Origin of the sequence: Guyparkeria halopsychrophila (assembly GCF_044582135.1) — a bacterium.
Lineage (GTDB): Bacteria > Pseudomonadota > Gammaproteobacteria > Halothiobacillales > Halothiobacillaceae > Guyparkeria.
Map to the genome: position 1 here is coordinate 1 of NZ_JBDODP010000009.1, position 56944 is coordinate 56944.

Annotated in this window: 56 protein-coding genes and 1 tRNA gene; 21 read left to right on the top strand and 36 right to left on the bottom strand. The window is 64.3% G+C overall.

Annotated elements, in window-relative coordinates; all coding sequences use genetic code 11:
• The coding region (locus tag ABGV18_RS05200) for an NAD-dependent epimerase/dehydratase family protein (RefSeq protein ID WP_396585113.1) at window positions 1–581 on the bottom strand (581 nt) is incomplete at its 3' end.
• Window positions 582–856: 275 nt separating this feature from the next.
• Here ABGV18_RS05200 and ABGV18_RS05205 point away from each other — a divergent pair.
• Window positions 857–1318, top strand: coding sequence for a hypothetical protein (locus tag ABGV18_RS05205; RefSeq protein WP_396585114.1), 462 nt, complete (start codon window positions 857–859; stop codon window positions 1316–1318).
• A 125-nt stretch (window positions 1319–1443) separates the two neighbouring features.
• On the opposite strand, the gene ABGV18_RS05210 is transcribed toward ABGV18_RS05205, so the two are convergent.
• The 4 genes from ABGV18_RS05210 to ABGV18_RS05225 form a co-directional block, all read right to left on the bottom strand.
• Window positions 1444–1653 carry an acetyltransferase gene (locus ABGV18_RS05210; RefSeq protein ID WP_396585115.1) on the bottom strand — a complete coding sequence of 70 codons (210 nt, stop codon included), beginning with the start codon at window positions 1651–1653 and terminating at the stop codon, window positions 1444–1446.
• Window positions 1654–1704: 51 nt separating this feature from the next.
• Entirely contained in the window at window positions 1705–2190 is a 486-nt protein-coding gene (locus tag ABGV18_RS05215) for a host attachment protein (RefSeq protein WP_396585116.1), read from the bottom strand.
• Window positions 2191–2412: 222 nt separating this feature from the next.
• The gene (locus ABGV18_RS05220; protein WP_396585117.1) at window positions 2413–3411 is read right to left on the bottom strand and encodes a rhodanese-like domain-containing protein; all 999 of its coding nucleotides are present in this window, start codon (window positions 3409–3411) and stop codon (window positions 2413–2415) included.
• Between the two features lie 62 nt (window positions 3412–3473).
• Window positions 3474–4172 (bottom strand): DUF6969 family protein, encoded by a 699-nt coding sequence (locus ABGV18_RS05225; protein WP_396585118.1) that lies wholly within the window; start codon window positions 4170–4172, stop codon window positions 3474–3476.
• A gap of 386 nt (window positions 4173–4558) precedes the next feature.
• On the opposite strand from ABGV18_RS05225, the gene ABGV18_RS05230 reads away from it, so the two are divergent.
• Window positions 4559–4708 carry a hypothetical protein gene (locus ABGV18_RS05230; RefSeq protein ID WP_396585119.1) on the top strand — a complete coding sequence of 50 codons (150 nt, stop codon included), beginning with the start codon at window positions 4559–4561 and terminating at the stop codon, window positions 4706–4708.
• 66 nt (window positions 4709–4774) lie between these two features.
• Here ABGV18_RS05230 and ABGV18_RS05235 read toward each other — a convergent pair whose 3' ends face one another.
• The 3 genes from ABGV18_RS05235 to ABGV18_RS05245 form a co-directional block, all read right to left on the bottom strand.
• Window positions 4775–5440 (bottom strand): DUF6691 family protein, encoded by a 666-nt coding sequence (locus tag ABGV18_RS05235; RefSeq protein ID WP_396585120.1) that lies wholly within the window; start codon window positions 5438–5440, stop codon window positions 4775–4777.
• Window positions 5440–5952, bottom strand: a complete 513-nt coding sequence (locus ABGV18_RS05240) for a YeeE/YedE thiosulfate transporter family protein (RefSeq protein WP_396585121.1) — start codon at window positions 5950–5952, stop codon at window positions 5440–5442. The genes ABGV18_RS05235 and ABGV18_RS05240 overlap by 1 nt, the downstream gene beginning before the upstream one ends.
• Window positions 5953–6067: 115 nt before the next feature.
• Window positions 6068–7093, bottom strand: coding sequence for an MBL fold metallo-hydrolase (locus ABGV18_RS05245; protein WP_396585122.1), 1026 nt, complete (start codon window positions 7091–7093; stop codon window positions 6068–6070).
• Between the two features lie 248 nt (window positions 7094–7341).
• Here ABGV18_RS05245 and ABGV18_RS05250 point away from each other — a divergent pair, with 248 nt between their 5' ends.
• Both ABGV18_RS05250 and ABGV18_RS05255 read left to right on the top strand, forming a co-directional pair.
• A complete protein-coding gene (locus ABGV18_RS05250; protein WP_396585182.1) occupies window positions 7342–7803 on the top strand; it encodes a transcriptional repressor in 462 nt (153 codons plus the stop codon).
• Window positions 7804–7832: 29 nt separating this feature from the next.
• A complete protein-coding gene (locus ABGV18_RS05255; RefSeq protein WP_396585123.1) occupies window positions 7833–8450 on the top strand; it encodes a methyltransferase in 618 nt (205 codons plus the stop codon).
• A gap of 96 nt (window positions 8451–8546) precedes the next feature.
• On the opposite strand, the gene metW is transcribed toward ABGV18_RS05255, so the two are convergent.
• The 5 genes from metW to ABGV18_RS05280 form a co-directional block, all read right to left on the bottom strand.
• Window positions 8547–9152: a methionine biosynthesis protein MetW gene (metW, locus tag ABGV18_RS05260; RefSeq protein ID WP_396585124.1), complete on the bottom strand. Its 606-nt coding sequence runs from the start codon at window positions 9150–9152 to the stop codon at window positions 8547–8549.
• The gene (metX, locus tag ABGV18_RS05265) at window positions 9149–10357 is read right to left on the bottom strand and encodes a homoserine O-succinyltransferase MetX (RefSeq protein WP_396585125.1); all 1209 of its coding nucleotides are present in this window, start codon (window positions 10355–10357) and stop codon (window positions 9149–9151) included. Before metX ends, metW begins: the two co-directional genes overlap by 4 nt.
• A gap of 17 nt (window positions 10358–10374) precedes the next feature.
• Complete coding sequence (locus tag ABGV18_RS05270) at window positions 10375–10926, bottom strand: YggT family protein (RefSeq protein ID WP_396585126.1); 552 nt, start codon at window positions 10924–10926, stop codon at window positions 10375–10377.
• Window positions 10927–10998: 72 nt separating this feature from the next.
• Window positions 10999–11838: a pyrroline-5-carboxylate reductase gene (gene proC, locus ABGV18_RS05275; protein WP_396585127.1), complete on the bottom strand. Its 840-nt coding sequence runs from the start codon at window positions 11836–11838 to the stop codon at window positions 10999–11001.
• 75 nt (window positions 11839–11913) lie between these two features.
• Window positions 11914–12576, bottom strand: a complete 663-nt coding sequence (locus ABGV18_RS05280; RefSeq protein ID WP_396585128.1) for a YggS family pyridoxal phosphate-dependent enzyme — start codon at window positions 12574–12576, stop codon at window positions 11914–11916.
• A gap of 131 nt (window positions 12577–12707) precedes the next feature.
• On the opposite strand from ABGV18_RS05280, the gene ABGV18_RS05285 reads away from it, so the two are divergent.
• The 5 genes from ABGV18_RS05285 to thiO all read left to right on the top strand — a co-directional run bounded on the left by ABGV18_RS05285 (window position 12708) and on the right by thiO (window position 17682).
• Window positions 12708–13757, top strand: a complete 1050-nt coding sequence (locus ABGV18_RS05285) for a PilT/PilU family type 4a pilus ATPase (protein WP_396585129.1) — start codon at window positions 12708–12710, stop codon at window positions 13755–13757.
• Between the two features lie 183 nt (window positions 13758–13940).
• Window positions 13941–15086, top strand: coding sequence for a PilT/PilU family type 4a pilus ATPase (locus tag ABGV18_RS05290; RefSeq protein WP_396585130.1), 1146 nt, complete (start codon window positions 13941–13943; stop codon window positions 15084–15086).
• Between the two features lie 104 nt (window positions 15087–15190).
• Window positions 15191–16345: a PilT/PilU family type 4a pilus ATPase gene (locus ABGV18_RS05295; protein ID WP_396581316.1), complete on the top strand. Its 1155-nt coding sequence runs from the start codon at window positions 15191–15193 to the stop codon at window positions 16343–16345.
• Between the two features lie 50 nt (window positions 16346–16395).
• Window positions 16396–16469, top strand: a tRNA-Gly gene (locus ABGV18_RS05300).
• 124 nt (window positions 16470–16593) lie between these two features.
• A complete protein-coding gene (thiO, locus tag ABGV18_RS05305; protein WP_396585131.1) occupies window positions 16594–17682 on the top strand; it encodes a glycine oxidase ThiO in 1089 nt (362 codons plus the stop codon).
• On the opposite strand, the gene ABGV18_RS05310 is transcribed toward thiO, so the two are convergent.
• On the bottom strand, window positions 17679–18017 hold the full coding sequence (locus ABGV18_RS05310) for a P-II family nitrogen regulator (RefSeq protein ID WP_125199332.1): 339 nt from the start codon (window positions 18015–18017) through the stop codon (window positions 17679–17681). The genes thiO and ABGV18_RS05310 overlap by 4 nt on opposite strands.
• A 221-nt stretch (window positions 18018–18238) precedes the next feature.
• Window positions 18239–20473 (bottom strand): primosomal protein N', encoded by a 2235-nt coding sequence (locus ABGV18_RS05315; RefSeq protein WP_396585132.1) that lies wholly within the window; start codon window positions 20471–20473, stop codon window positions 18239–18241.
• 207 nt (window positions 20474–20680) lie between these two features.
• Here ABGV18_RS05315 and rpsT point away from each other — a divergent pair, with 207 nt between their 5' ends.
• Window positions 20681–20941: a 30S ribosomal protein S20 gene (rpsT, locus tag ABGV18_RS05320; protein WP_396581319.1), complete on the top strand. Its 261-nt coding sequence runs from the start codon at window positions 20681–20683 to the stop codon at window positions 20939–20941.
• Between the two features lie 108 nt (window positions 20942–21049).
• On the opposite strand, the gene pyrE is transcribed toward rpsT, so the two are convergent.
• Complete coding sequence (gene pyrE, locus ABGV18_RS05325; protein ID WP_396585133.1) at window positions 21050–21697, bottom strand: orotate phosphoribosyltransferase; 648 nt, start codon at window positions 21695–21697, stop codon at window positions 21050–21052.
• 73 nt (window positions 21698–21770) lie between these two features.
• A complete protein-coding gene (locus ABGV18_RS05330; protein WP_396585134.1) occupies window positions 21771–22757 on the bottom strand; it encodes a TIGR00341 family protein in 987 nt (328 codons plus the stop codon).
• 255 nt (window positions 22758–23012) lie between these two features.
• Between ABGV18_RS05330 and ABGV18_RS05335 the strand changes: the two genes are divergently transcribed.
• The 7 genes from ABGV18_RS05335 to ABGV18_RS05365 all read left to right on the top strand — a co-directional run bounded on the left by ABGV18_RS05335 (window position 23013) and on the right by ABGV18_RS05365 (window position 31155).
• Entirely contained in the window at window positions 23013–24245 is a 1233-nt protein-coding gene (locus tag ABGV18_RS05335) for a TolC family protein (RefSeq protein WP_396585135.1), read from the top strand.
• 83 nt (window positions 24246–24328) lie between these two features.
• A complete protein-coding gene (locus ABGV18_RS05340; RefSeq protein WP_396585136.1) occupies window positions 24329–25378 on the top strand; it encodes an efflux RND transporter periplasmic adaptor subunit in 1050 nt (349 codons plus the stop codon).
• The gene (locus ABGV18_RS05345) at window positions 25378–28476 is read left to right on the top strand and encodes a CusA/CzcA family heavy metal efflux RND transporter (RefSeq protein WP_396585183.1); all 3099 of its coding nucleotides are present in this window, start codon (window positions 25378–25380) and stop codon (window positions 28474–28476) included. The genes ABGV18_RS05340 and ABGV18_RS05345 overlap by 1 nt, the downstream gene beginning before the upstream one ends.
• Window positions 28473–28775: a DUF3240 family protein gene (locus ABGV18_RS05350; RefSeq protein WP_396581325.1), complete on the top strand. Its 303-nt coding sequence runs from the start codon at window positions 28473–28475 to the stop codon at window positions 28773–28775. Before ABGV18_RS05345 ends, ABGV18_RS05350 begins: the two co-directional genes overlap by 4 nt.
• Window positions 28772–29146: a PepSY domain-containing protein gene (locus tag ABGV18_RS05355; RefSeq protein ID WP_396581326.1), complete on the top strand. Its 375-nt coding sequence runs from the start codon at window positions 28772–28774 to the stop codon at window positions 29144–29146. Before ABGV18_RS05350 ends, ABGV18_RS05355 begins: the two co-directional genes overlap by 4 nt.
• A 3-nt stretch (window positions 29147–29149) precedes the next feature.
• A complete protein-coding gene (locus ABGV18_RS05360; protein ID WP_396581327.1) occupies window positions 29150–29827 on the top strand; it encodes a response regulator transcription factor in 678 nt (225 codons plus the stop codon).
• A complete protein-coding gene (locus tag ABGV18_RS05365) occupies window positions 29824–31155 on the top strand; it encodes an ATP-binding protein (RefSeq protein ID WP_396585137.1) in 1332 nt (443 codons plus the stop codon). The genes ABGV18_RS05360 and ABGV18_RS05365 overlap by 4 nt, the downstream gene beginning before the upstream one ends.
• A gap of 153 nt (window positions 31156–31308) precedes the next feature.
• Here the strand turns inward: ABGV18_RS05365 and clpB are convergent, their stop codons facing one another.
• The 6 genes from clpB to rluD form a co-directional block, all read right to left on the bottom strand.
• Window positions 31309–33900, bottom strand: a complete 2592-nt coding sequence (gene clpB, locus ABGV18_RS05370) for an ATP-dependent chaperone ClpB (protein ID WP_396585184.1) — start codon at window positions 33898–33900, stop codon at window positions 31309–31311.
• Window positions 33901–34010: 110 nt separating this feature from the next.
• Window positions 34011–34841 (bottom strand): metallophosphoesterase, encoded by an 831-nt coding sequence (locus ABGV18_RS05375; protein ID WP_396585138.1) that lies wholly within the window; start codon window positions 34839–34841, stop codon window positions 34011–34013.
• Between the two features lie 681 nt (window positions 34842–35522).
• A complete protein-coding gene (gene def, locus ABGV18_RS05380) occupies window positions 35523–36014 on the bottom strand; it encodes a peptide deformylase (RefSeq protein WP_396585185.1) in 492 nt (163 codons plus the stop codon).
• Window positions 36015–36016: 2 nt separating this feature from the next.
• The gene (locus ABGV18_RS05385) at window positions 36017–36541 is read right to left on the bottom strand and encodes a glycine cleavage system protein R (protein ID WP_396585139.1); all 525 of its coding nucleotides are present in this window, start codon (window positions 36539–36541) and stop codon (window positions 36017–36019) included.
• A 16-nt stretch (window positions 36542–36557) separates the two neighbouring features.
• Complete coding sequence (pgeF, locus tag ABGV18_RS05390; RefSeq protein WP_396585140.1) at window positions 36558–37331, bottom strand: peptidoglycan editing factor PgeF; 774 nt, start codon at window positions 37329–37331, stop codon at window positions 36558–36560.
• Window positions 37312–38322, bottom strand: a complete 1011-nt coding sequence (rluD, locus tag ABGV18_RS05395; RefSeq protein ID WP_396585141.1) for a 23S rRNA pseudouridine(1911/1915/1917) synthase RluD — start codon at window positions 38320–38322, stop codon at window positions 37312–37314. Before rluD ends, pgeF begins: the two co-directional genes overlap by 20 nt.
• A 202-nt stretch (window positions 38323–38524) precedes the next feature.
• On the opposite strand from rluD, the gene ABGV18_RS05400 reads away from it, so the two are divergent.
• The gene (locus ABGV18_RS05400; protein WP_396585142.1) at window positions 38525–39346 is read left to right on the top strand and encodes an outer membrane protein assembly factor BamD; all 822 of its coding nucleotides are present in this window, start codon (window positions 38525–38527) and stop codon (window positions 39344–39346) included.
• A 312-nt stretch (window positions 39347–39658) separates the two neighbouring features.
• Window positions 39659–40969, top strand: a complete 1311-nt coding sequence (locus tag ABGV18_RS05405; protein WP_396585143.1) for a peptidoglycan-binding protein — start codon at window positions 39659–39661, stop codon at window positions 40967–40969.
• Between the two features lie 666 nt (window positions 40970–41635).
• Here ABGV18_RS05405 and rpsI read toward each other — a convergent pair.
• Together rpsI and rplM are read right to left on the bottom strand one after the other, a co-directional pair.
• Entirely contained in the window at window positions 41636–42028 is a 393-nt protein-coding gene (gene rpsI / locus ABGV18_RS05410; protein WP_396585144.1) for a 30S ribosomal protein S9, read from the bottom strand.
• A 12-nt stretch (window positions 42029–42040) separates the two neighbouring features.
• Window positions 42041–42469, bottom strand: a complete 429-nt coding sequence (rplM, locus tag ABGV18_RS05415) for a 50S ribosomal protein L13 (protein ID WP_396581336.1) — start codon at window positions 42467–42469, stop codon at window positions 42041–42043.
• Window positions 42470–43045: 576 nt separating this feature from the next.
• Here rplM and ABGV18_RS05420 point away from each other — a divergent pair.
• Window positions 43046–44302, top strand: coding sequence for a heterodisulfide reductase-related iron-sulfur binding cluster (locus ABGV18_RS05420; protein ID WP_396585145.1), 1257 nt, complete (start codon window positions 43046–43048; stop codon window positions 44300–44302).
• Window positions 44303–44395: 93 nt separating this feature from the next.
• Here the strand turns inward: ABGV18_RS05420 and speD are convergent, their stop codons facing one another.
• From speD to trpD, 4 genes are all read right to left on the bottom strand, one after another.
• A complete protein-coding gene (speD, locus tag ABGV18_RS05425) occupies window positions 44396–45232 on the bottom strand; it encodes an adenosylmethionine decarboxylase (protein ID WP_396585146.1) in 837 nt (278 codons plus the stop codon).
• 174 nt (window positions 45233–45406) lie between these two features.
• A complete protein-coding gene (locus ABGV18_RS05430) occupies window positions 45407–45832 on the bottom strand; it encodes an OsmC family protein (RefSeq protein ID WP_396585147.1) in 426 nt (141 codons plus the stop codon).
• A complete protein-coding gene (trpC, locus tag ABGV18_RS05435; protein ID WP_396585148.1) occupies window positions 45829–46641 on the bottom strand; it encodes an indole-3-glycerol phosphate synthase TrpC in 813 nt (270 codons plus the stop codon). The genes ABGV18_RS05430 and trpC overlap by 4 nt, the downstream gene beginning before the upstream one ends.
• A gap of 70 nt (window positions 46642–46711) precedes the next feature.
• The gene (gene trpD, locus ABGV18_RS05440; protein WP_396585149.1) at window positions 46712–47734 is read right to left on the bottom strand and encodes an anthranilate phosphoribosyltransferase; all 1023 of its coding nucleotides are present in this window, start codon (window positions 47732–47734) and stop codon (window positions 46712–46714) included.
• 1072 nt (window positions 47735–48806) lie between these two features.
• Between trpD and ABGV18_RS05445 the strand changes: the two genes are divergently transcribed.
• The gene (locus ABGV18_RS05445) at window positions 48807–49793 is read left to right on the top strand and encodes a LuxR C-terminal-related transcriptional regulator (protein WP_396585150.1); all 987 of its coding nucleotides are present in this window, start codon (window positions 48807–48809) and stop codon (window positions 49791–49793) included.
• Window positions 49794–50333: 540 nt separating this feature from the next.
• Here the strand turns inward: ABGV18_RS05445 and ABGV18_RS05450 are convergent.
• From ABGV18_RS05450 to ABGV18_RS05480, 7 genes are all read right to left on the bottom strand, one after another.
• On the bottom strand, window positions 50334–51176 hold the full coding sequence (locus ABGV18_RS05450; RefSeq protein ID WP_396585151.1) for a YhjD/YihY/BrkB family envelope integrity protein: 843 nt from the start codon (window positions 51174–51176) through the stop codon (window positions 50334–50336).
• 125 nt (window positions 51177–51301) lie between these two features.
• The gene (locus tag ABGV18_RS05455) at window positions 51302–53668 is read right to left on the bottom strand and encodes a DUF748 domain-containing protein (protein WP_449728601.1); all 2367 of its coding nucleotides are present in this window, start codon (window positions 53666–53668) and stop codon (window positions 51302–51304) included.
• A 352-nt stretch (window positions 53669–54020) separates the two neighbouring features.
• A complete protein-coding gene (locus ABGV18_RS05460; protein ID WP_396585153.1) occupies window positions 54021–54206 on the bottom strand; it encodes a hypothetical protein in 186 nt (61 codons plus the stop codon).
• A gap of 353 nt (window positions 54207–54559) precedes the next feature.
• Window positions 54560–54706, bottom strand: coding sequence for a hypothetical protein (locus ABGV18_RS05465; RefSeq protein ID WP_396585154.1), 147 nt, complete (start codon window positions 54704–54706; stop codon window positions 54560–54562).
• Between the two features lie 203 nt (window positions 54707–54909).
• Window positions 54910–55458, bottom strand: coding sequence for a hypothetical protein (locus ABGV18_RS05470; RefSeq protein WP_396585155.1), 549 nt, complete (start codon window positions 55456–55458; stop codon window positions 54910–54912).
• 172 nt (window positions 55459–55630) lie between these two features.
• Window positions 55631–56308: a hypothetical protein gene (locus tag ABGV18_RS05475; protein WP_396585156.1), complete on the bottom strand. Its 678-nt coding sequence runs from the start codon at window positions 56306–56308 to the stop codon at window positions 55631–55633.
• Between the two features lie 319 nt (window positions 56309–56627).
• A complete protein-coding gene (locus tag ABGV18_RS05480; RefSeq protein WP_396585186.1) occupies window positions 56628–56849 on the bottom strand; it encodes a GDCCVxC domain-containing (seleno)protein in 222 nt (73 codons plus the stop codon).
• Window positions 56850–56944: the final 95 nt, after the last annotated feature.

Genomic DNA, 56944 nt, shown 5'->3' on the forward strand with positions numbered 1-56944 from the left:
ACCGTCACCGGGATGTCCTTCACACGTGCGTAGGACAAGGCGAACGCCTCGTCGGCAAGCTTGCTGATGGCGTAGTTCCAGCGTGGCGGCGCCTCTGGCTGGATGATCAGATCCATATCCTCGGAGAGCCGGGGGTCGGTACGGGGACCATAGACCTCGGAGCTCGACGTCACCAGCACCTGCGGCTTCCAACCGCAGCGATCGACCGCACGCAGCAGGCGTTCGCAGCCCGCGATATTGGTTGCCATCACGCCAATGGGCTGTTCGAGCACCCGGAAAACCCCGACCACGGCGGCCAGGTGGTAAACACGATCGGCCCAGCCGACAGACTCAGACAACCCGGACCAGGTGACGATGTCGGCCTCGGTAAAACGGAAATACGGAGAGTCAAAGTGGGTGGCAAGGTTATCGCGTGACCCGGTACTGAGGTTATCGACGACATGGACCAAATCACCCTGGGCGAGGTGATGGTCAACCAGATGCGAGCCGATGAAACCGGCGCCGCCAGTGATTAAAACGTGCATCCCGAGCCTCCTTTTGTCCCCGATTACCGCGGTGGCACGGACGGCAAATTTTGCCATCCGTGCCAGAGTGTAGTCGACTTAACCGCAGCCGCATGCAGCCGGCATATCAAGGCAGGCGCCCGCCTGACGCCTGTGGTTGCCCCTGCTATCTTTACCCGATGCCCGGCATTAACGCCACCGGCAACAACACCTGTGCCGAGCTCTTCCGAGTGAGGAAGATCGGCCAGCCCACGGTATGTCCACTGCCCCCTCGCGCGTCACGATCCGGGACATGATCAGGGCTTGAACTCGGCCAACGTGACACAGCCAACTCAATCCGGGAGAAACATCCTATGAGCGAACCGACCGTCAACCGCCCTGCCCTTGCGCTGTGGATGATCGCCAGCCTGGCCGTAGCCGTCCTGCTGATGTGGGTCGGTGCCGATCTACATCAGCCCGGCGCCGAGAGTGCGCGCACGCTGCCCGCCTCCCCGTTGACCGGTGCCATGGGGTTTGCCTTCCTGCTTGCCTGGGCGGCCTTTGCCTACGCCGCTTCGATCACGACACCGCACCGGGGCCTGGAGCATGTCGGGCTGTGGGCGGCGCTTATCCTGCCACTGATCATCGTGGTGCTGCTCGACGCGGGCCAATCCCTGATTGCGCTGTTGCTCGCGATCGCCTGGCTGGCGACCCTGATCTGGACCGGGTGGCAACTCGCCCGCCGCGAGGCGCTTGCCGGCCTGATGATGCTGCCGGTGATCGGTAGCGCAATCGCCAGCCTGCTGTTGTCGCTCACGCTGTGGTTGCTGCCCTGAGTCACCCACACACCCGCCCCCCGAACAGCCCTGGAAAAGACGAAGGCCGCCAGATCAAAGATCGGCGGCCTTTCTAATTTGAAGCTGGCTGATTTGAAGCTGGCTGATTGGGGCTGGCGCGCGCGTCAGTCTTCTCGCCAGTGCAGGTCGATCCAGCAGCGGGGCAATGGCTCGCCAGACGGAAACTCGAGATCGGCTTTTTCGACGCTTTCCTCGTCCTGCATTTCCTCGCCCGCGTGCTGCCGGCCCATCACGCTCGGCAAGGCCGGGTCAGCGAGGGTTTCCAGATCGATGATCTCGATCATGTTGTCGTTATCCTTGCGCTTGAGAAACATGCGCCGCTCTCCTGGTTCGGGAAATGGTCTGTAAACCGGTGCGAATCCAACTCACAGGCGTTCTGGCAAGGCGGCACGAATTTCCTCCGGCGACCGAGCCGAGAAATCCTTGGCCTGATCGGCTACCAGTTTGGCCTGAAGCCCCTTTCCCATCTCCTCGCGCAGCAAACCGAGAAAGCTGGGCGCGGCCATCAGGTAGAACCGCTCCACCCGCCCCTTCTGCAGGGCCTGATCCAATTCGGCGATTACTCCTCGGGCGAAGCGCTTGGCTTCCACGTCACGCGCGCTGTTGGCCGGTTCGTAGGCATGCATGGCGTCGCCCTTGCGGTCGGTGGTCGAGCCCGGCCGATCGGTCTCCAAGTCCGATTCTGCCAATCGGGCCGCGGAATTGGACAACGAAACCACCTCCTCAAGCTCTCCCTTGGGCGCGGGACGGCTGGAGGGGTGGATCTCACTGCCGCGATACGCGCCACTGTTGTCACGGACCGCGAGAAAACGCGCCCGAGCCTCATCGGCAACCACTACCCAGGTACTCATAGGCCCAACCTCCTTGCTCTGTCGTGTTGACCTCCACGAGTGTATACGCTGATCTCGTCACCTGCCGCGGGGACCACTGGCAACGTCATCTCGTCAGCGGTGGGATCAACCGACGTCGAACACCTCGGCGCGCGACGCAGGTCGCCGTCTTTCGATGAGCACTGCCCCACACAAAAAACCCCGCCGGTCGGCGGGGTTGTCGGATCGTGAGGCATTGGTGGATCAGTAGAGCTGCGCCGGGTTGACCGAGGTCGCTCCATCGTCGACATACATGCCGTATTCCTTCATGGAGCCGTCGTACAACGCGACGTCATCATTGCCCATGATTTCGCTTGCGACGAACCACACGCCGGAAGCCAGGTTGCCCGAGTTGCAATACGCGATCGCCGCGCCACTCGGATCGATGTCCTTGAATTCCATGATCGAGCGATAGCTGGACGCCGGCAGGAAATTGGCCGCCGCACCATCGGCCCGCACGAGCACGCTGGTCGGCACGTTCTTGGCGCCGGGCAGGTGGCCGGGCACGGTCTTGGACTTGCTGAACACGCCCAGGTACTGGTTCGGTGGGCGGGCATCCAGCAGCTGGATACCGCCGCCGTTCGAGTCCGCTGCCTCGCGCGTCTCGGCATAGGTGGCGAGGATCTCGTCACGCTCGTCGGTCGCTACCCAGTCACCCGCATCCATCTTCTCCGACTGCCCGGTGCCGGCATCAAAACCTGCCGCCAGCCAGTTGGCCAGACCACCGTCCAGGATGGCCATGTCGTCATGACCGAAGTACTTCATCTGCCAGTACAGGCGGGTGGCCTTGGTGAAGTCGGAGCCGGACAGGCCCAACGGCACGATCACGACCGTGTCGTCCTTGTCCACGCCCAGGGCCTGGACGAAGGATTCGAAGTCGGCCTTTTCGGGGATCAGCTTGCCGACCTTCTTGCCGTTTTCCATGCGCTCGACGCGCACCTTGCCCCAATCGACGAATTGGGCACCCGGCACGTGACCGGAGACGACGGAAACGACTTTCTTCCCCTCGACCTTCTCGTACTTCGGCGCCATGGCAAACGCCTTTTCCGACCCGGCAATCTGGAGAACGGTGACCTGCTCGAGGTTGTCATTCAGCCACTGCGGGTCAACTACCGGACCCGGCACATCCAGTGCCCAGGCCCCTTGCGCGATGGCCAGGGCGGCCGCCCCGGCGGGAACAGCGAGAAACCGCTTGAATTCCATATGACTCAACTCCTTCTTCGTGCATCAACAAACGACACCAAGTGGCGTCGGAAAAGCCGCCCTCAGCCGGGCGGGAAAACCAATTGGGATTGCATGGCCTCGAGGCGCCGCGACCACTCGGCCCGTATGGCGCCCATGTCCAGCGGGCATTCGCTCAAGACATGCCGGTCTCGATCCGCCAGCACCTCCGGATCAGGCCACTCGCCGGCATCGGTCGTCAAGGCGCGATCGCGCGCCTCGAGCAACTCGCGAATCTGTGGCATCAGCAGCGCCACCAGGGCCGTCAACCACCGCCCCACCAGCCACGACGGACGAGACCGGTTGATCTCGAAAGCGTTCGGCAATCGCGCCAGCAGCTCAGTGGCCGAGCGAACCGTTTCACCGGTCACCCAGGCGTTGGTGGTGAACAACCGCCGCGCACGCCCCTGACTGTCCATCGATACCGCGACCACGTGAGCGAAGTCCGGCTCGTCGTCATCGGCAATGAAGAGGTGAAAATGGCCGTGTTCGGCCAGCGTCCACTCAGCCGGTTCATGCGCGTGATAGTAAAAACGGGCCGCGCTAACCGGGTCTCGAGCATCGTCGGGGGGAAAATGCGCCCAGTAGTCGAAGCCGTCTTCCGGGTGATCCCGGAACAATTCGGTAAGCACGGTCTGGTTGTCGGCGGCAAGCGCCGCCTGGATCGACCCCCATTCATCAATGGCCGCCAGACCGGCATCAAGCCAGTCCTCGGGCAACCGATGGGACGGGGCGTCATTCATCGAGACATCTCAGACCGTGAGCGGCACTCGATCACTGACCGCCCGGTGCGCAGGGGTTGCTGCCACGCCCCGCCGGGGCGCAAGGGTTGCCGCCTCGGGCTGCCGGCGCACAGGGATTACCTCCCCGAGCGGCTGGGGCGCAGGGATTGCCACCACGAGCGGCCGGCGCACAGGGGTTGCCACCTCGGGCCGATGGCGCACAGGGATTACCACCGCGAGCCGACGGTGCGCAGGGGTTGCCGCCCCGAGCCGATGGTGCACAAGGGTTGCCTCCCCGAGCCGAGGGCGCGCAGGGATTGCCACCTCGCGCCGACGAGGCGCAAGGATTCCCCCCACGGGACGACGGGGCACAGGGGTTGCCGCCACGCGCGGAGGGAGCGCATGGATTGCCACCCCGGGTCTGCGCCGCGGCCGACAGCGGCAGCATGGTGGTCGCGGCAAGCGAGGCGCCCACGGTGAACGCCATGGCCGGCACGGACAACTTGAGCGCGCGGCGGGCGCGGGCCTGTCGGGCGATCTTCTTCGATTCCATCTGATCATTCTCCTCTGAATAAGGGCGGGCGGCCGTCGGCCGGTCCGCGAAATCGCGAAGCCTCGGCGGCTCAATCGTCGTCGGTGCGGCGCGCGGCGCTGGCCTCGCGACCCAGGTCGCGGCCGAGTTCATCATGGTTGCCGGGGTCACGCCCCTCGGTGATGTCCTCGGCGCTGTAAACACCCTGGCTACGCTGCTCGAGCGCGCGACCGGCAAAGAAACCACCCGCCAACACCAGCAGCATCGCGACCACCACCAGCCACGGCGAGACACCCAGCAATTCCGGCACGGTGCGAGCCGATACCTGCATCCCGTTGACCGCGGCCTGGATGAAATCGCTGTCGTAGACGCCGGCGAAGGCCCAGACACCGATCACCATGCCAAGCATGAATATCAGTCCGTCGATCCGGCCACTACCGAACCCGACCACGGAGGTGCCGGGACAGTAGCCACCAATGGCGAAACCGGCGCCGATCAACACGGCCCCCAGCACGGTGCCCCAGAGATACGTTTCGGCAACGAAGAAACCCTGTGCGCCGAAGGTGTTGTTCAGCTGCAGCAACAGGATGCCGATCGCCGCGACGATGATGGCCGTGAACATGACCTTGAACACCGACCAGTCGGTGAGGCGAAACTGGGCGGTAAGTTTGCAGGGGGAGCCAAAACCGGCCTGCTCGAGCACGAAGCCGAACAACAAGCCGGTGGCCAGTGCGGTACCCGCGATGCCGTAATCCATTACCAGACCCTCCGCATCAACAGACTGATCAATATCCCGACCACGAAGAACACGACCAGGAAGACGAAGCCCGCCACGCCCAGCATGGCGGTATTGGAAAGGCCGACGCCACTGGTGCAGCCAGCCGCCAGCCGCGAACCGAAGCCGGCCAGCAGGCCGCCACCCAGGGCGAGCAGCAGGCGCGGCGCGACCCCGATCCGGCCGGAACCGCGATCGACCTTGACCCGGAACCGCCCGGAGGAAACCGACGCGAGGATCGCGCCGATCAGGGTGCCGATGGCGGCGACCACGATCCATGCCGCGAGCGGATTTCCCTGCGCCATGCCACCGAGGTAGGCGTTCTCACGAGTGGCCTCGGGTGCGACCTGAAGACCGATCTCGGTGGCCACGCGGGCGAAGGCACCGGAAGAGCCCATGCCGTTGCCCACCAGCACGAAGGTGAGCAAAACGACCAGGCCGAGCACGATGCCGGCGATAAAGGGGGGCCATAACGGCCTAACTTGGCAAGACATTCCCTGCTGGACCTCCTTGAATCAGCAATTAAAAATCCTGAAAGACCCGCCAATCCAGCGAGCCTATCGATATCAACTGTCAGTGGGCGGGTCACCCCGCCCGGGTGACACCCCCTTAGAAGGCAGCCGCTTCGGCCTCGAGAAACGCGAGCGAGGCGTACTTGCCGATATTCTGATCGAAACCGTTGGTTACCGGGGCGTAGTACTGCACCCGCTCGTCCTCCAGTGCATACGCTTTCGCCTGACTCGGGCCGGCCATCTCCTCGACGGCCTTCTCGGCAGACTCGTAGATGCCCTGAAAGAAGATGCGATTGTGCTCGAGCAGATCGTAGGCCGGAAAGCCGTGGGCCGGAATCCAGAACGCATCCGGCACGTTCTGCTCAAGGGCATCGAACGCCTTGAAGGTCCCGAGGAAGCTGCCGTCGTCCATGTAGGCGATGCGATTGTTCATCGCGATGTCGCCAACGTGAACGATCCGCTCTTCCACCAGCTCGAGGCTGATATCCGACGGGGTATGCGCGGTGCCGTAGAAATGCACGCGAATCGTGAGGTCGCCGAAATCAATCTCGTCGCCATGGCCAACCACCTTGTTCGGCGGTGTCACCACGGTGCCCTCGATCGCGTTACCCGTGGAGCGTTCCATCAGGCTGACCCAGAATTCGCCCTGGTTGGTGCGAATGGCCGAGGCGGTCTTCTCGTGCGCGTAGATCGGCACGTCCGGGTTCTCGTTGACGAAGGCGTGGTTACCCAGCCAGTGATCACCGTGGTAGTGCGTGTTGAAGACCGCTGCAATGGGCTTTTCGGTGATTTCTCGGATCTGGCGCAAGGCCATGCGACCAATCTGCAAGGAGGCGCCGCTGTCGATCACCACGACACCCTTCTCGGTGATGGCGAAGGTGATGTTGCTCATCATTCCCTGGTTCTCCTCGGAGGGGAACCCCCAGGGCGAGACGATCATGTAGACGTTCTCGGTGATCTCGGTGGCCGGGATATCCGGCATCGGCGGCCCTTCGATCACCAGTTTTTCCTCGGCGAACACACGCGAGGACCACGACAGGGGCGCGGCGGCGAGGCCGGCGGTGACCCCGATGTTGCGCAAAAAACGACGGCGCGTTACCTGGAACTGCTCTTTGAATTCCATTGCCTTTTCCTCCGGTGTGCCCGCTTTCGCCTTCGGGGACCTCACGCCGGGCCGGCCGTTCGACTGGGCCGATCCGGAGGGGGCGAGCAGGCCATGTTTATTAGCTGTCTCTAAATAATGATCGCCGTGACCCGAAATTTCAACGTTGTGGCGATCGATATTGTTGATCCGGCGTCAGGTTTGCTTCTGTCCTCGATGCCGGGCCACTACACTATGATGCCTCATTGATTCCAGATAGCGGCGAATTCATGTCCTGCGCCCATCACGACCAGTGCATCGACGATGCCCTCGCCCGCGCCGAGGCGATTTGCGCCCACTCCGGCGCGCGCCTGACGCCGATTCGGCGCGACGTGCTGCGCGAGGTATGGTCCAACCACGAGGCCACCAAGGCCTATGACCTGATCGAGCGTCTCTCGAAGCACGGCGAGCAGGTCAAGCCCCCCACGGTCTACCGGGCGCTGGACTTCCTGCTCGAGCAGGGCCTGATCCACCGCATCGAGAGCCTCAATGCCTTCGTCGGCTGCGAGCACCCCCAGGAGCCGCACCAGGCCATCCTGCTGATCTGCGATCAATGCGGCGACATCCTCGAGGAGGACAACCCGGCCGTGCATGCCGCCCTCGACGACCTCGCCAACCAGACGGGCTTTGCGCCCCGCTCGGCGGTAATCGAACTGCGCGGCCTGTGCCGGGCCTGCCGAACCGCTCATTAACCCACCACCACGTCAAGCGATCACACCGCATGAGCCTAGCGCCCCGCATGAACCCAGCGCCCAACGCCAAAACCATCGCCGCCCTGCGTCGCGACCAGATTCTCGACTGCGAACTGCTCGGCCAGCGCCTGACCCTGCATTCCACCTGGGGACTGTTCTCCCCACGCGAGGTGGACGCCGGCACCCGCCTGCTGCTCGAGCACACCCCGATTCCGCCAGCCGGCAGCAGCATCGTTGATCTAGGATGCGGCTACGGCCCCATCGGGGCCACCATGGCCAAGGCCTGCCCGGATGGCCACGTGATTTTGCTGGACAAGGATTTCGTCGCGATCGATTACGCCCAGGGCAACCTGGGCCGCAATCGGCTGGAAAACGCCGAGGCCCGGTTGTCGAACGGCCTGTCGGCAGTGGATGGCGAGAAATTCGATCGGCTCTACTCGAACGTCCCGGCCAAGGTAGGCAAGGAGATGTGGCAGATCATGCTGTTCGACACCTGGCGGGGCCTCAACCGCGGTGGCGAGGTCTGGTTCGTGTCGATCAACGGCCTGCGCGAGTACTTCAAGCGCACGATGAAAGAACAGTTCGGCAACTACGAGAAGATCAAGCAGGGCAAGACCTACACCGTGCACCGCGCTGTAAAGGCATAAGGACCGACGCCGGTCGCGCGAGTGACGGAATGACCGGAATGCCATTCCGGACGCATGGCGGCAATCGGGTGGCTCAAGCCGTTTCTCGGGGTGCGCTCAGACCACCCGCTTGCGGATGCGATAGATCGCGTGCTCGCCAAACCAGTGGGGTAGCGCCCGCAGCAGCGGTGAGCTGCGGCGATTCTGGTCGACCACGGCCCGGTCGAGGATCTCGATGCCCAACCCCTCGCAGAGCGACTCGAAGTCGCGCAGGGTGCAGAGGTGAATGTTGGGCGTGTTGTACCAGGGATTGGGCAACGCCTTGGTGGTCGGCATCATCCCCTGCACCCCCAGCTGCCAGCGATTGCGCCAGTAGCCCATGTTGGGGAAGGTGACGATGCCCTCCGAGGCAATATCGAGCATCTCCCCGAGCAGGCGCTCGGGGTGGCGAATGGCCTGGATGGTCTGACTGACCAGCACGTAATCGAAGCTGTGCCGACCAAACCAATCGCGGATGCCGTCGTCGAGGTCCGCCTGGACGATGTTCAGGTCGGCCGCCACGCCGCGGGCGACGCGCTCGTCATCGACCTCCATGCCCACCCCGCGCACCGAGCGCTCGGCGATCAGATGGCGCAACAACGCGCCGTCGCCACAGCCCAGGTCGAGCACGCCGGCGCCTTCACCAATCCAGCCGGTGACGATATCCCAGTCGGGGCGATTCATGCGTAACCCTCCTCGGTGCCGGCGTCCTCGGTCATGCGGCGGGCAATATTGTCGAAATAACCACGCAAGACCTGGTGATAATAGGGAATCGGCATCAGGAAGGCATCGTGTCCCTGATGCGCCTCGACCTCGGCATAGGAGACCGACTTGCCGGTGGCCAGCAGCGCGCGGACGATCTCCTTCGAGCGCACCGGCGAGAAGCGCCAGTCGGAGGTGAACGACACCACCAGGAAGCGGGCGGTCGCTGGCGCCAGCGCGGTGGCCAGATCGTCGTCGGCCTCGGCGGCCGGGTCGAAGTAGTCCAGCGCCTTGGTCATCAAGAGGTAGGTATTGGCGTCGAAGCGGTCGACGAAACTCGTGCCCTGGTAGCGCAGGTAGGATTCGACCTGGAACTCGACATCGAAGCCGTACTGCACCTTGCCCGAACGCAGCTCACGACCGAACTTGGCCCGCATGGCGTCATCGGACAGATAGGTGATGTGCCCCAGCATCCGGGCGAGCATCAGGCCGCGCCGCGGGATCGCCCCATGCTCGGCGTAGCGCCCGTCGTGGAAGTCCGGGTCGGTGATGATCGCCTGACGCGCGACCTCGTTGAAGGCGATGTTCTGCGCCGAGAGCTTCGGCGCCGCGGCGATGACGACCGCGTGGGCGATCGCCTCGGGATAGCTGATCGCCCACTGCATCACCTGCATGCCACCGAGACTGCCGCCAGCAACCGCCGCCCAGCGGGAGATGCCGAGCCGCCGCATCAGCGCGTGCTGGCTGTTGACCCAGTCGCGCACGGTGAGGATGGGAAAGTCCGGGCCGTACGGTCGCCCCGTCTCCGGGTTGGTGGACAACGGCCCGGTCGAACCCTTGCAACCACCCAGATTGTTCACGCAGACGACGAAGAACCGATCGGTATCAATCGGCTTGCCCGGGCCGATGGCGGTATCCCACCAGCCCGGCTTGCGGTCCTCGGGGCGGTGACGACCGGCGGCATGATGGTCCCCGGACAGCGCATGGCAGATGAGCACGGCATTGTCGGCGCGCTCGTTGAGCTCGCCGTAGGTCTCGTAGACCAGTTCGTATTCCTCGATCCGGCGACCACAGTCGAGCAGCAACGGCGTGTCGATGTGCGCGGCCTGCGGCTCGACCAACCCGACCGAACTCGGCTGGTGCGTTGTGCCGTCAAGCGACGATTTCTTTGCGGTGGATTCGCTCATCAACGTCCTCTTGGCGTTCAGCCCATCAACAGGTTGCCGACCACCATCTGGGCCACCTGGATAATCAGCAACACGGCCAGCGGCGAGAGATCGATCCCGCCGATCGGCGGCAGTACGCGCCGGATGGGATCGACCACCGGGTCGGTGAGATCGGCGAGGAAGGCCACGCCAGGCGAGCGGTCATTGCCCAGCCAGGACGCCACCGCCCGCAGCAACACCGTCCAGAAGAACAGGTTGGTCACCGTCAGAAAGGTGAAATAGATCGTACCGATCAACACGCCGGTGCCGGTCATGCCGACACCCTGCATCGCGGTAATCGCCCAGACCATCAGGGCCACCATCACGACACCGAATACCAGCGCGGCCAGGTCGTGGCGACCGACCGGCTTGATCACCGTGCGCAGGGGGTTGAGCACCGGATCGGTGATCTTGACGATCGCCTGGCTCACCGGGTTGTAGAAGTTCGCCCGGAACAGTTGCAGGAAATACCGGATGAAGGCGACGAAGGCCACCAGTTCGAAAAGCACCCGGACCAGAAAAACGCTCGGATCCCCGAAACTACCGCTCATGCAGAACTACTCGACAGGTTGATGGTTGGGGCCGGCAGGCCAGCCCGAAAACGCCCGGCTCAATCGACCGGTTCACTCGGCCGCGCGATCACTGACATCGGCCGCCAGCTCCCGGCTGCGGTCACGCGAGGCACGAATCGCCCGGGCGAAAGCTTCGCGCACGCCCGACTCGTCCAGCGCCGCGATCGCCCGCTCGGTGGTCCCGCCCGGCGAACAGACCCGGCGGCGCAACTCGGCCGGCGAGTCGTCCGCCGCCAGCGCCAGCTTGGCCGCACCGAACACGGTCTCCAAGGTCAGCAGCCGCGCCACGTCCGGCGCCATGCCCATGTCTTCGGCCGCGGCCTGCATCGACTCCATCACGTAGAAGACGTAGGCGGGGCCACTGCCGGACAGCGCCGTGACCTCGTCAATCTGCGATTCGGCATCGAGCCACTGCACCACGCCGACCGCCCGCATCAGCGATTCGGCATCGTTGTGCTGTTCGCGACTGACCGCCTCGGCGGCGAACAGCCCGGTCGCACCACAGCCGACCATCGACGGGGTGTTGGGCATGGCGCGCACGATCGCGGCGTGACCGTTGAGCCATCGGGCCAGGGCGGCGACCGGGATGCCCGCGGCAATCGAGACCACCAGCTGCCCCGCCGCCAAATAAGGGGCCAAGTCTTCGGCGATCATCTGCATCACCTGCGGCTTGACCGCCAGCACCACCAGTTGGGCGCCCTCGATGGCCGCGTGGTTGTCCTCGGTCGTCTCCGCCCCGAGCTGCTCGCCCAGGGCACGTCGCCGATCGGCATCCGGCTCGGCGACCACGATCGACGGCCTGGCGTCGGACGGCGCGTCCTTGAGCATGCCGCCAATGAGTGCGGCGGCCATATTGCCGCCACCGATGAAAGCTATCCGCGAGGCATTCATTGTCTCACCTGCCCTATGTGCGTGAATCCAGAACCCAGAAAAATAACACGAATGGCAACCGCCGGCCGCCGCCCCTCAGGAATCGCGCGGCCCGAACAGCGCCGTGCCCACCCGCACGACGGTCGCCCCCTCGGCAATCGCCGCCTCGAAATCGCCGCTCATCCCCATCGACAGGTCGGGCAACGGTTCGGCCAGTGACGCGTTGAGCGCCGCGAGTTGAGCGAAGGCCGCGGTATTCCCCGGTCGCGGAATACACATCAGGCCGCGCAGGCACAGCGTCGGGTACTCGGCACACGCAGAGACGATATCGGGCACATCGGCCGGATCGGCCCCGGATTTGCTCGCCTCACCGTCGACATTGACCTGGATCAGCACGTTTAGCGGGCCCATCACCGGATCGCGCTGCTCGCCCAGTCGGCGCGCGATCTTGGCGCGATCGACACTGTGCACCCAGTCGAAATGAGCGGCGATCGCGCGGGTCTTGTTCGACTGGATCGGGCCGATGAAATGCCAGGTCAACGACAGGTCGGCCAGCTCGGGCTGCTTGTCGATCGCTTCCTGCAGGTAATTCTCGCCGAAGTCCTGCTGCCCCAGCTCGTCCAGCGCGCGGATGGCCTCGGCCGGCTGGCGTTTGCTGACGGCCACCAACGTTACTTCACCCGAATCGCCGGGCCGATCGGCACTCGCCGCTTCGATGCGCGCGCGGATGCCGTGGTATGCGCTTTCTCGATTTCCCATCTTGCACCTTGTGCGTGTTCGTTTTACCTTGTCTGCAACGAAGGCCGAGCCGCGTCACTGCGGCGCTCCGGGCCCTCGACAGGCACCACCAATGGACTTTTCACGGGGCCTTCCCCGCAAAGGACGATCGCATGGCCGAATCTCGAGATATCGACTCCCTGCTGATGTTCACCGTCAAAAACGGGGCATCGGACCTCCATCTCTCGGCCGGCGAGCAGCCCCGCGTGCGCATCGACGGCGACATCCGCAAGGTCAACGTGCCGGTGATGGACCACAAGCAGGTCCACTCCATGGTGTACGACATCATGAACGACCGGCAGCGCAAGGAGTACGAGGACAACCTCGAGGTCGACTTCTCCTTCGAACTGCGCGGGCATGCCCGCTTCCGTGTCAACGCATTCAACCAGAACCGGGGCGCGAGTGCGGTCTTCCGCACCATCCCCAGCAAGGTCCTCACCCTCGAACAGCTTGACGCGCCGAAGGTCTTCCAGGAGCTGTGCGACTACCCCAACGGCATCGTGTTGGTCACCGGCCCGACCGGTTCGGGCAAGTCGACGACGCTCGCGGCTATGGTCGACTACGTCAACGACCATCGTAACGACCATATCCTCACGGTCGAGGACCCGATCGAATTCGTCCACGACTCCAAGAAGTGCCTGGTCAACCAGCGCGAGGTCCATCGCGACACCCACAGCTTCAACGCCGCATTGCGCTCGGCGCTGCGCGAAGATCCGGACGTCGTCCTGGTCGGTGAGCTGCGTGACCTGGAGACCATCCGCCTGGCCCTGACCGCGGCAGAAACCGGCCACCTGGTCTTCGGCACGCTGCACACCAACTCGGCGGCCAAGACCATCGACCGGATCATCGACGTTTTCCCTTCGGCGGAAAAGGACATGGTGCGGGCGATGCTCTCGGAATCCCTGCGCGCGGTCATCTCGCAGACCCTCCTCAAGAAGATCAGCGGCGGGCGCGTCGCGGCCCATGAGATCATGCTGGGCACACCGGCGATCCGCAACCTGATCCGCGAGAACAAGGTCGCGCAGATGTACTCGTCGATCCAGACCGGCCAGGCACAGGGGATGCAGACGCTCGACCAGAATCTCAAGCAGCTGGTCACCCGCGGTGTCATCTCCAAGGACCATGCGCGCGGACGGGCAAAGAACAAAGAAGACTTCAGGTAACGCGTAACGCGCCTGGGTTAAGGCGTCACGCGCCTGGGGCAATCCCCGAGGCAATCGTTTGGCGATCGGATCACGCCGATGCCGCGAAGGGAAGCTCTTGAAGAGCTCACGCCTCGCCTGAATACCTCATCCACGCCGGCCAGCCAGGGCGGCCGGGCGGACAACGCAAGCCGGGAATTCTCGATGGACCGTCAGCAAGCAGCCAACTACGTACAGGCCCTCCTCAAACGTTCGGTCGAGCGCGACGCCTCCGACCTGTTCGTCACCGTCGGTGCGCCACCCTCGGCCAAGATCGACGGCAAGGTCGTCCATCTGACCGACCAGAAACTCTCGGTGGAAAACACCCAGATGCTGGTCCGCTCGATCATGACGGACAAGCAGGTGGCCCAGTTCGAGGAATCCCACGAGTCAAACTTCGCCATCGCCCTGCCGGGGGTAGCGCGCTTTCGTGTCAACGCGTTCATGCAGCGTGGCAGCGAAGGCATGGTGCTGCGGATGATCCGCTCGGAAATCCCCAACTTCGACGAACTCAAGCTCCCCGACATACTGGGCGAGATCGCGATGACGCCCCGAGGCCTGGTGATCTTCGTCGGCGCCACCAGCTCGGGCAAGTCCACCTCGCTGGCCGCGATGCTCGACTATCGCAACGAGAATTCGCGCGGTCACATCGTGACCATCGAAGACCCGATCGAGTTCGTCCACAAGCACAAGGGTTGCCTGGTCACCCAGCGCGAGGTGGGCGTGGATACCGAGTCCTTTGGCGCGGCGCTGAAAAACACCCTGCGCCAGGCCCCCGACGTGATCCTGATCGGCGAGATCCGCGATCGCGAGACCATGGACCACGCCATCGCCTTCGCCGAGACCGGGCATTTGTGCCTGGCCACGCTGCACGCGAACAACACCAACCAGGCACTGGATCGCATCATCAACTTCTTCCCCGAAGAACGGCGCCAGCAATTGTTGATGGACCTGTCGCTCAACCTCAAGTCGGTGATCTCGCAGCGTCTCTTGCGCAAGCCGGACGGTGAAGGGCGCGTTCCGGCCGTGGAAGTGCTGATCAACACCCCCCTGCTCGGCGACCTGATCTTCAAGGGCAATGTCTCCGAGATCAAGGAAGTGATGAAGCGTTCGCGCGAGCTCGGCATGCAGACATTCGACCAGGCCCTGTTCGACCTCTACGACAGCCACCAGGCCGACTACGACGAAGTCATCAGCAAGGCCGACTCGGTCAACGATCTGCGACTGCGCATCAAGCTCGACAGCAAGCGCGGTCTACCCAAGAGCCGCGAGGACGGCGCCGAAGACGATCTCAAGGTCGAATCCGACTGAGGGAAGGCCTGGAAAATCATCGACGACCCCTGCGGATCGCCAGGCCTCCAGAGGCAAGACGCAGTGCCGCCACCCGATCCGCGACCTGAAAAGGACCCCGCCCCATGAGCGAACCGAGCCTCGACCCCTACCTGAAGCTGCTCGCCGACAAGGAAGGCTCCGACCTGTACTTCTCCAGCGGCACTACGCCCGCGATCAAGATCCAGGGCGAGATGCGCTTTATCGGCAAGGACCGGTTGCGCGCCGGCCAGGTCGAGGAGCTGGCCCGCTCGGTGCTCAACCAGCACCAGATCGACGATTTCCTCGAGAATCTCGAGCTCAACGTCGCGCTGTCACGTCCGGGCACCGGCCGTTTCCGGATGAACGTGTTCATGCAGCGTGGCGAGTGGTCGCTGGTGATCCGCTACATCCAGGCGGAAATTCCGCGTGCGGCCGACCTCAACCTGCCGATGGTGGTCGAGGACCTGATCGTCGAGCGCCGCGGACTGATTTTGGTCGTCGGCGCGACCGGCTCGGGCAAGTCCACCACGCTGGCCGCCATGATCGACCATCGCGCCGAAACGCGCCCCGGGCATATCCTCACGGTTGAGGACCCGATGGAATTCGCCTTCAAGCACCGCAATTCGGTGGTCAACCAGCGCGAGGTGGGGGTCGATACCCGCTCGTACGCCGCGGCACTCAAGGAGGCCCTCCGCGAGGCACCGGACGTAATCATGATCGGCGAGGTGCGCGACCGCGCGACCATGGAACACGCGCTGGCCTATGCCGACACCGGCCACCTGTGCATCAGCACCCTCCATGCGACCAACGCCAACCAGGCACTCGATCGCATCATCCGCTTCTTCCCGTCCGAATCGCGCGACCAGTTGCTGATGGACCTATCGATGAACCTCAAGGCGATCATTTCGCAGCGCCTGATCATCGGCAGTGGTGGCAAGCGACTACCGGCGGTGGAAATCCTGGTCAACACCCCATTGGTCTCCGACCTGATCAAGCGCGGCGAGGTCGACGCGATCAAGGAATCCATGGAGAAGAATGCCTCCAGCGGGTCCATGACATTCGACATGTCGGTCTTGGAACTCTTCAAAAAAGGCCTGATATCGCGCAACGAGGCGCTGGAGAATGCCGACAGTCGCAGCAACATGGAATGGCTGATGAGCTTCGGCAGTGGCCAGGACGAACTCAAGGCCGCGGCAGCCGACTCCAGCGGCATCAAGAGCGACAAGTCGGACAGCAACGAACTGCCGCCGCTGGACTGATCAACGTGGCTTGCGTTTGCCCCGACGGACCACGATAATCCTCGACTCCTGCGGGTGTAGCTCAATGGTAGAGCAGAAGCTTCCCAAGCTTAAGACGAGGGTTCGATTCCCTTCACCCGCTCCAGTTTTCCCGGACGCCGCCCGCCACACGCCCGTGCCCCACGGGGCTGTTGGCAACCCCGCCTGATTCCGCCGAGGCGGCGATCGGGCCATGTCCGGCAGCGGCCGCCAGATGGCATGATCCTCCCGTGAGCTCGACCCGCTTCGACATCATCGTCGTCGGTGCCGGCATTGCCGGCCTGACCAGCGCGCTCGCCCTGCAGCGGGACGGCGCCAGCGTGGCCGTACTCGATCGCCATCGCGCTGGCACCGAGGCCTCCTGGGCCGGCGGCGGCATCCTCTGCCCGCTGTACGCCTGGCGCTACCCCCAGCCCGTACTGGCCCTCGCCGCCGAGGGCATGCGCCGTTACCCCGACCTGCTCGCCTCGCTCGACTCCGGCATCGATCCCGAGCGCTGGGTCACCGGCATGGAAATCCTCGACCCGATCGGCGAAGGCGAGAGCGTTGACTCGATCAGCGCAACGCTCACATCGGCCGGCATCGCCCACCAGTGGCGACGGCAAGAGATCGGGCACGGTGAGGCGTTGTGGCTGCCCGAGGTGGCCAACGTGCGCAACCCTTATCTGCTCGACGCCCTGATCGATACGGTGCGCGCACGCGGTATTGGACTGCGCGAGCAATGCGCGGCCAACGGGCTGTTGCTGAGTGAGGGCCGCGTCACCGGGGTGGCCACCAGCGAAGGCGATTTGCACGCCGACCGGGTGGTGATCACGGCAGGCGCCTGGAGCGAGGCGCTGATTCCGGGCCTGGCAGCCGGCAGCCTATTCCCGGTTCGCGGGCAGATGCTGCGCCTGGAACCCCGGCCGCAGAACGGCCTCGACCGTATCCTGATGGAGAATGGCGTCTACCTGATCCCGCGCCGGGACGGCTCGGTGGTGGTGGGCTCGACGGTGGAATACGCCGGTTTCGACAAGACGGTGGATGCCGAGGCGCAGGCCCGGCTGCACGCTCACGCCTGCCGGCTTTGGCCGCAACTGGACGGGGCAGAAATCACGCATCGCTGGGCCGGTCTGCGGCCCGGTTCAAGCGACGAGCTCCCGCTGCTGGGAGAGCACCCTTCGATTGCCGGGCTGTGGGTCAATACCGGCGGCTTTCGCAATGGACTGGCGATGGCCCCGGCCACCGCCGATCTGCTCGCCGATCGCATGGCCGACCGCCCGACGGCCGTCGACCCGACACCCTATCGCCTCGATCGCCTGATCCAGACAGCGCGTTAGAGCGCGTCCTCGTTCTCCTCGCTGGTGCGGATGCGCACCGCACGCCCCACTGGCGAAACGAAGATCTTACCGTCGCCGATCTTGCCCGAATAGGCGGCCTTGACGATGGCATCGACAACCGGGTCTTCCTGATCGTCGCTGACGACCACCTCGAGCTTCACCTTGGGTAGGAAATCGACCACGTACTCGGCACCGCGATAAAGCTCGGTGTGACCCTTCTGCCGGCCGAAACCCTTGACCTCGGTGGCAGTCAGGCCATTGATGCCCAGGTCCATCAGGGCGGTACGCACATCGTCGAGCCGAAACGGCTTGATAATCGCTTCGATCTTCTTCACGTCGCTATTCTCCAGACAAAAAGGGGGCCCCATAGTGTAATGCACTGCAATCGGCCTGCAGAGAGGGAAGGTCTGCACGAATCCGATGCCACCCGGGCCTGCGTGATCAAGGCGCGTCGTCGCCGGTGTACCGGCGGCCACGTCAGGACGGCACGGCGAGTAGTCGCCTGGCCCCACGCGGCGCGCGTTGCGTCGGGCCACTCTCCCTAGGCCCGATCGATCTAGGCCAGATCGATCGGGTCGACATCGATCGACCAGCGCAGCCGTCCAGCCAGCCGACGGCTGCCGACCGAATCGTCCACCTGCCACAGGGCGCGGTGCAGGGTGCTGCGCACCCTGGCCAGCAGTAACAGCTGGAACCGATACCGCCCGGCCCGACGCGCCAGTGGGGCCGGCACCGGCCCCCAGACGGACAATTCCTCGCCGAAACCTTCGCGCAGCTCCTCGGCGACCTTGGTCAGGAAGGCACGTGCGGTATCCGCTTGCGGTGCATCCGCTCGGATCAGCCCGGCAAAGCGCGTCGGCGGCAACTCGGCCTGCTCGCGCTCGGTAAGCTGGGCGGCCATCACCGCCTCGTAGTCCTCGGCCAGCAACTGGCGCAGCACCGGGTGATCGGGATCGTGGGTCTGCACCAGCACCTCGCCCGGACGCTCGGCCCGCCCGGCACGTCCAGCCACCTGCAGCAACGACTGGGCGAACCGCTCGGGGCCGCGAAAATCCGCGGCGAACAGCGCCTGGTCGGCATTGACCACGCCCACCAGGGTCACCCCGGGGAAATCGTGCCCCTTGACCAGCATCTGCGTGCCCACCACCAGCCGGGCCTCGCCCCGGGCAATGCGCGCGAGACTCTCGGCCATCACGCCCTTGCCGGCGGTGGCATCCCGGTCCAGCCGCACGATGCCGAAGCCCGGGAAACGCGCGGCCAGCACATCCTCGAGTTGCTCGGTGCCCAATCCGCGCACCGAAAGCGGCGCCTGGCAGGCCGGACACTCCGCCGGCACCCCCTGCTCGTAGCCGCAGTGATGACAGCGCAACCGGCCGATCTGCCGGTGCCAGGTAAGAAAGGCATCGCAATGCGGGCAACCGGCAACATAACCGCAGGCGTGGCAGACCAGGCTGGGGGCATAGCCCCGCCGGTTGAGATAGAGCATCACCTGGCCGCCATCGAGCAGGTGTCGTTCGATCGCCCTGAACAAGGCCGGCGAGAGCCCCGCTTCCATCGTCTGGCCTCGCACGTCCAGGCAATGGATGGCGGGCATGCGTGCCCCGGTAGCCCGTTCGGTCAGGCGCAGGTGGCGATAATGCCCCGCCCAGGCATGACGTAAACTCTCCAGCGACGGCGTCGCCGAACCTAATAGAACGGGGATAGCCAGTTGCCGTGCCCGCCAGACCAGCACGTCGCGGGCGTGATAGAGAAACCCCTCCTGCTGCTTGAGCGCGGCATCGTGCTCCTCGTCGACCACGATCAGGCCCGGCCGGGCCAACGGCACGAAGGCCGCCGAGCGCGTCCCAATCACCAGCCCGGCCGCGCCGGCGGCAACCGCCCGCCACGCGGCCAGTCGCTCGCCGTCGGCCAGCCCCGAATGCAGGACGGCCGGCTGCACCGCCAGTCGCCGTGCGAAACGGTCGATCAGTTGCGGGGTGAGCGAGATCTCGGGCACCACCACCAGCACCTGCCGCTCCGCGGCCAACTCACGCTCGATCAGGGCCAGATAGACCTCGGTCTTGCCACTGCCGGTCACCCCGTGGAGCAGCCAGGCCCGGAAGCCGTCGCCGCCCGAGACGACGGCCTCGACCGCGCCTGTCTGTTCATCGTTGAGTGCGGGCGCCCTCTCATCGCCCGGCTCGATCGGCACGGGCCACTCGGCAGGCGCGGTGATCCGGGTCGGCTCGGCCCAGCCCTTCTCCACCAGCCGGCGGCGCACCGCCGCTGGCCCCAGCCTCGCGGCGGGAACGGGTTGCTCCGATGCCGCCAGCGCCGCCAGCGCCTCTCGTTGCCGCTCACCCCGCGCCTTACCCTCGCTCAATGCACTCCGGCCGGCCGAGGTCGGCGCCAGTGCCTCGACCTCGAGACGCCGGTCCCCTCGCAGGATCTTGGGCAAGGCGGCAAACACCACGTCACCCAACGGATGGTGGTAATAGGCCGCCGCCCAGCGCAGGCACGCCAGCGTCTCGGCATCCAGCAGCGGCGCCTCGTCGAGCACCTCGAGGATCGGCCGGGTCTCCTGCTCATCGATCACGGCCGGCTCGAGCACCACCGCCACCCGCTCGGATTGACCGAATTTCACGCGCACCCGCACGCCGGGCGCGGGCAACGGCCCGGCGGCGAGATCGAAATGATAGGTGAAACCACCGAAAAACGGCCCCGGCACGACCACCGTCCAGGCGGTCACGAGGCCGGCAGGCGTGGCCGGGCACACCGGCGTCTCGGGGTGTTTGGGGGGGGCGAGATCCATGACGCGGAGGATACCGCAGGCGCGGCGGTCGCCGTCGACCAAGAACGGACGACACCGGGAAAAGGTGGGCAAGCATCCGAGGTGGGACGTCACCCACTTAGTCGTTGGTTGCTTGACTATCCCCGACCGTATGGCATAATCCCGCGCCTTGAATTGATATTTACATCAAGCTCATCCGACCTTATAGCCGAATCGAGGAGTTTACCCGTGGCCAATACCGCTCAAGCCAAAAAGCGCGTTCGCCAGGCGGAGAAAGCCCGCCAGCACAACATGGCAATGCGCTCGCAGGTACGCACCGCCTACAAGGCCGTCATCACGGCCGTGAAAGACGGTGATGCGGAAAAGGCGCAACAAGCCTACAGTGCTGCCCAGCCGGTCCTCGACCGGATGGTGAACAAGGGCATTCTCAAGCGCAATACCGCTGCGCGTCGCAAGTCGACCCTGGTCAATCGCATCAAGTCGATCTGATCTCGTCCGTTTAGTGGCACGCGGGTTTACCCGCAGCGCCACCGCCGGAACGCAAGAGGCCCCGCTTTTCAGCGGGGCCTCTTTTTGTGTGGCGGCAACCGCCCAATCTCAGTCGGCCACGCCGAACTCGCGGCGATAGGCCGCCATCGCCTCGGCCGACTGGGCCAGAGTGGCGTCGTTGGCACAGAACTCGATCAACCCATCCAGGTTGGCAATCGCCACGACGTCGAGCGCGTGATCGCGCTTAAGCTCACCGATCGCCGAGAGCTCGCCCTGCCCGCGCTCCTGACGATCCATCATCACGGCCACCCCCACCGCGGTCGCGTCGTTCGCCCGGATCAGATCCAATGATTCACGGATCGCCGTACCGGCGGTGATCACGTCGTCGATGATCAACACCCGTCCTGCCAATGGCGCGCCGACCAGGTTGCCGCCCTCGCCATGATCCTTGGCCTCCTTGCGATTGAAGCACCACGGCACCGGCTCGCCGGTACGCTCGGCCAGGGCCATCGCCGTGGCCGCGGCCAGCGGAATGCCCTTGTAGGCCGGGCCGAACAACACGTCGAACTCGATGCCGGCGTCCAGGATCGCATCGGCATAGAACCCGCCCAGTGCGGCCAGCGCCCGCCCGTCGGCGAACGCGCCGGCATTGAAGAAGTACGGGCTGACACGCCCGGACTTGAGCGTGAACTCACCGAAACGGAGCGCCTGATGCTCCACGGCAAACTGAACGAAGGCCTGACGATAATCCTGCACGGGTCGATTTTCCTCGTGATGCGTAAACGATGGGTGAAGAACTTTAAAGGGAGCCAATGTGCGTAGAGGGCCCCTAATACTTCGCCAGCCAGATCAGCCCGCCGAGCACGACGAGCGAGACGCCCCAGAAGACGAAGGACCAACGCAGCGAGCGCCGAGCGCGGGTCTTCTCCGGCCAGTGTCGCGGCGAGATGCCCTTGAGCACGAACACCAGCTTGGCCGAGAGGTTGATCGCCGCGATGTTGATTGCCAGCATCAGGCTGGCGGCGATTGCATTGTCCCACTGCCCCCAGCCGACGAACAGCCCCAGGGCAGCCGCCGGCGGCATCAGGGCGACGGCCACCATCACCCCGACCAGGCCCGCCGCTGCCCCGGACGTCAGCGAGAGCACCGCCGCCGCCCCCGAGGCCAGCGCCAGGACCATGGCCGGGTAGCTGACGTCCGTTCGATCGAGCAGTTGACTGTTGGCGACCGGGTCGAGCACCAGCCCCATCAACAGGGCCAGGCCGATCGAAAGGACCAGCCCGGCAAAGTTGGCCGCGATCGCGCGACGGGACAGATCGGGGTCCCCGAGCGTGGTGCCCAACGCCAGCGCGAGATTCGGCCCCAGCAATGGGGCGATCACCATCGCCCCGATCACCACCGCCGCACTGTCCTCGAGCATGCCCATCGCGGCGACCACCGCCGATAGCCCGCAAAGCAGCAGGTAGGTCGATGTAATGCTGCCGCCGCCGGCGACCTCGGCGTAAAGCTCCTCGCGCGAACGCGCGGCCACCGATCGCCTGGGCTCGTCCTCGCCCTCCTCGTCACCGGCCGCCGGCAGGGTCGCCTGCACGCCGCGGATAATGATGCGCGCATCCTCGCAGCGATCGAGTATCTGCTGCAGATCGTCGAGCACCTCCTGCTGCCCCTCGGGCCGCACCACCAGTTCGGTGGAGAAACGCTCGTCCTCGAACGACGAGGTGCGCCACCAGTCGACCACCTCATGCGAATCGGCAATGCGGGCGATCGCGGCCTTCTCGCTGGCCGGCGCGACGATTTCAATGATCTTGAGCGCCATCAACGCCTCCCCAAAAGTGAACCCGCACACCAAAGCGAGTTCGATCCGCCGCCTCCGAGGATCGCGGCGGGCCGGCCCACTGGCCACGGCCATGATAAGGGAAGCCTCGGCGAATCCGAGTCTCCAGCCGCACGCCCGCCCCCGGCAACGACCGGTATCGGTACCCCTTCGGTTCGTCCCAATCAGAAACAGGCGTTCAGCCTGAATTCAGACGCGCCTGATTCAATGCGACGCATACCTTACCCGGAGATGGTCATGCGACGCCTTCAATCTGCCCTGCAATCTGGCCTGGTCCTGCTCGTCTTCACCGGGCTGATGCCATCTGCCCACGCCATGGAGACCTTGGCCGTCGATGCGGATCTGAGCCTGGCCGAGGTGATGGCGGCCACCCTGGCTCACAGCCCCGAAACCGGACGGTTCGAGGCGCAGCGTGCATACGCCGATGCACTCGGCCAGCGCGCGGGAAACCCACTCGACGGACCGCCGTCGTTGGGTTTCTCCCACCAGACCGACGCGATCGGTAGCGACACCGGCATGCGCGAATGGGAAGGATCGGTCGCGCTCCCCCTGCGCCGCCCGGGGCTGCAGGCGGCCGCCGAGCGCCAGGCCGAGGGGCGGCTTTCGGCCACCGAGCAGCAATCCACCGCCTGGCGACTGCAGATCACCGGCCAGGTCCGCCAACTGCTCGCCCGCCTGGCCGAGGCCGACGCACAGGTGACACTGGCAGAACGGGCACTCGCGACCACCGAGGAACTGCAGGCACAGATCAAAAAACGCCTCGATTACGGCGATGTGCCGCGCACCCACCTGATCCTGGCCCGGGAGGAAACCCTGCAACGGCAGGCCGAGCTGCGCCAGGCGGAACTCGACCGAGCCCAGGTCGCCGAGGAATACCGCCGCGTCACCGGGCTGACCACGCGCCCCGCCGACTGGACCGAGTCCCCCGCCGGCGCCATCGCCTTCCAGCAACACCCCGCCCTCCTCGCCGCTCAGGCCGAAGTGCAGGCCGCCGAGGCCGACCGCGCAGTGGTACGTGAACGTGGCCGATCGCAACCGACGGTAGGCATGAACATCCGCCGGGAAGAGAGCGGCCGCGATGCCGTCGACAGCGTGGGCATCTCCCTTTCCCTGCCCATCCAGTTGCAGTCTCTGCGGGCACCCGAGCAGGGTCGCGCCAATGTCCGCCTGGCCGAGGCCCGTTCGACCGCGCGCCTGACGGAGCGTCAGATCCGCCTCACGGTTGCCCAGGCCGAAGAGGCACTCGCTGCGGCACGGACGGAACTCGAACAGGCCCGGGCCCACCGGGATCTTGCCGACGAAAGCCTCGCCCTGGCCCGCCGGGGCTACTCGCTGGGCGAGTTCGGGCTGACCGATCTGCTCCGCGTCCAGACACGTCAACTGACCGCACAACGTCGCGCCGCGATGAGCCGGGTCCGGCTGCAGCGCCGTATTGCCGAATACAACCAGGCCAAGGGGATCATGCCGTGAAACACCAAATGAAAAAATTGCTCGTTGGGGCCTTCGGGGCCGCTCTCCTGTCCAGTCCGAACGTGCAGGCAGCGGATATCAGCATGAGCGCATCCCAGGTGCAGGCACTGGGCATTCAAACCACTGCGACCGAGGCGGCCAGTAACGTCGCCGGACATGCCTACCCCGCCGAGGTCCGGGTGCCGCCGGCCAACGAGACAGTGCTCGCCGCCCCGGTCGACGGATTGATCCAACAGGTACGGGTTGCCGAGGGCGAGACCGTCACCCAGGGCCAGCCCGTCGCCAGCCTGCTGAGCTCGGGCCTGGTCACGCTGCAAAGCGACTACCTTGAGACACTGGCGAGCCATCGCGTGGCAGCACAGGCCCTGGAACGCGACCGGTCACTGGCAGCCGAAGGCATCATCGCCGAGCGCCGCCTCAACGAGACCCGTGGCACATACAACCAGTCCACTGCTCGTCTGTCCGCCCTGCGCCAGAGCCTGTCGCTGGCCGGCATGAGCGACGCCGCGCTGGACAAGCTCGACCAGACCCGGCGTATCGACCCGGTGCTTGACCTCGTCGCTCCCCAAGACGGCACCGTGATGGAACAGATGATCACCGCCGGCGAACGAGTCAACGCCGCCTCCGCACTGATTCGGATCAGCACGTTGGACACGCTCTGGCTCGAGGTGCGTCTCCCGGTCGAGCGACTCGCCGACGTGCAACCGGGAGACCGAGTAAGCGTCGAGGACAAAGGAATACAGGCCGAGGTCATCCTGACCGGCAGCCGCATCGACCCGGATGATCAGACCGTCATGATCCGCGCCCGGGTAGAGGCGGTCGACGGCCGGTTGCGCCCGGGGCAATTCCTGCGTGTACGTCTCGAGGGCGAGGATCAGGCAAACCTGTTGCGCGTGCCGAGCAGCGCGATCATCCGCCAAGGGGGGGATTCATTCGTCTTCGTCGCGACCCAGGGCGGCTTCGATGCCTACCCCGTCGAGCGACTGGGCGAATCGAATGGCTGGTTGACCATCCGCGTGGTCGACACGAGCGACACCGGTGACCGACCCCAACTGTCGGCCGGTGATCAGGTGGCCGTTAACGGCGTGGCCACCATCAAGGGTGCTTGGCAAGGCATGGGAGGCGGTGAGTGATGTTGTCCGCACTGATTCGGTTCTCTCTCACCCAGCGCCTGTTCATCCTGTTGCTGGTCGCCCTGACGGCGGGACTGGGCACCCGCGCCTTCCTCAATCTGCCGATCGATGCCTTCCCGGACGTATCGAACACCCAGGTCAAGATCATCATCAAGGCACCGGGCATGACGCCCGAGGAGATCGAGCAGCGCATCACCGCGCCGGTGGAAGTCGAGATGCTCGGCATTCCCGACCAGAGCATGCTGCGCTCGGTGGCCAAGTACGGCCTGACGGCAATCACCATCGACTTTGTCGAGGGCACTGACATCTACTGGGCCCGCCAGCAGGTCTCCGAACGCCTCGCCGCCGTCTGGGGAGATCTGCCGCCTGACGCGACCGGCGGCATGGCACCGATCACCACCCCGCTGGGCGAAATGTTCATGTTCACGATCGACGGGGGCGACCTGTCGCTCGCCGAACGCCGATCGCTGCTCGACTGGGTGATCCGCCCGGCCTTGAGGACGGTGCCGGGCGTGGCCGACGTCAATGCCCTGGGCGGACACATCCGCACCTTCGAAGTCGAACCCGACACGGCGAGGATGAGCGCCCGTGGTGTCACGCTCGAGCAACTGCGCGCCGCCCTGGCGAGAAACAACAAGAACGACGGTGCGGGCCGCATTCGCGACGGTGAGGAGGCGCTTCTGGTACGCGTCCAGGGTAGCGTCACGCACCTGGACGATCTGCGTGAAACCGTGGTGGCGATGACGCCGGGCGGGGCGCCGATCCACGTCACCGATGTCGCCGATGTCCAGATCGGCAGCCTCACCCGCTACGGCGCGGTGACCAAGAATGGCGACCGGGAGGCCGTCCAGGGGCTGGTGCTGAGCCTGCGCGGCGCCAACGCTCGCGAGATCGTCGCCGGCGTGCAGGACAAGCTCGACGAACTGTCCTCCACCTTGCCGGAAGGCGTGAACATCGACGTCTTCTACAACCGGGGGACGCTGGTCGACCAGGCCGTGCACACCGTGACCAAGGCACTCGAGGAAGCCATCATCCTGGTGCTGATCCTCCTGGTGATCTTCCTTGGCAATCTAAGGGCGGCGGTGACCGTGGCCCTGATCCTGCCGCTGTCCGCCCTCCTGACCTTCATTCTCATGGACCAGGTGGGGATGTCCGCCAACCTGATGAGCCTGGGCGGCCTGGCCATCGCGATCGGCATGCTGGTCGACGCCGCCGTCGTGGTGGTCGAGAACATCGTCGCCCACCTAGCGCGGGAGAAGGAGGCCAAACGTCTCCCCCGACTGCACGTGATCTATCGCGCCGTGCGCGAGGTGGCCGCGCCAGTGACCGCGGGCATCCTGATCATCGTGATCGTCTTCCTGCCGCTACTCACACTGCAGGGGCTGGAAGGCAAGCTGTTCAAGCCGGTGGCACTGACCATCGTCTTCGCCCTGGGTAGTTCACTGCTGCTCTCGCTGACGGCGATCCCGGTGATCAGCACATTCCTGCTGCGCAACGTGCCGCACGATGAGCCGTGGCTGGTGCGCCAACTCCACAAGGTCTACACCCCGGCACTGGCGTGGTCACTGGCCCACCCGAAAACCATCGGGGCGGCCGCCCTGCTGGCCCTGGGGGCGACGGCCGGGGCCTATACCCAGATCGGCAAGATATTCATGCCGACGATGAACGAGGGCGACGTGATCGTCCAGTTGGAAAAGCTGCCGTCGATCTCCCTTGAGCAATCGATCCGCATCGACAAGCGTTTCCAGCAGGAGTTGATCGAGCGCGTCCCCGAAGTCACCGGCGTGATCGCCCGGACGGGGTCCGATGCACTGGGCATGGACCCGATGGGCCTCAATCAGACCGACAGTTTCCTGGTGCTCAAACCCCGCGAGGAGTGGCGTTTCGAGACCAAGGAGGAACTGATCGACGCCATTCGGCTGGTCCTCGCGGATTTCCCCGGCGTGGCCCATGCCTTCACCCAACCGATCGAGATGCGCGTCTCCGAGATGCTGACCGGGGTACGCGGGGATCTGGCGATCAAGTTGTACGGCCCCGACCTCGACGTGCTCAACGAGAAGGCTCAGGCCATCGCCGAGACCGTGCGCGGCATCGACGGCGCCTCGGATGTCTTCTATACCAGCAACGAGGGCGTGCAGTACCTGAAGGTCACCGCCGACCGCCAGGCCGCCGGACGCTATGGGCTGGCCATCGAGGAGCTTCAGACCGTGTTGCGCGCGCAACTCGAGGGTAAACGCGTCGGCACGGTCTACGAGGGCATGCGGCGTACACCGCTGATGATCCGCGGCAGCCGCGAGATCGCCGGTTCACCACAAGCGATGCGCGAACTGCTGGTCAGCCTGCCCGGCGGTCAGCAATTGCCCCTGTCGGCCCTGGCATCGATCGAACGTGTCGAGGGCCCGGTACAGGTCGAGCGCGAGTTGGGCGAGCGTTTCGTCGTGGTGGCCGCGAACGTCGCCGGTCGCGATCTGGTCGGCTTCGTCGAAGATGCCCGCCAAGCGGTCGGCGACCAGGTGTCGCTCGATACGGGCTATCGCCTGGCCTGGGGCGGGCAGTTCGAGAACCAGCAACGCGCGGCCAAGCGCCTCGGACTGGTGGTGCCGGTCTCGATCGGCCTGATCTTCCTCCTGCTGTTCACCACCTTCGGCTCGGTCCGCCAGGCCATCCTGGTCCTGCTGAACATCCCCTTCGCCCTGATCGGCGGCGTGTTCGGCCTGTGGATCTCCGGCGAATACATGTCGGTGCCGGCCTCGGTGGGCTTTATCGCCCTGCTGGGTATCGCGGTGCTCAACGGCGTGGTGCTGGTGAGCTATTTCAACCAGTTGCGGGGGCTGGGCCTGTCACTGCACGACACCGTGATCGAAGGGGCCAAGCGACGCCTGCGCCCGGTATTGATGACAGCCACCATCGCCGCCTTCGGTCTGATCCCGCTGCTGTTCGCGACGGGGCCGGGCTCGGAGATCCAGCGGCCACTCGCCGCGGTCGTCATCGGCGGGCTGGTGACCTCCACCATGCTGACCCTGGTGCTGCTGCCCATCCTCTACCGCCGCTTCGGTGAAGCGGCGCCCCAAGCCGACCGCAAGGGAGCCGAATCATGAATGACGTGTTGCTGACGTTGATCGCCCGCCCCGACGCCGAGGAAATCGTGATCGACTGGCTGCTGGGCCGCGACGAACTCTCCGGCTTTACCGGCGAGGCCGCCTGGGGCCACAGTCGGGAGCACGGCCGCTTCAACCTGGTCGAACAGGTCACGGGCCGCCAGCGCCGCTCGATATTCCACCTCAAGCTCGAGCAGGACGCAGCCGCCCCCTTGCTCGAGGCCATGCGCGATGAACTCGCCGGGCTGGGTCTGCGATACTGGATCGTCCCCCTGCTCGACAGCGGAGCGATCGCATGACCCAAGGACACGACATGACCTGGACACGCATAGCCTCCCGGTTTCGGATGATGCTGGTCGCCGCGGCAATGCTGCCCGGCCTAATGATCGCGTCGCCGGCCGGGGCCGACCACAACCAGGTTTTCGAGCTACAGCAACGCGGCGAGATCCTCTCCCTGGTCGAACTCCTCGAACGGGCGCAGGCCATCCAGCCCGGACAGATGGTGGAGGCACGGCTCGACGAGGACACCCTGGTCTACGAGATCACCGTCTATGGCGAGGACGACCACTACCACGAGATGTACTTCGACGCTCGGGACGGCCGTCTCCTCTCCGAGCACAAGGAAACCGAGGAATCCTTCCGGGCCGATGACCACCACGATGGCGACTGATCGATGAGATTACTCCTGGCCGAAGACGATGCCTCGCTGGGCGCCGACCTGCAGGCCCGCCTGCGCGAGCAGGGCTACGCGGTCGACTGGGTCCGCGACGGCGACGAGGCCGCGTGGCTGGGAAGGGAAAACGTGCACGACCTGGTCGTGCTCGACATCGGTCTGCCGGGCAAGGACGGCCTGGCGGTATTGCGCGAATGGCGCGAGAAAGGGCTGGGCCTGCCGGTACTGCTGCTGACCGCCCGGGACGCCTGGTTCGAGAAGGTCGAGGGCTTCGAGGCCGGGGCCGACGACTATCTCGCCAAGCCATTCCACCTCGAGGAACTGGTGGCTCGCCTCCGCGCGCTCTCGCGGCGTGTGAGCGACCATCCCGCCGACCTGATGCAGTCGAATGGCGCACTCGTACTGGACGAAGCCCGCCAGCTAGCACAGGTCGACGGAAAGCCCGTGAAGCTGACCGGCACCGAGTTCCGCCTGCTGCGCTACTTCGTCCACCACGCGGGCCACGTGCTGTCGAAGAGTCGGCTAGCCGATCACCTCTACGAATTCGACGACGACCGGGACCCCAACGTGATCGAGGCCTACGTCACGCGCCTGCGCCGCAAGCTGGGCCGCGAGTGGATCGAGACGCGCCGCGGCCAGGGATACGTATTCCACCGCGACCGCAGAGAGCCTTCATGAGAAGGCTCAAGCCACGCCATATCCAGACCCGCCTGACGCTCTGGCTGCTGGCCAGCGTCCTGGTCCTGGTCGCCCTGTTCTGGCTGGTTACCGCCCGCGCGCCCGTGGTGCTTACCGAGAGCTACGTCGTCGACCGGCTGGCCCATGACGCCGAGGTACTCATCCTCGGCGTCGACCCGACCACCGCCCCACCCCGACTCGATCCGGCCTACGCCAACCCCATCTACGATCGCCCCTACTCCGGGCACTACTACCAGCTCGATGTCGGCGGCAGCACGTTGCGCTCGCGATCGTTATGGGATTTCGACTTCCAACCCGGCCAACTCGAGTCGCTCCCCGGCACCTACCACACCACCGGCCCGGCGGGCCAGCCGTTGCTCGTCTACGCCGACCGGATTCAGAAGGACGACACCTGGATCGAGGTGCACGTGGCCGAAGACCTCTCGGCACTGGAGGACCGGATCAATACCTTCCGCTGGCGTTTTGCCATCGTCACGCTGATCCTGCTCGGAATCATGCTCGTCGCGCAGCGACTGATCGTCCGTGCAAGCCTGCGCCCGCTCGATCAAGTCCGGCGGGACTGCCGCCGCCTGCAGGAGGGCGAGATCGACCGGCTGGACGAGACCGTCCCGCCGGAGCTCCGGCCCATGGTCGAGGAGATCAACCACCTGCAAGATGCCATGCAGCGTCGCCTGTCCCGATCGCGCAAGGCGCTGGGCAACCTCGCCCACGCACTAAAGACCCCCATCACGCTGATCGACCAGGTGCTGCAACGCTCCCGTAAGGATCTCTCGCCGGAGACCGCCGAACGGCTCGCCGAGGGGGTCGCCCGCATGCGCCGAATCACCGACCGGGAGCTGCGCCAGGCACGCATGGCAGGCGAAGCTCGTGGCGGCCAGCGTTTCGAGGTGGAACGCGATCTGCCCCGACTACTTGGCATGTTCCGCCATCTCCACCCCGAAAAGACCTTCACCCACCGAGTCGATTGCGCCAGCGGTGCCTTGCTGCGCGCCGACCGAGAGGACATGTACGAACTCTTCGGCAACCTGCTGGACAACGCGGCGAAATGGGCCGAGGGCCGCATACAGGTCGAGGTAAGCCGGCAGGACCGCCGCTGGCATATCGCCGTTTCGGACGACGGACCGGGCGTCCCGACCGACTCCCTGCAGGAACTCGCCCACCGGGGAACGCGCCTGGACGAATCCCGCGAGGGGCACGGACTGGGACTGGCGATCGTTCGCGAGATCGTCGAGCTTTACGGCGGCAGCCTGTCGTTTTCTCGCTCGCCTGACCTCGGGGGGCTTGCCGTCGAGATCCAACTGCCCTGACTAGTCCGCAAGGAGGCACCCCAGCACGCAAACAGGCCGGGGGAAGCGCCCGGCCTGTTCATCTTTTGCGGCAATCCGGCCATCAGGAAAGCCGGCATCACGCCCCCATCCCGGCTACGGATAAGAGAGCGTCCGCCGACCCCTGATCTGTTGTCAGCCTTCCTTGCCCAACACGAGCTCGCCCTCGCTCACGTCCACCGTGACGGTCTGCCCGGGCAGGTACTCGCCCTTGAGGATCGCCTGCGCCAGCGGGTTCTCGAGGCGATGCTGGATGGCCCGCTTGAGCGGTCGAGCCCCGTAGACCGGATCGAAACCCGCCTCGCCGAGCGCATCGAGGGCCGCATCCGTGAGCGTGAGCCCGATCTCGCGATCCGCCAATCGCGTGCGCAGATAGTCGATCTGGATGTCGACGATCTTGCGAATCCCGCTGCGATCCAGCGGATGGAAGACCACCACGTCGTCGACCCGGTTGATGAACTCGGGGCGGAAGTGCTGGCCGACGATCTCCAGCACCTCGGCCTTCATCTGCTCGTAGTCGGCACCCTCACCGGCCAGCTCCTGGATCCGCTGGCTCCCGAGGTTGGAGGTCATCACGATCACCGTGTTGCGGAAATCGACCGTCCGGCCCTGCCCGTCGGTGAGGCGACCGTCGTCGAGCACCTGCAGCAGGATGTTGAACACGTCCGGGTGGGCCTTTTCTACCTCGTCGAGCAGGATCACCGAGTAGGGCTTGCGGCGCACGGCCTCGGTCAGATAGCCGCCTTCCTCGTAACCGACGTAACCCGGAGGCGCCCCGACCAGCCGCGCCACGGAGTGCTTCTCCATGAACTCGGACATGTCGATGCGGACCATCGACTCCTCGGTATCGAAGAGGAAGCTCGCCAGCGCCTTGGTCAGTTCGGTCTTGCCCACCCCGGTGGGGCCAAGGAACATGAACGACCCGTTGGGGCGGCTCGGGTCGGACAGGCCGGCCCGCGAGCGGCGGATGGCGTCGGATACCGCCACGACCGCCTCGGACTGACCGACGACCCGCTTGTCCAGCGCCTCCTCCATGCGCAACAGCTTGTCCTTCTCGCCCTCGAGCATCTTGGCGACCGGGATGCCGGTCCAGCGGGAGACCACCTCGGCGATCTCCTCGGTGCCCACCGTGCTGCGGAACAGCTTCGGTGCCGCCCCCTCGCTTTCTTCCTCCTTGGACTGCGCCTCGCCCAACTCGCGCTCGAGCTCGGGGATGCGCCCGTATTGGAGCTCGGACATGCGGGTCAGGTCGCCGGCGCGCCGGGCGGTTTCCAGTTCGGTCCGGGCGCGGTCGAGGGCTTCCTTGATATGGGTGGTGCCGGCCACGGCCGCCTTTTCCGCCTTCCAGATTTCCTCGAGGTCGGAGTACTCGCGCTCGAGTTGCTCGACCTCCTCATCCAGGTTGGCCAGCCGCTTCTTGCTGGCCTCGTCGGATTCCTTCTTCAGCGCCTCACGCTCGATCTTGAGCTGGATCAAGCGACGCTCAAGGCGGTCCATCGACTCGGGCTTGGAGTCGATCTCCATGCGGATGCGACTGGCCGCCTCGTCGATCAGGTCGATCGCCTTGTCGGGCAATTGCCGATCGGTGATGTAGCGCTGCGAGAGCTGGGCGGCGGCAACGATGGCCGGGTCACCGATCTCGATGCCGTGGTGGACCTCGTAGCGCTCCTTGAGCCCGCGCAGGATCGCAATGGTGTCCTCGATACTCGGCTCGTCGACCAGCACCTTCTGGAAGCGACGTTCGAGCGCGGCGTCCTTCTCGATGTTCTGGCGGTACTCGTCGAGCGTGGTCGCGCCAATGCAACGCAGCTCGCCGCGGGCGAGCGCGGGCTTGAGCATGTTGCCGGCATCCATGGAGCCCTCGGCCTTGCCGGCGCCGACCATGGTGTGGATCTCGTCGATGAACAGGATCACCCGACCCTCGGCCTTGGAGATATCGTTGAGCACGCCCTTCAGGCGCTCCTCGAAATCACCGCGGAACTTGGCCCCGGCGAGCAGCGTGCCCATGTCGAGGGACAGCACTCGCTTGTCCTTGAGCCCCTCGGGCACCTCGCCGTTGACGATGCGTTGCGCCAGTCCCTCGACAATGGCGGTCTTGCCCACGCCGGGCTCGCCGATCAGCACCGGGTTGTTCTTGGTGCGCCGCTGCAATACCTGAATGGCACGGCGGATTTCCTCGTCACGGCCGATCACCGGATCGAGCTTGCCCTGCTCGGCACGCTCGGTCAGATCCATGGTGTATTTCTCGAGGGCCTGACGCGCGTCCTCGGCGTTGGGATCGTCGACCGACTGGCCGCCACGCAGCTTGTCGACCGCCTGCTCGATCGCCCCCTTGGAGGCGCCGGCCCGGCGCAGGGTCTCGCCCAGTTCGCTCTTGTCCTCGATCGCTGCCAGCACGAACAGCTCGCTGGAGATGTACTGATCACTGCGCTTTTGCGCCAGCTTGTCGGTGACATTGAGCAGCCGGGAGAGGTCGTTGGAGATGTGCACCTCACCGGCCTCGCCGCCGGAAACGGCAGGCTGGCGGTCGAGCATCTCGCCCAGCTGCGAGCGCAGCATGTTGACGTTGATATCCGATTGCGTCAGCAGGTGACGCACGGTGCCACCTTCCTGGTCGAGCAACGCCACCATCAGGTGGACCGGCTCGATAAATTGGTGGTCTTGGCCCACGGCCAGCGATTGCGCATCGGCCAGTGCCATCTGGAACTTGGCGGTCAGTTTGTCCATCCGCATGGAAAGCACCTCGTATGCCTTGAATTCGTGTAACTGCCTACAAATGTAGGCCCGGCAGACGGGGATTCAAGAGGCGCCCTGTGCGAATGGCCACTGCGGCGGGGTTAGCCCTGGCTGAACGCCACCGCCTCGTCGGCATCCGTTTCGGCCAAGGCGTCCGCGACCGGGGTGCGCCGATCCCCGACACACGGTCCGCCCCACTCGATCACGTCGAGCGTCCCGTCCGCGTGCTCGACCAGCGCGCCGCAGCCCTCCACCCAGTCACCACTGTTGGCGTAGGTCACGCCATCGCTTTCACGCAGGTTGGCATGGTGGATATGACCGCAGACGATCACGTCGACGCCCTCGCACCGGGCGTGCTCCAGGGCCGCGGCCTCGAATCGGGCGACGTGCGCCATGGCGCCTGGCACCCGGGTCTTGATCGCACGCACCAGTGCGCCATGCCGATCATGACCACCCAGGCATCGACCGAGACGATCGAGTCGCAACAGGCACGCGTAGCCGAAATCACCGAGCCAACGGGCGGGCAGCGAAGGGGCGATCTGGGCATCGAACTCGTCGCCGTGCAGCACCAGCGCCTGCCGACCGTCGGCAAGCGTCAGTCGCAACTCCTGGTGCACGGTGATCCCGGCAAACGCCTGGCCGATAAAGGCGCGAAAGCACTCATCGTGGTTACCCGGCACGTAGGCGACCCGGGTGCCGGCTTCGACCAGCCGGGTGAGCTGACAGAACAGCTCGCTTTTCGCCGGAGACCAGCGCCAGCGACGGCGCTGCATCTGCCAGACGTCGAGCAGGTCGCCGTTGAGAATCAGGGTCTCGCACTGGATGGAGGCCAAAAACTCGAGCAATCGATCGGGACGGGCATCGGGCGTGCCCAGATGGACATCGGAAATGACCACCGTGCGGTAGCGAGAAAATGGGTGACTGGCTGGCATGAGGCACCTCCGGCAACGGGGACAGCCCCGTTATCCCGCAACGGGATGACCGTCCCATGTCAGCCGGATCACCATTTGATAACAACCCATGAGAAATCGCCCCCCAAGGAGCTATCTCCCCAGCGCCTATATCCCCTCGGCCTATATTTCCAGAGCCTTCACGCCGAGGGCCGCCGGAGGCTCATGACGCAGACGGTGACCAGAATCAACGCCATGCCTAGCGCGACTCCCCTAGCCAAGCACCAGCAGACCGAACAGCGACGCGGTCACCGGCTCGACCGCGGCCACCCGCGACAAGGCGATCGGCGAAGTTCGCGTGCGAAATACTGAGGAAGTAGATGCTGAAGTTGCCCGTGACGGCAAGGCCGACAGCGCCGACCAGAGGACGGCCTTTCGGTGCGTGCGACAGAGCGTCGCGGACCGCGCCAGCCATCAAAACAGAGAAAACCGATCGCCCCCGATAGAAGGACGCGACCAGCGGATCCCAGCCTCACTCGATGATCATCGCGCCAAACCCGCCGGATACGCCGCACAGAAAGGCGGCAAGAATGACCAGCGCTAGTCCCACTCGGCCCTCCCCTCGGCGGGAGATCGACTCCGCCGTTGGCAGACGCACGAACCAGCGGGACGAACTCGTACCCCAGCGAACGCCGCAAAGAGGTGGGCGGAACGCGTTCCGGCTCAGCGCTCGCGCAGATCCGCGTGGCGGGAGACGAGGCGATCGAGAAACAGGATGCCGTCGAGGTGATCGATCTCGTGCTGGGCGATGCGTGCCTCGAAGCCCTTCATCTTGAAGGTGACGGTCCGGCCCTCGAGGTCCTGCGCGGTCAGTTCGATGGTTTCGGCGCGGATCACCTTGCCGGTGTAGTCGGGAATGGAGAGACAACCCTCGCGACCGACAGCAAAGCCCTTCCAGTTGGTGATCGCCGGATTCACCAGCACCAGGGGCCCGTTGTTGTCCACCGGGCGCTTGGCACGCGTGGCATCGACCAGGCACAGGCGCTGCATGCGTCCCACCTGCGGGGCGGCGATGCCCACGGCCGAGGGGCCGAGGTCCGCGGTGTGTTGCAGGTGTTCGGCAAATTCCCGCAACTCCGGGTCGAATTGCTCGACCGGCTCGCAGACCGTTTTCAGGCGCTCGTCCGGGTAGGTGAGGATCGGTAGTGGCTCCACGCTCACCCCCGCATCGTTTCAAGTGGGGTGACACGCACGGTCAGCCCCTGATCCGCGAAGCGCGCCACGCACTGCTCGATCGGCTCGATCCCGTCACTGCTCTCGCCGTCGATCTGCATGATGTAGATCGGCTTGTCGCTCGACCCGCCCACGTCCGAGCGCAGATCCAGGATGTTCATGCCGGCCTCGAGTAGCGCGGCCGTGACCTCACTGACGATGCCGCTGCGATCGGCGCTGTGCACGATCACCGACACGTCCGGCTCGCGGTGCTGATGCAGGGCCGCGTCGATCTGGTCGACATGCAGCTTGAGGCCGAACTCGGCCCGGGTGGATTCGAGCAGACCGGCCACCTCCTCGGGGTTGCCGGCGCCACGCACCATCATCATGATCGCGAACTGGTTGCCCAGCCGCATCATGGCCGTCTCACCGAGCTCGGCACCCACGCCGAACAACACCCGGGTGACATGGGCGACGATGCCGGGGCGATCTGCCCCGACCAGGGTCAGCAAAAGCCAGGGTTGCGTCATTTCGGTCTTCCTCTTTTCAGTCGGTTTCGCGCCAGATCAGGGTGGCCATTCGGCCGGTCTCGCCCTGGTCGCGGCGATACGAGTAGAACAATTCGGGCAGGGCGTAGGTGTCCCGCTCGCCGCCGAACACGCGGGTAATCCCCTGCCGGCGCAATCGAGACCGGGCCAACGCGAACAGGTCGGCATGGAATCGACCGGCCTCGGCCCCACCACGGAAGGCCGAGGCATCGGCGGGGTATTCGCGCATGAACGCCTCACGCACGTCCTCGCCCACCTCGAAATGCGCCGGGCCGATGGCCGGGCCCAACCAGGCCATCATCTCGTCACCGGCCACCGAGAACCGATCGACGGTGTGCTCGATCACGCCGGCGGCCAGACCACGCCAGCCGGCATGGGCGACCGCGACCTCGCTGCCGTCGTGGCTGGCAAGCGTCACCGACAGGCAATCGGCGGTCAGCACCGCCAGCACCTCGCCGGGGCGGTTGGTATAGGCCGCGTCGCCCTCGGGGCGATCGGTCGGCACCGCCGGCCCGACGACCGTGGTGCCATGCGTCTGGTTCAGCCAGCGGGGCGGCTCCGGCAGCGCGAGCATCTCGGCCAGGTCGGCCCTGTTGGCCGCCACGGCCTCGGCATCGTCACCGACGTGTGTCGCCAGATTGAAGCCATCGAACGGTGGCCGGCTATGGCCACCGATCCGGGTGGTCACGCCGGCACGCACGCCGCCCGGCGTCGGCCAGGTGGCCTCGATAAAGCGACTGCCCTCGGGGGCGTCAGTCGGGATCCGTGACATAGATAACCTCGGCCTCTCCTTCGTCGTTGCCGTCGCGATAATCGCGCAGCAGTTCGATCAATTCGTCCATATCATCCGGCATCGGCGCCTTGAGCGACAGCGTCTCGCCGGTCTCGGGGTGGGTGAGCGTCAAGCGCCGGGCATGCAGGGCCTGACGACCGAAGTCGCGCAGCACCTCGACCAGCATGTCCTCGGCACCCCGCGGCAAGCGCGGACGCCCCCCGTAGACCGGATCACCCACGATCGGGTGGCGGATGTGCGCCATGTGCACCCGGATCTGGTGGGTGCGGCCCGTTTCCAGACGGACACGCAACCAGGTGTGCTCGCCGAACTGCTCCACGACCCGGTAATGCGTCACGGCCGGTTTGCCCTGGGCCACGACCGCCTGGCGCTGCCGATCGCGGGCATGTCGCCCGATCGGCTCGTCCACCGTGCCACCGGCGATCAGGTGACCAACCACCACCGCGTCATATTCACGGCCGATACGGCGCTCGGCCAGGTCGGCAACCAGTGCCTGAAATGCCGCCTGGGTCTTGCCCACGACCAGCAGGCCGCTGGTCTGCTTGTCGAGCCGGTGCACCACCCCGGCACGCGGCAACAAGGCCAGCTCGGGATCGTGATGAAGCAATGCGTTGACCAGCGTACCATCCGGATTGCCGGCCCCGGGGTGGACCACCAGGTCGACCGGCTTGTTGACCACCAGCAGGTGCTCGTCCTCGAAGACGATATCCAGTGGGATGTCCTGGGGACGATCCTCGCTCTGCTGCTCCAACTCGGTCCGCAGGGCCAGGGTCTCGCCGCCCAGCACCGTGTCGCGCGGTCGCATCGACCGGCCGTCCACCGTCACTTCGCCACCCTTGATCCATTCCTGGATTCGGCTGCGGGAGAAGTCCGGCCATAACTGCGCGGCCGCCTGGTCGAGACGCATGCCGGCCAGCTCGGCGGGAATCAACAAGGTGCGTTCTACATCCATCAGTCGGGAATCAGCCATCCAAAAGCAACGGAAGCGCGCCGTGGCGCCGTCCGTCGTGACATGAAAAAGACGGGCAAACACCCGCCATGAGATTGGTTGGTTTTTAGCATCTTATCTGCGAAGATTATCCGCTAACGCTCGCCCCATCAACGCGCCGTACGATGCGCTTTTGGGCGGGCGGCGTCCACTCACTACTGCCAGCGGCCCTTCACTCCTGATCATGACCCAGCATCGCGACCGTAACCGTCCGGCCACTCGCCGCTCTCTTCCCCGGCACCTTGCCCGCGCGGCCCTGATCGCCGGCATGGTCACGTTCGCCAGCGGCTGCTCCTGGTTCTCGAAGAACGACGACGATCAAGTGGACCTCTCCGACCCGACCGCCTCGGCCGGCCAGCTCTATCAGGAAGCCAACGAGGCGATGCGCCGGGGCAACTACGAGACGGCAATCAAGAAGTACGAGACCCTGGAGGGCCGCTACCCGTTCGGTGCCTACACCGAGCAGGCGCAACTTGAAGTCGCGTATGCCTACTACAAGTACGACGAACCGGATTCGGCGATCGCCGCCGCGGATCGTTACATTCAGCTGCACCCTCGTGGTGACAATGTGGCCTACGCCCTGTACCTGAAGGGGCTGGCCAACATGAGTCGTGGCGATTCGCTGATCAACAAGATCGCGCCGCCGGACCTCTCCAAGCGCGACCAGTCGGTGATCGAGGCGGCGTACAAGTCGTTCGCGCGCCTGGTCGAGCAATACCCCGACAGCCAGTATGTCGACGACGCCAGCCGCCGCCTGGTCGAGGTGCGCAACTCGCTGGCCAAGCACGAGATCCAGGTAGCCGATTACTACATGCGGCGTGGCGCGTGGCTTGCCGCCGCCAATCGGGCTCAATCGGCACTCGACAAGTACAACGGCTCGACCTCGACCCTCCCGGCGCTGAAACTCTTGATTCGTGCCTACGACAAGCTGGGCCTGGAACAGGAACGACAGGACGCCGAAGCGATTCTCGAGGCGACGCGCCAGGCGAATGCCGAGGACTCCTGAATCGACGGATGCGTTTCGGCCGGCTTTCCGGCGGAACCGTGAAAAGAAAGGGCCGATGGCGATGCCGTCGGCCCTTTCTTTTGTTCGGTGCCATGACGCCCTGCCCACAAAGGATCCATCGCACCTTGTCGGGAAACGCGGCGCGAATCGTCACAAGAAGTACGCCGATCACGCGTCTTGCCCATCCTGGTGCTACGCTCGAACCACAGGAAGTGGTCGCCCTCCTGCGACAGCTGTTTAGGCAGCGGCCTCTCTGACCTTCCCAGCACTCCCATGTTGCGGATGACAACCCCGCCCACTGGAGGCATGACCGTGATCAACAAGACACTCGTACTCAGTCTTATCCTGTTCGGATCCGTCGGACTGGCCAGCGCCGATTACGCCGAGGGCATGCGCCACTACGAGATGCAGGAGTACCGCCAGGCACTGCAGGAATTCAGTGACGCAGCGAAACGCGGCGATCCCGATTCCCAGTACATGTTGGGCCGCCTGAATCAAGCCGGCAACGGCACCGCCCAGGATTTCGTGCAGGCCCACAAGTGGTACAACCTGGCTGCGGCCCGCGGTCACCGCCATGCCGCCGAGGCCCGCGATTCGCTGGCCAAACGCATGACGGCCGGACAGATCGCCGAGGCGCAGCGCGCAACGCGGGGCTGGCAGCCGGAAGAGGCACGCTCTTCACAGGCGACATGGGAGTCGCGGTCCGACATCGAGAACCTGTCGGATCGGGAAAGCGTGGCCGAGATTCAGCGTGAACTCAATCGACTCGGCTACGACGCCGGCCCAGTGGATGGCGCGATGGGAAACCGAACCCGCAATGCGATACGCCAGTATCAGGTCGAAATGGGCATCGATCGGGACGGCCGCGCATCGGCCCACCTGCTGAGACGCTTGCGCCAGACAGAGAAGGAAGACGTGGCCGCCCCCTCCGAGCAGCAGCAACCTGCCGCCTCGGCGCGAATCGCCCTGCAGGACAACTTCGACGACGGCGATTACCGTCGCAATCCCTCCTGGACGGTGCTTAGCGGCGACTTCGAGGTCGATCTGAATGGGTTGCGCAGCGTCGTCGAACCACAACGGGCGGCCGATCGTGCATCGCGCGGTCTCAGCTCTGATCGACCGGAAGAGATCGGCCTGGCCGTGCTGGGCATGATCCTCGAGCAGAGGGGCAATGGCAGACAGGCCGAGAAGCCCACCCCCATGGAGCCGGCACAGATCTTCGTCAATGCGCCCGTCGACAACGCGTTCAGGATGGAGGTGGATCTCGCCTCGCGCCAGCAGCCCGGCAGCCTGCAACTGGGGGTCTTCCAGGGCAACTGGCCCAATGCGACCGGCTACCGCCTGGTTTACTCTGCCGGCTCACAGCCGGGGCTCAGCCTGATCAGGCTGATTTCCGGAAGCGCCGAGACAGTGGCCCGCCATGACGGCCGGCTCGACCTTGAGGACGGCCGGTTCCACAGCATCGTCTGGAGCCGTGACGAAAGCGGACAGATGCAGGTCCACGTCGACGGTCGGCACATGCTTGGCGTGCAGGACAACGGCCTGCGCGACCCCTTCCAGGGCTTCGTGCTGGCAAACCAGGGCGGCGACTACACCCTGGGACGAATCAGACTCGAGGACTAGGTGCCGACAAGGCCCGCTCCAGGCGGCGCCATCCTTCGGTTGGCTGGCGAATAGACCGATTGCTGTCGAGGGAACGACATGCGCTCGGGATGGGTGTGCCAGGGAAGGAGCTCGACAGAAACGGGATGGCGGGCGCCATCGTCACGCCCGCCATCCCGCTAGCCGTGAGGCATGGAAGCTGCGCCGGGAAAGTGGTTCATCCCACGCAATGGGGCACACAGCCACCTTCTGCCGCTCGGAGGGCCTGTTGGGCCTGGCCGCCTGACTTGCCCCCAGCCCCTGGTCGTCTACCGAGGCAATCCGTTTCCCTGACAGCCATAGCCGGGCAACACACGCCCAGCCAGTGGCGACTCACACGAAAGCGTCCTGGCAAACCAAGGATGCGACCAAGCCAAGCCGGCAACTCGTTGGCGCCTTTCCATCCGGGTCGCCCCCGGATCATCACCCCGGATCATCACCAGCACTCGGCGACCGTGACCCCTCCCCTGTCTGACCACGACTCGTTCGATTACCCGTCAGGCCACCACAAACCCTGATCGCCGGCACGGCGGCAGGTTTTGCCACGCCCCGACAAGCCCCGTGCAGGAAAAATGGCAGGCAAAGCAAAAGCCCCGCACGATGGCGGGGCTTTCGAGGCAGCCGGCTCGAGGCCGGCAAGGCGCCGGATCAGCGCTTGGAGAACTGAACCGAACGACGTGCCTTGCGCAGGCCAACCTTCTTACGCTCGACCTGACGAGCATCACGGGTCACGAAGCCGGCTTCACGCAGCTTCGGACGATGTGCTTCGTCATAGTCCATCAGCGCACGGGTCAGACCGTGACGAACGGCACCGGCCTGGCCACTCGGGCCACCGCCAGCAACGGTCGCGACGACGTCGAACTGGTCGCCCACTTCCAGCAGCTGCAGCGGCTGGCGAACGACCATCTGCGCGGTTTCACGACCGAAGAAGTCTTCGATGCTCTTGCCGTTGATGGTGATGTTGCCGGTACCCGGACGCAGGAAGACCCGTGCAGAGGATCTCTTGCGACGACCGGTTCCGTAATTCTGTGTCATTGCCATGAGTAGTCTCTCTTAGATCTCGAGCAGCTGGGGCTGTTGCGCCTGATGATTGTGCTCGGCGTTGGCGTAGACCTTGAGCTTGGTATACATCTGACGACCGAGCGCATTCTTCGGCAGCATCCCCTTGACGGCCAGCTCGATGACGCGCTCCGGGGAACGCTCCATCAGCTTCTCGAAGGTGAAGTGCTTCATGTTGCCGATGAACCCGGTATGGAAGTGATACATCTTGTCAGTGGCCTTCTTGCCAGTGACCTTGATGTCCTTCGCATTGACGATAACGATGTAGTCACCGGTATCGACGTGCGGGGTGAACTCGGCCTTGTGCTTGCCACGCAGACGGCGGGCGACCTCGGTAGCCAGACGACCCAGCGTTTTGCCGGATGCATCGATGACGTACCAGTCGCGTTTTACCTCGGCCGGCTTGGCGGAATAGGTTTTCATGGATCGACAGCTCCCAGCCCAGAAGCGATACATTGATTTCAAGAGGGCGCGAAGTCTACCCGAAGGTAGCGCACCCCGCAAGGCCGATTTCGCAACCGGCCTTGAACGTGGAGAACCGCGGAGTATAAAACGCATCGGTGCGGAAAGCGAAGGACTTTCCGCACCGAAAAGAGAAGGCCTGCTCGAATCCGATGCCATCCTGGCCCGACGAGTCATTCGTGATCAAGGCCCATCGGCGCCGGCGTGCGGTGGCCACGCCAAGACGACGCAACACCGAGCACGGGCAACTCACGGCACGCAGAGCGGCATCGGAGTCGCGCAGACCTTCCCTCGACATATTCCAGACAAAAAAAATGCCGGCAGGAGCCGGCAACAACAAGAACCACCAAAGGAGGATAAGCAATTCACGGTATAAATATATACTAATACTCCACGGGGCGTCAACCCACTTCCCGCATTTTCTTCTAGCCCTGTCGGCGCGTCGCCCACGGCTCAAAGCGGTAGGCCCTTGGACCTTCAGAAATCGGACCATCACCCGCCTTGACCACTCCACCGGGCCACTGCACTCTTCACGACATGAACTCGCCCGATCCGTCCGCCCGCGCGCACCCGAACCCATCGGCCACACTCGATCAGGCCATCCAGTCGGATGCGCTCGACTGCGTGATGTGCGGGATCTGCGTTCCACACTGCCCCACCTTCTCCCTGACTCACAACGAGGCCGATGGCCCCCGCGGGCGCATCAGCCTGCTGCTCGGCATCAGCCAGGGCGGATTGACGCCGGATGCCGACGTCAGCCGGCACCTGGATACCTGCCTGACCTGTCGCGCCTGCGAAACCGTCTGCCCCTCGGGGGTCGCTTACGGACGGCTGATCGACAACGGCCGGGCACGCCTGGCCCACGAGTCGGCACCCGCAACGCGTCCGCAGGCCGAGGCCCGCGTCTGGCGACTGCTGCGCGACCAGCTGCTGACAAGACGTCGGCGCCTCGGCACGGCCTGGCAGGCGTATCGCGTCATGCAACGACTGGGACTGGGCGGTGTGGCTCGGCGACTGGCCGGACCGATCGGGCGCGCCCTGCCCCGCCAACTGACCCACACCACGCCGCAGCAGACACCAAGTCACGAGCTGCCCCCATCTCGTGGGCGCGTGGGCCTGTTTATTGGCTGCACTGGCGCGGCCATGAACGCCCCCGCCGTGGCCGCCGCCCGGGCGGCCATTACCGCATTTGGCTATCAACCGGTCATTCCGGGCGATCAGGGCTGCTGCGGCGCGATGCACGCCCACGGCGGGGAACCGGATGCAGCAAGTCAACAACGCGAACGCAACGCGGCCGTGTTCAAGGCGGTCGGCGTCGACGAGGTGATCGTCGTCGGCACGGCCTGCACGGCCGAACTGACCGCCTTGCAGGCCTCGCACGGCTTGAAGGTCCGCGAGATCACCGAGTGGCTACTTGGGCGCGAGCCGGAGGAATGGCCCCGCCTGGCAAGGCTCGACCACCGCGTCGCGCTGCACACCCCCTGCAGCCAGCGCAATCACCTGGCGCAACCCGACGCCAGCCGACGACTGCTGGAGTCCATTCCGGGGCTCGAGTTGCTGGAGATCGATGGCAACGCGCGTTGCTGCGGGGCGGCGGGGATGCAGGTGCTGCTCTATCCGGAACAGGCCGAACGCCTGCGGGAACCGAAGCTCGAGTCGATCGAGCGGCTGGCGCCCGATGTCGTCGTCAGCGCCAATGTCGGCTGCGCGACCCACCTGGCGGCGGGCGCGAATCAGGTCGTCAAGCAGCCGGTGGAGTTGCTCGCCGAGTCGATCGCCGCAGCGAAAGACTGAGTGCCAGGGAAACCCTGCACAAATCCGATACCACTCTTGCGCGCCTTGATCACGAACGACTCGCCGGGCCAGAGTGGTATCGGATCCGTGCACCTAGCCGCTGGGCACGTCCGCGTCGGCCAGATTGCGGCCGTAGAAGATCTCGAACATCTCCTTTTTCAGCGCCTTCTCGATGCGGGTGCAGACCTGCGGGCTGTAATCGTCGGTGCCGTGACCGAACAGGTAGTTGTCCAGATCGAAGTCCTTGAGAAGCATCTTGGTGTGGAAGATGTTCTCCTGATAGACGTTGACGTCGATCAGTTGGTAGCGCTGCCGGGTGTCCTCGGACATGTAGTTCTGGATCGAGTTGATCTCGTGATCGATAAAGTGCTTCTTGCCGTGCACGTCGCGGGTAAAGCCCCGCACGCGGTAATCGAGCGTCACGATGTCCGAATCGAAGCTGTGGATCAGGTAGTTGAGCGCGCGTAGCGGCGAGATCCGCCCGCAGGTGGACACGTCGATATCGGCCCGGAAGGTGGAGATGCCGTTTTCCGGGTGGCTTTCCGGGTAGGTGTGCACGGTGATGTGGCTCTTGTCGAGGTGGGCCACCACCGACTCGCGCGACAGCTCGGCATCACCCGGCAACGGGCCCGGCTCCTCGTGATAGTCGATGCCCTCGGCGATCACCGGCTCCTCGGAGATCAGGATGGTCACCGAGGCGCCCTGCGGCTCGTAGTCCTGCCGGGCGACATTGAGGATGTTCGCCCCGATCATCTCGGTGACATCCGTCAGGATCTGGGTCAGCCGGTCGGCGTCGTAGACCTCGTCGATGTAGGCGATGTACTCGTTGACCTGCGCCCGGGTCTTGGCATAACAGATGTCGAAAATCGACATGCTCAGCGTCTTGCTGAGGTTGTTGAACCCGTGCAAGGTGACCGACGGCTCACCCATACTCTACCCCCCTGACAAAAACAAGGCGCCCGGCCATACAAAGCCGGGCGTTTTTACAATCGATGAAGAGTTGATGCCGCCATCGACGGCACCGTTGGGCGAAGTGTAAACCGCCACCTCCCGGATGACCACGAACAACTGCGCCGCCCGTCACGACTCCGGTCATGCCCCCGGTCACAACTCGGGCTCACGCACCTCGAAATCGTGGGTCAGTTCCACCGAGTCGCGCAGCATTGCCGAGACCGAGCAGTACTTGTCCGCCGACAGGTTCACGGCCCGCTCCACCTTGTTCGGATCGAGCCCCTTGCCGACCACCACGTAACGGGTATGAATGTGGGTGAACACCTTGGGCGCCTTGACCTCGGCACGCTCGGCGGACAGTTCGATCCAGCAATCCTCGACCGGCTGGCGCTGCTTGCCCAGGATCATCATCACGTCGATGGCGGTGCAGCCACCCAGCCCCATCAGGACCATCTCCATCGGCCGCGGGCCGGCATTACGCCCGCCGATCTCCGGCGCGCCATCCATCACCAGCCCGTGACCGCTGTCGGCCTCGGCCATGAACGCCATGCCGTCGACCCATTTGACTCGTGCTTTCATGCCTCTCCTCCCAGTTCGAACAGTTCCGCCAGCGCCTCGCCCGGCTCCTCGGCCCGCATGAACGCCTCGCCCACCAGGAAGGCATGCACGTCGTGCTCACGCATGCGCCGGACGTCCTCGACCGCGAGAATGCCGCTTTCCGTGACCACCAAGCGGTCATCCGGGATGTCGTGCAGCAATGACAGGGTGACATCGAGGCTGACCTCGAAGCTGCGCAGATCGCGGTTGTTGATGCCGATCAGGCGGGTGTCGAGCGTCAGGGCGCGCCGCAGTTCCTCGTGATCGTGCACCTCGACCAGCACGTCCATGCCCCAGTGGCGCGCCCGATCGTGCAGGGCATGCATGGTCTCGTCGTCGAGGGCCGCGGCAATCAGCAACACGCAGTCGGCGCCCATCGCGCGGGACTCGTCGACCTGGTAGGGCTCAATCAGGAAGTCCTTGCGCAGCACCGGTAGACGGCAGGCGGCGCGGGCGGCCTTGAGGTACTCGGCATCGCCCTGGAAGAAGTCTCGGTCGGTGAGCACCGACAGGCAGGCCGCCCCGCCCTTCTGGTAGCTCTTGGCAATCGCCACCGGGTCGAACGGATCACGGAACACGCCGCGGCTGGGCGAGGCCTTCTTGATCTCGGCGATCACCGCCGGGCGTTTCTCGGCGACGCGCGACTCGATGGCCCGCTCGAAGCCGCGTGGCCGATCGGCGGCCAGCGCCATGTCTTCCATGGCGAGCGGCGGGGTCACTTGGCGGGCGGCGACCACCTCGACACGCTTGCGGGCAATGATCTTTTTCAGGATATCGGGGGTATCAGTCACGGCAGTCACGGCGGGTAGTCATGGATGGGTCGGCCGAGCGCGTAGGGATAGAGCGCCCCGGCCAAGCGATTCAGGCGTGGCAGGCGCGGGTCATGGCGACCAACTGATCGAGCTTGTCCAACGCGCGCCCCTGTTCCAGCAAACGTTCGGCGGTGGCCACACCGGCGACCAGGTCCTCGGCCAGGCCGGCGGCGTAGATAGCCGCGCCGGCATTGAGCGCGATCATGTCGGCGACCGGGCCAGCCTCACCACCCAGGGCCGCGCGCACGCGCTCGACGCTCTGTTCGGGACCATCGACGATCAACCGGTCGAGCGGCTGGCGCGTGATGCCGAAATCCTCCGGCTCGATGCGGAAACGACGAATCGTGTTCTCTTTAAGCTCGGCGACCTCGGTGGCTTCCGCCAGCGAGATCTCGTCGAGACCGTCGTGGCTGTGCACCACCAGCACGTGGCGGGCGCCGAGGCGCTGCATCACCTCGGCCAGCGGCTCGAGCCAGTCGCTGCTGTACACGCCCAGCAGCATCGCGGGCGCCCCGGCCGGGTTGGTCAGGGGCCCAAGGACATTGAACAGGGTGCGCACGCCCAGCTCCTTGCGCGGCACGGCGGCGTGGCGCATCGAGCCGTGATGGCGCGGGGCGAACATGAAGCCGATGCCCAGCTCGCGCACGCAGCGGGCGACGCAATCGCTGTCGACCTCGAGATTCACGCCCGCCGTCTCGAGCATGTCGGCACTGCCCGAGCGACTGGTCACCGAGCGGTTGCCGTGCTTGGCGACATGCCCACCGGCCGCGGCCACCACGAAGCTCGAGGCGGTCGAGACATTAAACAGCGCCGAGCCGTCACCGCCGGTACCGACAATGTCGACCAGGTGCGGCACGTCCACCTGCACGCCCACCGCCAGCTCGCGCATCACCTCGGCGGCGGCCGTGATCTCGTCGACCGTCTCGCCCTTCATGCGCAGCGCGATCATTAGACCGGCCACCTGCACCGGCGTGGCCTCGCCGGCCATGATCTGGTGCATGACCGCATACATCTGCTCGCGGGTCAGATCATGGTGGTCGACGGTGCGGGCAATGGCGTCGCGAATGTTCATGGGCGTTTATCAGGGTGTCCGGCGTGTATCTGGCGGGAAACGGTAGCACGTCAGGGGGATGGGGCGCAGCAACGAGGCGCCATCTGGGGGAAAGGCCGGCATGTCCTGTAGGCGCCCCTCCTCGCCCGGCGACCGTTATCCCGCCCGGGCTGACATCACATGCTGGCTTAACACCGAACAGTGAATGCCACCGAACCGCTCCATCGGACCGAGATGCCGTCCCCGGGCCGTAAGCGCGCTGCCAACCACACTTCCTGGCCGGTTGATGTGGGACGGACATCACCCACTGGTTGGTTGCAACGGACCATCGGCTTTCGCCTGGACCTCCTCTGCCCGCACCGCGCAAAAACAGATGCCAAACAGGCAGACGTAACTCGAGAAATAAATCCATATTAGGAGTGTCTACTGCACCGGGGTAAGCCCATGCGTCCGAACGAGCGCCTTGTTAGGCCATGTATTATTCCAGCGGTAAATAGACATCAGTAATCATTTCTTGCTCTTTAATATTAGGACCAATATTTACATAGTGAAAAATATCGGAAATTCACGCAATGACTCACCACTTTCTGGCAGCCAGGATTCATATAAGTATTTTGCTGCGGCCACATTTTCTCGTGAACCTATATTTCCGTTGCTCAGGCGATCGGGCAGCGCCCGAGGATGATGCGTGCCCGAAATTCGACGAATTGCTCTGTAAGCACTGGCAATTTCTCGGGCTTGTCAGCGGCACCCGAGCCGGCGGCTGAACATTTCGCTCCGCAGGCGGACGATCGAATGTGGTCACCGATCAACCGCCTTCTTGGCCGCCACTACGAGTGGGTGTCTCGTTTGTTGTAAAAATGCCGGACTCCTGTCCAGTCGATAGGGTCCACCTCAGTGCCCGCTTCAACAATGGCCGACTTCCAGAAGAAAATTGACAACTTCAAGGAGAGAATTGAGCGCAATCCGATGCCGGATAACCAAGATATCGCGAGGCTTCAGGCATCAACAGCTGTATGGAAAACTTACGATAACCCGTCTATTCTTCTTATCCGTACTTCATCTTATAAGCATAAGCGAAGGGGTAGACGTGATGTCCGGACCGTTCCAGTTGCTCGCCGTGTCCCTCTCTCCAGGCGATCCGGTCGCTCGCATTCTCGCCGCCGTCGACCGACTCGAGGCCCGCAGTGGCGTTCGCGTGCTGGACATGATGATCGTGGAGAAGGGCGAGGACGGCAGCGTCGTCCAGTCGTCCCTCGGTGGAGACGACGACTTCGGTGAGCTCGTCGCAAGGCTCTTCCCGAACGACGGCGCCGGAGCCGAGCCCGGCGATGGCGCACCCGCCTGGCTGTGGGGGCAGGCGCAGGCCTTGCCGGCCGGGACGGCGGTCGCCTTTCTGCTCGTCGACCACCGCTGGGCCCGAGCGCTCTTCGACGTGATCGACGAGGCGGACGGCGCGTTGTTGGGTTCCGGTTTCCTCTCACCGGAGCTCGGGCTGGTCGTCGACACCGAGCTCGCGGCAATGGAGCAGGCCGCTCGATCCATCGCCACAGCGCAGGCTGCCGAAGCGGAAGCGAGACTGCGGGCCGTCGCTGCACTGGCCGAAGCCGACGAGGCCGTGGCCGCCTCGGCACGGATCCGATCTGCGGCCGCCGCCGAGACCCTCCAGGTGCTGACGGAGGCGGGCCTGCTGGAGCTGGCCGCGGCGAGCGAGGCCGCCGACGCCCTCAGCAATGCGGGCCTGATCATGGCAGCCGCGGACCGCGCCGTCGAAGAGGCCATGGCGAGAGGCGCGGCCGCAGATAAAGCGGCGGATGAAGCCGTCGCCCGGGACCGGGAGGCCGTGCGAGCCTCCGACGAGCAGACGACCGCCGCCCGCATGGCCGCCTCGATCACCCCGGCAGAGATCCGCGTGCTGCGCTACCTGCCGACGAAACTCAGCTTCGCGCTCATCGCCGACAAGCTGGGGATTTCTCGAGGAGCGGCCAGGAGTCGGGCCGAGCGAGCCTACAAGAAGCTCGATGTCCACAATCGAGCTGACGCAGTGCATCGGGCACGGACTCACCGAATCCTGTCGTGACCGTACCGCGCGGACGACCACCTGCTTCCGTGGCCGCGGTCGCACCTGAGCGCGTCCTCCTCTCCCGCCTCTGCGCTAGGCCCGCCCCCGACACAAAGGAGTCGGTGACCAACGATCATCATTGGCACTTATGGAATAGCCCGACTGGATTTGATTTCCCGCCGCGGTAACAACCGCAAAATATCCATATCTTTCTCGTTCTAACGTCACGTCTCACGCGCGGCGAGCCGCAGGCGAGTCGTCGCCGTGGAGGCGATGGTTAGCCACTTGTTTGCTACCTTTCTATCTCTGCAGTCCCACCGGATATTCGCCCACCCTCTACATGCCCGATAGATTGGCCACAGGCCGGGGAGGGCCTTGCTGGCCAGGTGACGCAGGATCCGCTCGATCACCGACGGATTTTCGATGCAGGCGATGACCTTGACCTGCCATACACGCTTGAGTCGTTGCGCCCATCGCGTCGCTGCCTGTTGCTCGACGGGCGAGAGTCAGTTGGGGCTGACTTTTGATGTTTGTCAGCCAGTTAAAGTGCGACGCTCATCACCCACTGGTTGGTTGCAACGGACCATCGGCTTTCGCCGGGACCTCCTCTGCCCGCACCGCGCAAAAACAGATGCCAAACAGGCAGACGTAACTTGAGAAATAAATCCATATCAGGAACGCCACAATGCCGCCCAAGGCGCCATAGATGGCGTTGAAGCTCGTGAAGTGGATCCCGTAAAGCAGAAACAGCCATTCGCCAATCCAGATCAATAGCGTCGCAACCAGCGCGCCGAGCCAAACTTCGGAAAACCGGGTGACCCGGCTGGGGGCGAGCCGGTAAATCATGATCAGCCCGTAGAATAAAACCAGCCACGGAATGAGATGGAAAATCATGACGAACAGCCAATCGGGCAATCCGAGACGGGTGGCAAGCCATTCGTGGGACATCCGCGCCACCCCGGGCACCAAAATGCCGATCAACACGGCGCTCACCGTGATGCCGAGCAGGGAAAGGCTTTTCAACGGCAACCGCCACCAACTGAAACTTGGCGATTGCCAGAGGCGGTTTGTGATCCGAATCAGCACGCTAAGGAATTGCAGCGAGCTCCAAAACAACAACGGAATCGCCACCAGGCTGATCTGGCCCCGCGCCCCCAGCATGCCGCCAATGGACCCCACGGCGGAGTGTTCCTGTTCACCGGTCAGCGGCACGTAATGTTTGACCCACTGCACAACCGCCTGCGTCGCCACGTCGCGCTCGACGAACAGGGATCCGACGGTCACCAGCAGGATGACCAGAGGTAGGAATGACAGCAGCAGGTAATAGGCAAAGGCGGCGGCGCCCTCGTTGCCATCCGCTTCCACCCAGCGTGCGTGAGCGCGGCACAGAATCCGCCACACGGTTGACTGCTTAACCTTGAGCCATAACTTTCGCATCGGTTTGACCTTATTTGTTCAGCCACCAGCCACCAGCCACCAGCCACCAAAAAAGACGGCTGAAAACCAGGGTCAGAACGCAGTATTTTCTAGTCCACGGCTAAACCGACTTCCATCACGACCTGCTCGTCGTTCTCGGACTCAACTGCCCTGGGTTCCGCCAGCTGGACCCGCTCGGGCTCGACCGCGGTGCCTTCTTGCGGGCCGTCGGGCGTATCCGCCAGCAGGCGGTCCCGCACGGCTCTGGCCCGTGCCTGGCCGAGTGCCGCGAGATCGGCATCGGTGACGGGTTGCGCGGCGATCACCGCCTCGGCGAGATGGGCTCGGTAGGCGACAGCGTCGAACGCCGATCGGCCCTTCGGGTCCTCGTCCGGCTCGCGCGTAAACCGCGCCCGCACCTCGTCCAGACTGGTTTGCGGGTAGGCGCTTGAGAAAAGCGCCTCCATCGCCTCTTGCGTCGATTCCGCGGTCAGGTCCGGGGACGACACCTCGCGTCCCCGCTCGCGCAACCACTCGGCGAGTTGCTCGACGGCGCGTTGGCGCTTGAGTGCCGGGCCGTCCACATTTGGATCGAAGGGACCGGCGAGCTCCAGCGCCAGTGCCGGACGCTTCACGAGGGCCTCGCGCAGCAGCCCGACGCGCTGGTGCTGCGGCGGTGTCAGGTCGCTGCGGCCCGCCGGGTACGCGATCCGTTGCAGGTCCTCTTCGCTAGCCCCGACCAGACTCGCCAGAAAGCGGAACGGCGCGCTGACAATGTCGCCGATCGCGTCACCGATGGCACTGCGAATCGCGCCACCCAGCGCGAAGTGGGGATCGCCGAGCTCTCCCGTGACCGGGATATCCATCTCGATCACGCCCTCGCTGTCCTTGAGTAGCGCGACGGCGAGGCTGAGCGGCAGATCCATCGCGCCCGGGCTCTCGACCTCCTCGCCCAGTTCCAGATCGTGCAGCACGATCGCATTACTGCCCGCGAGCTTGCCGTCCACGAGGCGATAGCCGAGATCGAGGTCCATGCGGCCTTCCGCAATCCGGCGGCCGGCGAACGCCACCGTGTACGGCGAGTAGTCCGGCACCACCAGGTTGCGAAACGTCAGCGTGACGTCCGTGTCCCGCATCGGCTGCCAGGCGTGGATCGTGCCCTCGATGCGCGCCAGACCATGCTCACCCACCTGACCTTCGAGCTGTACGTCGGCCGGAGTCTGTGTGTCCGAAGCCAATGTGGAGATCTTGCCGTTCAGCTTGTGGATGCGCGTCGAGAAGGGCAGCGGCAGCGAATGGTCCGCAAACTGGAGACGACTGTCGGCCAGGACGATGCCGGCGATGCTGACGCGAAATGGGGCGGCGCCTTCGCCCTGATCCCCTTCGACAGCGGGGCCCTCCCCCTCGGCGCGCGCCACGAGCAGGCGATTGAAATTCGTGGTCCGATCCTCGCGGATGATGACCCGGCCGGAGCCGCCCTCGATGGACACGCTCGAGGCCTCGAGGCTGCGCTGCGCCAGGCTCAGGTCGAGCTGCTCGATCTTCATGGCTTGCCAACCCGCCACCGGCTCGGTGTCGCCGGGGTCCAGGGGCGCGAGGCTGAACCCGTCCACGCCGGCACTGCCACGAAAGGCCAGGGGCTCGTCGGCGCTGACGGACAGTCGTCCGTCGAGGCTCAGATTCCCGCCCTTGATCGCCAGCCGCGCGAGTTGTTGCAGGTAAGGCTCGGCCGGGCTCAGGGCCAGCGTCTCCGCGCGCAGACCGCCGTTGACCCCGAATGCCGGCGACACCCGCATTTCGCCGTCAAACGAGAAGGCACCGCCCGCCTTGATCTGCCCGGCGAAATGGAGCGGGAACCCGCTGTTCTCGTGCAAGGCGGCATCATTCAGCGACAGGGCAAAATCTTGCACCGCGATGGTGGCGGTCGTGCCTGATGGATGGGACGCGGTGGTCAGATGATCCGCAAAGCGGATCACTCCCTCCACAACATCCAGATCGCGGATCACCATCGCCGGCATCCCGCCTTCGCTAGTCGCTGCCGGCTCGCCTGCAGCGTCATCGATCAGTCGGGAGAAGCGCGTCTCGCCCGAGGCGAAGCGTTCCTCCTGAACCACCGGGCCTTCGAGGCGTGCCTGCTGGAAGGTCCACGCCTGGTCGAAGAGGCTGACCAGCGTGAAGTTGACGAACAGCCGGTCGAAGGCGGCTAGCTCGTGGCCGTCGGGATCCGCGAGGGCGAAATCAGTCACCTCCAGGGTGAACGTGTAGGGATTAAAATCGATATCGCCGATGCGAAGTTCGCGACCCAGTTCCTCTTGCACCTTGTCTTGCGCGATCCAACCGGCGAGCCACGGCACCAGGAAAAAACCCGCCAGCGTGTACAACGCGACGGCCACCAGCACCCAGAGGCGAACCCGGCGCACGTTGATCCAACGGTGGCGCAGGTACCCCCACAGGCGCGGCAGGAATCGTCTACTCATGGCGAGGCAACATTAGAACATTAGGGTCGAACCAAGCTAACATATTGTTCTCTAGCATTTATGGGACCCTCAGATTAGGGGTCACGCCTTGACATGACCGCTCGGTAAAGCCGGCCCAATTCCTTATCGTCCCGCATCGCCGCCTGAACGCGTCTGATGTTCTGGCCCACCGCCGAATAGTGAATGCCACCGAACCGCTCCCCGATGGCCGCCAGGGTCAACTCGGTCTCGCCCCGGTACACACAGCATAGCCACCTGCCGCGCCTTCTGCTCCATCGGACCGAGATGCCGCCCCCGGGCCGTAAGTGCGCTGCCAACCACACCCCAGGCTGCAGCCACCGCCGCCAGAACATCATCCGCCGTGCGAACCCGTCGCCTCTCCCGGCGCGGGGTTTCCGGGGGCCTTGGTGCGATTGATGTCGGTGGGATAGCTGGCCCAGACCCAATCCTCCAGATCGTCAACAAGCGGATTAGCGGCCTCGATGGGATTGCGGTGGATGTGGCGGGAGACGGCCAGAACGTAGGAATCGGCGTCCACCAGGATGGGCTTGTAGCGCCCCCGGAGCAGTGGGCCATCCGTTTCAACCAGGCGGTTGTGGCGTTGGGTTTAGACGCCGTCGATGTGGCGCATGGCCCGGCCGGGGTTGCCCAGGGGTGTACGCACCAAGAGGTGGTCGTGGTTGGGCATCAGACAGTAGGCATGAACCTCCGGCAAGCCTCGGCCACGGTCTCAAGAAAGGCCTGTTATCCGGCCTCGCCGGGGAAGATCGCATGGCGTCCCCGGCCGCGATTCATCACGTGGTACCAGGCGCCTTCCTATTCAATGCGGAGGGGGCGACTCATGAGCCTAGAGCGGCCACGCCAACTGTCATCTCAAGACTTGACCCCTTTTCACATCATGCGCAGCGCGACCATCAGACCGGCGACCTGCACCGGCGTGGCCTCGCCGGCCATGATCTGGTGCATGACCGCGTACCTCTGCTCGCGGCTCAGATCGCGACGGTCGACAGTACGGGCAATGGCTTCGCGAATGTCCATGGGCGTTTACGAGGTATCCGGCGTGAGTCTGGCGGGAAGCGGTAGCACGAGCCGGGGATGTTGCGCAGCAACCAAGCCCCACTTGCAAACTTCGCCCCGCTCTTGGGCGGTACCTCGGCGGGCGACCACCATGAACCGCATCAGCGATGCGCTTCTCATATCATGAACTCCACCAGGAGAGGGTTCGCCGCCGATAGAGATGGCTAGAAAGTCACTCCCAACGCCAGCACCCCAACCACACAAATGGCCGTAAGCGCCTGAAGCAAAGTGAATAAGGCCTGAATCTGCATGAGCTTTGCGACCGACCGTGTCGATGCAGTTATCTCTCCACATCTTACTTTTTCAAGTGAACGATTCACAAACCAACGACTAGGCCATGGGAAAACACGCCCCATTTCCAAAAAAACGACGGAGAATTCCAGCGGGACCCCGTTTTCTGCCGCGGAGCGCCCCTCTATGCGGCCTATCGCAGATCCGGCGCAGGCTCCGGCGACAAAAACAGCCAAAATCTTAGCGAAAACCGCAAGAATGGCGACCACGAAAAACGCGAAGAAGAGAAACTGCAAAGCGTAGGAGGACACGTGCTTAGCCACCTCACCAAGATTCGGCAACAACGCACCCACCACCGCTGCAAAGCCCACCAGAAGCCAACCTGAAAACAGGTCCATGTTGCGTGAACTAGCCTCCATGGATCTGGACACAAGGTTGTTCACGAAGGCCTTCTCGTGCAAGTCGCTGATCTCAGTCTCCATACTTCTTCCTAGATCCTAGAAGAAAAGGGGTCAGAACCTTTTATCTCGATTGAGGCTTTAATCCCTTCGGCTTTTCTTTGTGATCACCGTTCATCAGTTCTCCTTCAATACCGAACGCTTCACATCAGCCGACCAAAAAGCGCGCAGCGGTTTTGGTCGGCTAGATGTGTTTTTATGCCTTCTCAAATTCAGTGCAATTTTTGGGATACAAAGTGCGTTGACCACGCTCAGTTTTATAATGCTCAACCCACGTGTCCATTGCTTCAGGAACTATTTTGCATGGAAGCTCATCGCTCCTAGGCATTTCGTCTGCTCCCCAAGATCCACTTAGTGAATCTTCGTAGAGCTTGGACTTTCTGTAGTGAACGCAATTTTTACACCACTGAATACCCTTTGTGTCGGACGACTGCTTTAGCGGAAATAACAAATCCAACGGGAAAGACAGAATGAGCGTTATTGGCATTATGACAATTGACGCCAAAGGCAAAATTATTGGAGCTCCAAAAATGACCAACATGGCGACAATAAATATCTGAATCCAGATGCTGTCAAACCAACCAACAGAAAGAGTAATTGCAGCTACAAAAAATGCTGTTAAAACGGAAAGCTGAATAAGAATACCCAAAACTCCGAAAGCTACCGACCTGCCTTTTTGACCAGTTGAGTAGTATCCATCGAGTATTGGCCTTGTGAACCACGTCATTGCCACAATCAGCGCCCCAGACAAAGATGGATTATGCGCCCACCCAGGTCTATCTATTGGCCTTTGGCCGATATCTTTCATGACTTGAGATATTCCCGACATGACGAACGCAAGGCCAAGCGAAGTTAGTAGTATTTCTGGGGTCATTGATCAGGCTCCCTGCGAAGCATATCTATAAATGGACGGCCTAAACGCAGCATAACACCCCGTCTCTTCCGGAAAAGGGGTCAGAACTCTTTTCCTAGTGCGTTGGCCACTTTATACGTCGCAAAAGCTGCGACCGCAGCCGACCCCAGTATCTAGATGCCTTCTAGTGCTACCGTGCTGAGCAAATCAGCTAAAACTGGATCTACAAGAGCCCCTATTCGTGCGCATAACGCCGAGCACAGCGGCGGCCTTGGAATGGCGACGAAGGAGCCATGGAAAGAGCCTCCGGCGGCCATCGGACGCGTACTGCTACGGCTGGCTATGGGCCAGGAGCACAACACCCTGACCCTTGCTGAATTGGTGGGCACGGTACTGTGCCGTATGAACAAAAGACACAGCAGTCTCCATGCTTGGGCTTCAGTAACACATGGCAAGACTCACACTCGTAAAAATACTGGCATGAGTCGGTAGGCATGTTTTCCGTTTTCTGGTGGCCACATTTTGGACATTTGATCGTTGATTCCAAGACTATATCGACCATAGCCATGCCCTCCTGAAAGGAGTGAATTTTCGCCCAACCCACTCTGAAACTAGACTCAGCACAGAAATTGACCAATCCTATAACTATAAATGGAC

Bases quoted from the DNA above. Each gene is read 5' to 3' on its own strand.
- ABGV18_RS05205 (WP_396585114.1), top strand. From the start codon at position 857: ATGAGCGAACCGACCGTCAACCGCCCTGCCCTTGCGCTGTGGATGATC.
- ABGV18_RS05210 (WP_396585115.1), bottom strand. From the start codon at position 1,653: ATGTTTCTCAAGCGCAAGGATAACGACAACATGATCGAGATCATCGAT.
- ABGV18_RS05215 (WP_396585116.1), bottom strand. From the start codon at position 2,190: ATGAGTACCTGGGTAGTGGTTGCCGATGAGGCTCGGGCGCGTTTTCTC.
- ABGV18_RS05220 (WP_396585117.1), bottom strand. From the start codon at position 3,411: ATGGAATTCAAGCGGTTTCTCGCTGTTCCCGCCGGGGCGGCCGCCCTG.
- ABGV18_RS05225 (WP_396585118.1), bottom strand. From the start codon at position 4,172: ATGAATGACGCCCCGTCCCATCGGTTGCCCGAGGACTGGCTTGATGCC.
- ABGV18_RS05235 (WP_396585120.1), bottom strand. From the start codon at position 5,440: ATGGATTACGGCATCGCGGGTACCGCACTGGCCACCGGCTTGTTGTTC.
- ABGV18_RS05240 (WP_396585121.1), bottom strand. From the start codon at position 5,952: ATGTCTTGCCAAGTTAGGCCGTTATGGCCCCCCTTTATCGCCGGCATC.
- ABGV18_RS05245 (WP_396585122.1), bottom strand. From the start codon at position 7,093: ATGGAATTCAAAGAGCAGTTCCAGGTAACGCGCCGTCGTTTTTTGCGC.
- ABGV18_RS05250 (WP_396585182.1), top strand. From the start codon at position 7,342: ATGTCCTGCGCCCATCACGACCAGTGCATCGACGATGCCCTCGCCCGC.
- ABGV18_RS05255 (WP_396585123.1), top strand. From the start codon at position 7,833: ATGAGCCTAGCGCCCCGCATGAACCCAGCGCCCAACGCCAAAACCATC.
- metW (WP_396585124.1), bottom strand. From the start codon at position 9,152: ATGAATCGCCCCGACTGGGATATCGTCACCGGCTGGATTGGTGAAGGC.
- metX (WP_396585125.1), bottom strand. From the start codon at position 10,357: ATGAGCGAATCCACCGCAAAGAAATCGTCGCTTGACGGCACAACGCAC.
- ABGV18_RS05270 (WP_396585126.1), bottom strand. From the start codon at position 10,926: ATGAGCGGTAGTTTCGGGGATCCGAGCGTTTTTCTGGTCCGGGTGCTT.
- proC (WP_396585127.1), bottom strand. From the start codon at position 11,838: ATGAATGCCTCGCGGATAGCTTTCATCGGTGGCGGCAATATGGCCGCC.
- ABGV18_RS05280 (WP_396585128.1), bottom strand. From the start codon at position 12,576: ATGGGAAATCGAGAAAGCGCATACCACGGCATCCGCGCGCGCATCGAA.
- ABGV18_RS05285 (WP_396585129.1), top strand. From the start codon at position 12,708: ATGGCCGAATCTCGAGATATCGACTCCCTGCTGATGTTCACCGTCAAA.
- ABGV18_RS05290 (WP_396585130.1), top strand. From the start codon at position 13,941: ATGGACCGTCAGCAAGCAGCCAACTACGTACAGGCCCTCCTCAAACGT.
- ABGV18_RS05295 (WP_396581316.1), top strand. From the start codon at position 15,191: ATGAGCGAACCGAGCCTCGACCCCTACCTGAAGCTGCTCGCCGACAAG.
- ABGV18_RS05315 (WP_396585132.1), bottom strand. From the start codon at position 20,473: ATGGATCTCGCCCCCCCCAAACACCCCGAGACGCCGGTGTGCCCGGCC.
- ABGV18_RS05330 (WP_396585134.1), bottom strand. From the start codon at position 22,757: ATGGCGCTCAAGATCATTGAAATCGTCGCGCCGGCCAGCGAGAAGGCC.
- ABGV18_RS05335 (WP_396585135.1), top strand. From the start codon at position 23,013: ATGCGACGCCTTCAATCTGCCCTGCAATCTGGCCTGGTCCTGCTCGTC.
- ABGV18_RS05340 (WP_396585136.1), top strand. From the start codon at position 24,329: ATGAGCGCATCCCAGGTGCAGGCACTGGGCATTCAAACCACTGCGACC.
- ABGV18_RS05345 (WP_396585183.1), top strand. From the start codon at position 25,378: ATGTTGTCCGCACTGATTCGGTTCTCTCTCACCCAGCGCCTGTTCATC.
- ABGV18_RS05350 (WP_396581325.1), top strand. From the start codon at position 28,473: ATGAATGACGTGTTGCTGACGTTGATCGCCCGCCCCGACGCCGAGGAA.
- ABGV18_RS05355 (WP_396581326.1), top strand. From the start codon at position 28,772: ATGACCCAAGGACACGACATGACCTGGACACGCATAGCCTCCCGGTTT.
- ABGV18_RS05360 (WP_396581327.1), top strand. From the start codon at position 29,150: ATGAGATTACTCCTGGCCGAAGACGATGCCTCGCTGGGCGCCGACCTG.
- ABGV18_RS05365 (WP_396585137.1), top strand. From the start codon at position 29,824: ATGAGAAGGCTCAAGCCACGCCATATCCAGACCCGCCTGACGCTCTGG.
- clpB (WP_396585184.1), bottom strand. From the start codon at position 33,900: ATGGACAAACTGACCGCCAAGTTCCAGATGGCACTGGCCGATGCGCAA.
- ABGV18_RS05375 (WP_396585138.1), bottom strand. From the start codon at position 34,841: ATGCCAGCCAGTCACCCATTTTCTCGCTACCGCACGGTGGTCATTTCC.
- ABGV18_RS05385 (WP_396585139.1), bottom strand. From the start codon at position 36,541: ATGACGCAACCCTGGCTTTTGCTGACCCTGGTCGGGGCAGATCGCCCC.
- pgeF (WP_396585140.1), bottom strand. From the start codon at position 37,331: ATGTCACGGATCCCGACTGACGCCCCCGAGGGCAGTCGCTTTATCGAG.
- rluD (WP_396585141.1), bottom strand. From the start codon at position 38,322: ATGGCTGATTCCCGACTGATGGATGTAGAACGCACCTTGTTGATTCCC.
- ABGV18_RS05400 (WP_396585142.1), top strand. From the start codon at position 38,525: ATGACCCAGCATCGCGACCGTAACCGTCCGGCCACTCGCCGCTCTCTT.
- rpsI (WP_396585144.1), bottom strand. From the start codon at position 42,028: ATGGCAATGACACAGAATTACGGAACCGGTCGTCGCAAGAGATCCTCT.
- rplM (WP_396581336.1), bottom strand. From the start codon at position 42,469: ATGAAAACCTATTCCGCCAAGCCGGCCGAGGTAAAACGCGACTGGTAC.
- ABGV18_RS05420 (WP_396585145.1), top strand. From the start codon at position 43,046: ATGAACTCGCCCGATCCGTCCGCCCGCGCGCACCCGAACCCATCGGCC.
- speD (WP_396585146.1), bottom strand. From the start codon at position 45,232: ATGGGTGAGCCGTCGGTCACCTTGCACGGGTTCAACAACCTCAGCAAG.
- ABGV18_RS05430 (WP_396585147.1), bottom strand. From the start codon at position 45,832: ATGAAAGCACGAGTCAAATGGGTCGACGGCATGGCGTTCATGGCCGAG.
- trpD (WP_396585149.1), bottom strand. From the start codon at position 47,734: ATGAACATTCGCGACGCCATTGCCCGCACCGTCGACCACCATGATCTG.
- ABGV18_RS05445 (WP_396585150.1), top strand. From the start codon at position 48,807: ATGTCCGGACCGTTCCAGTTGCTCGCCGTGTCCCTCTCTCCAGGCGAT.
- ABGV18_RS05455 (WP_449728601.1), bottom strand. From the start codon at position 53,668: ATGAGTAGACGATTCCTGCCGCGCCTGTGGGGGTACCTGCGCCACCGT.
- ABGV18_RS05465 (WP_396585154.1), bottom strand. From the start codon at position 54,706: ATGGACATTCGCGAAGCCATTGCCCGTACTGTCGACCGTCGCGATCTG.
- ABGV18_RS05470 (WP_396585155.1), bottom strand. From the start codon at position 55,458: ATGGAGACTGAGATCAGCGACTTGCACGAGAAGGCCTTCGTGAACAAC.
- ABGV18_RS05475 (WP_396585156.1), bottom strand. From the start codon at position 56,308: ATGACCCCAGAAATACTACTAACTTCGCTTGGCCTTGCGTTCGTCATG.
- ABGV18_RS05480 (WP_396585186.1), bottom strand. From the start codon at position 56,849: ATGGTCGATATAGTCTTGGAATCAACGATCAAATGTCCAAAATGTGGC.